Source organism: Paenarthrobacter sp. 10N417 (genome assembly GCF_056394745.1).
Genome location: NZ_JBFTIL010000006.1, coordinates 171,539 through 229,209, shown reverse-complemented (window position 1 = coordinate 229,209; position 57,671 = coordinate 171,539). Strand labels below are relative to the sequence as shown.

Sequence of the window (57,671 nt, the reverse complement as noted above, 5' to 3'; positions counted from 1 at the left end):
ACCCCGTGATCCGTGCCGCAGCATCAACGTACGTAAACTTCTTCCGAGGCACGCCGGTTTTGGTCCAACTTCTCTTCTGGTACAACCTTGCGGCGCTCTACCCGGTGATCAGTTTCGGCATGCCTGGAGTGGCCCTGGACGCGAACCAGTTCATCACCCCGATAACAGCAGCGATACTTGGTCTCGGTCTGAACCAAGGAGCGTACATGTCCGAAATCGTACGCGCAGGAATTCTCTCCGTAGACCATGGCCAGGCAGAAGCAGCAGGCGCCCTGGGAATCAGCCGCTTCCGCACTATGCAGCGCATTATCTTGCCCCAAGCCATGAAAGTCATCATTCCCCCCACCGGAAATGAAACCATCGGCATGCTCAAAACCACATCCTTGGTGTCAGTGATCTCTGTCCCGGAACTTCTCTACTCGTCACAAATCATCTACGCCAGGACCTTCGAAACCATACCGCTGCTGATTGTGGCCAGTATCTGGTACATCATCATCACCTCCGTCCTGAGCATCGGCCAGTACTACCTGGAACGCCGGTACGCCAAAGGCAACCAACGCAACCTCCCCCTCACCCCTTGGCAGAGCCTCACGCTTTTCTTCAACACCCACCATCGGCCAACCAGAAAAGGCGGTATACGATGACCAGCACCACGACCCAACCGGCCGGAGCAGTCACTGGACCGCGAAGCATGATCAAAGCAGAAGGCGTGGAGAAAAACTACGGTTCGCTCCACGTCCTCAAGGGAATCAACCTGGAAATCGACGCTGGCGAGGTAGTCTGCCTGATCGGCCCTTCAGGATCAGGCAAAAGCACCCTGCTGCGCTGCATCAACCACCTCGAACGGATCAATGGCGGCCGTATGTGGGTCGACGGAAAAGTCATTGGATATGACATCAAAGGCAACAAGTTACACGAACAAAAAGACGCCGACATTCGGCGCAGCCGCGCGGACATCGGCATGGTTTTCCAACACTTTAACCTCTTCCCCCACATGACCGTGCTGGAAAACCTTATCGAAGCGCCCCGACAGGTTCTGAAGCAAAGGAAAACAGAAGTCACCCCGCGAGCACTCCAACTACTGGAACGCGTCGGCCTGGCAGACAAAGCAAACGCGTACCCACGCCAACTCTCCGGTGGCCAACAACAACGCGTCGCCATCGCCAGGGCCCTGTGCATGGAACCAAAACTGATGCTCTTCGATGAACCCACCTCCGCACTGGACCCTGAACTGGTCGGAGAAGTCCTCAAGGTCATGAAAGACCTCGCCCAATCAGGCATGACCATGGTGGTGGTTACCCACGAAATGAACTTCGCCCGCGACGTCGCTGACCGCGTCGTATTCATGGCAGAAGGCGCCATCATCGAACAAGGCCCAGCACAACAAATCATCCGCAACCCACAAAATGAACGCACCCAAACATTCCTCAACTCCGTCCTCTGACTTTCCAGAGAAAGGCTTCGATGTGTTCGGAAGTATCCATCTGATGATGGATTCCGCTGTTGCCGTTGCTGGGGCCGGTCCCGGGATGGCCAGAAAGGGTCTCCTGTGAAGCCGATTCAGGGTTTAGAACCGCGCTTTCATGAGGTCCACGAGCATCAGAACTACAGGCAGAGTGCCCATGGCAAGCACGGTTTGTGTACCTGTTATCGCTGCCATAAGGCGGACATCACCGCCCATCCGGCTGGCCAGGACGTAGGCTGAGGGCGCCGTCGGGATGGCGCAGATCAGCACGATACTGCTGAGGCCGGCTCCCGCGGCGCCTAAGGGTATGGCAATGGCGGCAGCCGAAAGCGGAAGCACGACGAGCTTCAGTAGAGAAACTGCCGCAATATCGGCTGTATCCCGCCATCGAATGTCAGCGTGGAGCGCCGCCCCGGCAATGAGCGTTCCGCAGGCGAGGGCGGGGGCGGCCAGCATAGTGAGTGCCGCGGACACAAACTCCGGAAGAGGCAAGTCCGCCAGGTTAAGAAGCAGTCCCAGAGCGCAGCTTTGGATGAGCGGATTTTCAAGCAACTCCCGCCACAGCGGCCTGCGGCGCACCAAGGCCAGCTTGTCGCCGTATGCGGACAATGTTCCCACGCAGATCACATTCACCAATGGCACAACAACAGCGCTGGCTAGGGCGAAGGTAGCCACTCCCTCCTGGCCGTGGAGCGCGCCGGCAAAGGTGAGGCCAACATAGGTGTTGATTCGGACAGCGCCTTGCACCAGTGAAGTCAACCGGGGGCCATTGGTGCGAAGCATGCGAGCCGAGCCGATGACCAATGCAGCAATAACGGCAATCGGCACGCCGACGCTCAGGAGGAGCGGCCCTACGGGAACGATGCTCAGATCCGTGCCTGCGATGGATGAGATGAACAGCGCCGGAGTAAAAACCTTGTAGCTCAACCATTCCATGCCGCCCCAAAACCCGGAATCAACGAGGAACTTCCGTCGCAAGACCGCCCCAAGAACAAGAAGCGATACAACAGGAATAATTGCGGTGGTTACGAGCAGCATATGGAAAACTGTGCTGCAATGGGTTAGTGCAGTTCAACCATGACAACATGACGGGTCCTGAATTGGCAGTAGACCTGGTCAACCTTGCCGGCGGACCCGACTGGAGCGTTGAGCGTGTCCTGCACATTCTGGACGAGCATCAAATCCGGAAGACCTCGTCTTTGACCGCCAATTCAGCCGAACGCCTCCGGCAATGGGCCCTGATGCTGCGGAAGGCCTTCGACGCAACAGATGCCGAAGGGCTTTGCAGGGCGATCAATTCACTCTTGGAGGCCGGGACCAGCCGGGCCTATCTGAGCACTCACGACGGACTGCAACCTCACCTGCACTGGGCGCCCGAAGAGGAGGATGTTGTAGCGCGCGTCAAAGCAGTAACAGCCGGAGGCCTTGCACTGTTCACTGTCGAATCTGCGGGAAAAAGAATAGGGGCTTGCACCCGCCAAGGCTGCGAAACAGTGTTTGTGGATACTAGCCGCAACGGCAGGCGCTCGTACTGTTCCGCCAAGTGCGGCAATTATGATGCTGTCCAGCGCCATCGACAGGGAGCCCCCAGCAAGTAATTCAGCCTTCCGCACCGCCACGCCAGATGCTCAAAACCAACGCTTTACGGCCTGACGGCCTTTACGGCATGGGTCGCGTGCCGGGACGATCGTCGTAGGCGTCCCGCGCGGCCAGTACCTCGTTGATGTGCTCTTCGGCCCAGCGCCCCAGCGCCGTCAGCGGCTCACGCAGGCTGTGGCCCAGCGTAGTGAGTTCGTACTCCACGCGCGGCGGCATCTCGTTGTATGCGGTTCGCTCGATAATCCCGTCACGCTCCAAATCCCGCAACGTATCGGCCAGGACCTTGCCGCTGATGCCATCTACTTCTTCGCGGAGTTCGCCAAACCTCAAAGAGCCCTTGCTGAGGGCAATGACGATCATTGCCGTCCACTTGTTGGCGATCTTAGCCAGGGAAGTACGTGAGGGGCACGTGGCCACCATGATGTTCCAAACCGGCGCATCCAATCAAACCCAGCTCCTTTAGTTACGTTGATGTAACAGGTTACCGAATGTAACCATGGCTGCGTAATCACAACTGAAGGAGAACTGATGAATGATCAGACGCCGGCGGCCGTGGCCGCCTCGTACTTCGAAGCCCTTGGCCGGGGGGACGTGCCAGCAGCCATGGCGCTGCTGAGTCCTGACGTGGTGTGGCACCAGCCGGGGTCCAACCGCTTTTCCGGTGACCATAAAGGGCTCGACGGCGTAGGTGCCTTGCTGGGCGGGATGATGGAAGCCAGCCAAGGGACCTTCCAATTGGCTGTTACCGGGCCGGCAATGGTCAACGGTGAGCTCGTAGCCGTCCCGGTCACGTTCTCGGGCACGCGGACCGACGCCTCCATGGACATGGCGGGCGTAGACCTTCTCACTGTCCGTCAGGGGAACATCGTAGACGTCCGTTTGTTCTCGGCCGATGGCGCGACGGAAGACTCATTCTGGGGACAGGCCTAGATACAACAGGCGTCCTGACCAGGACACTGCCCCGGACTGCCAGCGCGGCAGGACAATTTCTGCGACGACATCGTCACAGGGCTGCTCATGGGAGTTTCCGGGCCGGGCTTCGAAGCCCTGCCCGGAACTCACGCATGGTCCTAGTTCAGTGCAGTGGTGACTTTCACGGGGTTGGCAAGGGTGTCGCGGATTGGCGAGGTCGCTTCCAGTGCCTTGACGAGGTCCTGAAGATCTTCTCGTGGAGTGCCCGGGCTTTCGAGCTCCACGTTGACCGTGATGTGTTCTGCGCCCTTTCGGACGGACTCGTCGATGCCGAGGAATCCACTCAGATCGATATCGAACCCGAGGGTGAGCCGAATCTCCTCCAGGGTGATGTTGCGAGCTGCGGCGAGTGAGGCAAGGGTAACCATGTAGCAGCCGGCGAGTCCTTTGAGGATGTATTCAGCAGGGCTGACGGCAGTGTCTGTGCCGAGCAGCGAGATGGGCTCGTCACTATGCAGTGTGTACTTTCCACGTCGTGAGTTATCCGGTACGCCTGCCTGCAGCAGCGGGCCTGTTTCGGTCTTCGCTGTCAGACCGCCTGCGGACTCGCTGTTCATGGTAAAAGTGACGCGGCCGAGTTCACGCTGGGCGCTGACAGCCTCGACGGTTGCCTGGATAGCAGCGAGGTCGGCGAACGGCTTCGTGGTGGTGCTGGTGTTCATTTTTTCTCCTTGATTTATTTGACGATTTGTCTTGTACAGGGAAGGTGATTGATGCGTGCCTGGACGATTGCCCGCATGACTTGGCCGGGCAGAGTGATGCTCCAGTGCCTCATTTCGGGCATGACGGGGTAGGGAATTGTTCATTGCTGGTGATCCGGCGATGAGGAAGGCTTGAGTTCCAGGGAACGGGGTAACGCTGCCTTCTGTCGGGTTAGGCTGTCTCTTCGACCTCTCCGCCGAGTTCGTTGAGATAGTTGTAAATGGTGAAGCGGGTGACTCCGAGTGCCGTCGCCGCTGTCTCGGCAGCCTGCTTTACGAGGAAGAATCCACGACGTTCCAGCTCCGCCACGACCTGCACTTTGTGTTCCTTGCGCATTTGCTCAACGGGGACCCCAATGGCGGCGATCGCCGCCTCGACGAGCTTGGAGCTGAGCTCCTCCACACTGTGCGGGAAGTACTCGCTCCCCTGGGGGCCGACCGACGCTGCCCTGTTCGCGGTCGCGGTCGCCAGCATGGAGCTGCCGTCGTGGCCGAGAACGAAGCGGTCCAAGGCTGAGCGGAGCGTGACCCAGGCCGATACGTCAGCATTCAGACACAGAGCCGCGGCGGCTCGGCCTTCCTTGTCGATGTAAATGATCGTCGTGCTTTGGAGGATTCTCCCGTCGAGCAGTTGTGAGCGGTAGCCGATCTCATGGGAGAAGTCGCCGGCTGCCACACGTTCGAGCAATTTGTCGGTAGGCGGGTCTCCGATCTGGCGGCGAGTAACGTCTCCGGCGATAGCACGAACGGTGTTAGGGATTCGCTGCAGATCATGAAGGACAACCTCGGTGGGCTGAGGCACCGCGGCCTGAAGGGGTGCCACCAGGAGCTCGAGGACGCGGTTGATGGACTCGGCGTCCATGCCCTGCAGCGCGTCCGGGGATGGAGCTGTTGAGCCGACCGAACCAATCTGGGTCATCATTGTTGTCCTTCCGATTAGCAGGCGGTCCAGGTTCCCGGACTCGCCATAAATTTCTGCCTTTTTGTTGAAGCGTATCCGCTAGGGCCGCAAGCAGCCTGAGATAGACCTTCTTCGTTCAACATGCTGTTGCAACTAAGGAAGCTTCAGTCAACGTGGGCGGCTCGCCCCATCCGAGTGATGGCTTCGGTGAGATTGGTCTGGGAAGTGGCAAAGTTAAGGCGAACATGTCCTGCCCCACCCGTGCCGAAGACATGGCCGGAGCTCAGAGCGACCCTAGCCTTGTCGAGGAACATCCTGGCCGGCCCGGCAAGGTCGGAAACGGTAGCGAGGCCCTCGTGCCCGGCTGACGAATCGAGGGCCAGATGGCTGCAATCCAGCCAAGCCAGGTATGTCCCTTCGGGAGCAGCGTACCCGACCCCGGGAAGATGCTCGGCGAGCAGCTTGCCGAGGAGGGCCCTGTTCGCATCGAGGCCTCGGAGGAGGGCATCCAGCCACTCTTCACCATCACGGAATGCGGCGGTCTGGGCGATCACACCCAGATGGCTCGGTCCGTGGCTGACCTCTTCGGGCATGCGCTCCAGATCATCGGCAGCATCGGGCCCGGCGATTGCCAGTGCTGCCTTGAGGCCGGCAAGGTTCCAGGCTTTTGACGCCGAAGTGAGCGCAAACGCGTTCTCCGCCCCGGGCACGCTCAGATACGGCGTGAACGTTGCTCCCGGAAGGACGAGCGGGGCGTGGATCTCGTCCGAGACAACCCGGACCCCATATTTGTGGGCGAGGGCGGCGACAGCTGCGAGCTCTTCAGGGCTGTGGACCACCCCGGTCGGATTATGGGGATTGCTGATCAGGTACGCGGCATTCCGTCCGGATGAGCGCGCGCGCTTGAAAGCTTCCTCGAGGGTGGCGAGGTTGATCCGGAGATCCTGTCCTAGCGGCGCCTCAACGATCCTGCGCGAATCATGGGTGATGAAAGCATAGAAAGGCGCATACACCGGGGAGTTGACGACGACTGCGTCGCCTGGGTCTGTAATCAGACGCAGGATCTCGACTACGCCCATCATCACGTCAGGCACGACGGCGGTGCGCTCGACTGCCAGCCCATCCCAGCCCCAGCGCCGGTAAGCGAACGCACTTATGGCTTCCGCGAACTCCGTCCCTGCAGGGTATCCGGTGTCTCCAGCGTCGATGGCTTCGTGCAGCGCTTCCGAAACCGGCGGCGCGAGCCGGACGTCCATCTCAGCAACCCACAGAGGCAGCACGTCGGAGGGATGAGTGCGCCATTTCATGCTCATGCGCTGGCGGAGCTGTTCGAGGGAGAGCTCCTCAAGCGGGTTCCCGACTGCCGCGATGCTGGCGGTTTGAGTCTTCTCGGCTGTCCTTAGCACTGCACAGTCATTTCAATCTCGACACATGCACCCAGCGGCAGCGAGGCTACTCCCACTGCCAGCCGCGCATGGTGGCCTTTTTCTCCCAAGACATCGACGGCGAGCCACGACGCGCCATCGACCACTGCGGGTGCATCCACGAATCCTTCCCCTGCTGAGACGTACCCTCCGATCCTGGCGATACCCTTCACGGCGTCCAACGATCCGAGTTCATCGCGGACGACATCCAGACATCGTCTGGCAGCAAGCACTGCAGCCTCACGCGCCTGCTCGACTGTAACTTCCTGGCCTACGCGCCCGGGATACAGCAAGCCGCCATCTCCGATAGGGAGTTGGCCGGAGACAAAGAGTAAATCCCCCACCCGGACCGCGCGTTCATAGAGCGGTGTGGACGTAACGGATTCAGCCATAAGAAACCTTCCAGACGTTCGAGAGACGGACGCGGCACAGCAGGTACGCCACACCGATCCAACTCAAAGTGTATTCAACACAAAGTTTGAGTAAAGCGGAACTTTCCACAATTATTACACATTTCGTTTACATGCGGAAGGCCGAGCCAACGCTAAATCAGTCCCTGCAAACTGCACATTTCTAGGCATACCCGCCCTCAAGGTCGAAAACCATTCCAACAAACTGTTGATCTTTTGATGTGACTTGCCGCATACTCTCAACTGTGATTTGAATCCCCGGTACTTCGGTGTTCAGGTCTTCCATATCGCATTCTGCCCATTACAGCCCTACCGCGGGCGCCCAGAACGGCAATCCCCTCAAATGCCTGCCCAGACCCCCAACTCCGGCGGTCACTCCGTAGACCATCAGGCCCAATTCAGGTTTCAACCAACAGGAAGGCTTCCCATGTCGATTCAGCCGCCCGTCACAGACTCGGGACACGCGCACTCACCCGATCCCGTCCTGCACGCCGAGGATGCCGGCTACCAGAAAGGACTCAAATCCCGACAAATCCAGATGATCGCTATCGGGGGTGCGATCGGCACCGGCCTGTTCCTCGGCGCAGGTGGCCGACTTGCCGCAGCCGGGCCATCACTCTTCATCGCCTACGCGATCTGTGGGGCCTTCGCCTTCCTGATCCTGCGCGCCCTGGGCGAACTCGTACTGCACCGACCGTCGTCGGGCTCGTTCGTCTCCTATGCCAGGGAATTCTTCGGCGAGAAGGCAGCGTTCACCGTCGGATGGTTCTACTGGCTGGTTTGGGCTGCGACGACGATCGCCGACACGACCGCTGCCGCACTCTACATGAGCTTCTTCGGCAGGTACGTCCCCTGGATCGCCGCGGTCCCACAGTGGAGCTGGGCACTGATCGCCCTGGTGCTCGTCCTCGCCCTCAACCTTGTCTCCGTCAAGGTCTTCGGGGAGATGGAATTCTGGTTTGCCCTCATCAAGGTCACCGCACTGGTCGCGTTCCTCCTCGTGGGCATCTATTTCGTCGTCTTCGGCACTCCTACCGGTGGCGCGGTCGGATTCCAGCTCATCTCCGACAACGGCGGAATCTTCCCGAACGGCGTTCTGCCGATGGTCCTGCTCATGTCGGGAATCATCTTTGCCTACGGCTCAATTGAGCTCGTCGGCACTGCCGCCGGCGAGACCGAGAACCCAGCCAAGGTCATGCCGAAGGCGATCAACGCCGTCATCGCCCGCATCGCGCTCTTCTACGTCGGATCCGTCGTCTTGCTCTCACTGCTGCTGCCCTACACCGCTTATGAAAAGGGCGTCAGCCCGTTCGTGACGTTCTTCAGCTCAATCGGCATCAACGGCATCGACTCCATCATGAACCTCGTTGTGCTCACAGCTGCCCTGTCTTCGCTGAACGCCGGGCTCTACTCCACCGGACGCATCCTACGCTCGATGGCCGCCGCCGGCTCAGCGCCGAGATTCGCACTTCGAATGAACAAGGCCGGCGTGCCCTACGGCGGCATAGCCATCACGGCAGCAGTCTCCTTCCTCGGTATCCCGCTGAACTACATCGTCCCGGGCGACGCATTCGAGATCGTCCTCAACATTGCGGCCGTTGGCATCATCGTCGCGTGGGCCGCGATCGTCCTGTGCCAAATCCAATTTCAGAGGTGGGCCAGGAAAGGGTGGACCCAACGTCCCTCCTTCCGCATGCCCGGAGCCCCGTTTACGGGCTATCTAACCATTGCCTTCCTAGCCGTGGTCCTTGTCATGATTCTTATAGACTCCCCGTTGACCGTGGTCGTAACCGCAATCGCGGTAGCGCTCATGATCGCAGGCTGGTACGCATGCCGCGGGCGGATCCGCGAGATTGCCGCTGCACGCGACGGCCACACCGGAGCGGCGCCCATCGTCACCCAGGCCACAGGGCGGCAGCCGTAAGGTGCGTATCGAACGAGGTGGATGACCATAGCCCCGGCAATGGTCATCCGCCCGTTCCCTGAACCCTGCAATGGTTTGGCTCACGCACGAGCACAAGCCATGAACCCCGGAATCAACAGCCTCCCGGTGAACCAACACCAACTCCAATGCGCGAAGGAACTCGGAGCGTCCGCGGCTGATCACGGAAGCCGCAACTGGAAGTAGAATTCTGAGACCAACCAACGGAACGCATTGCCCTACGGCCGTCTGGGGCTCCATTCCATGTTCCGTAAGACTTGTACGGACAGTTTGCGTCGGGCCTATGCAATGGGCGAGACGGTGTTGTCCGGGTCCTGGCTTCGCCGGCCGACCACCACCCAGATGGCTACACAGTCCTCGGTGAATGGATTGCTAAGCCGGTGTGGGAGGGACGATAAGAAATTGATGCTGTCCCCGGCGTTAAGCGTTCCCGACGAGGAGCCTGCCTCCACGTGGAGCCTTCCTTCAAGGATGTGGAAGTACTCATGCCCACCATGCCGCATGAGGTTGTCCGGCGGGCAGGATTCTGTGCCGCTTCGGTACGTCACGCGAAGCAGCTCCACGCTGGGGTCGTTCTCAGCGGTCAGCCGCTCCCAGAGGACACCGTCGACTCGTAGTTTTGGACGGTCCCTCGCTTCAAGCAGCCCTGGGAGTGGATTGGCCGCCATGGAGGTCACTGAATGGGTGACCCGGTGCTGGTCCTCCGCGGACTTGGTTTCCGCTTCCCCGGTTGCGACGGCGGTGTCAGCCATCCGGAGGTTCGTTACTGGAGACGGAATACTCAACAGGGCCCCATCCTGCATCAGGGTGTCCAGTGACAGGCCCAATTCGGAGACGAGGGCGTAAAGGGTTCCCACGGACGGTGACGTGCGGCCAAGCTCGATTTGTGAAACGAGGCTGGCGGAAACGTCTGCGCGGCGCGCGAGTTCGCGCAGGGACAGCCTGACGCTTTGCCGGGCATTCCGGAGCCGACTGCCAAGCTGTGTGGCCGCGTCCGATCGTTCCTCGGGGGCTGGTGCGCTCACGGTGTTCCGCTTCTTCTTAGGGTGCTTGTCGTGTTTGACCCACGCGCTGCCTCTTGCGGGCAGCGCGTGGGCCGGGAGTATTCAGAAAGCTCAGTCGCTTCAGACCTTTTCGGACTGCTCTGCGGCGATCAACTGGGACGCTGCCTCGAGTGTTGCCGCCGCCGAATCGTGGGCGCGGGCCAGGGCCCGGTCCAAGGGCAGGATCCGGTGTGATTCCGCGAGTATTTCCACACCCCAGTGACCCCGCCAGCCGGCGTCATAGATTGCCTTGACGAAGCTGACGGTGTCCAGGTCTCCCTCGCCGGGGTAGAGCCTCTCGTTGATCGTGTCTTCCCAGAGCGAACCGACAACGTCCTTGCGGGCATCATCGATTTCGACAATGAAGACCTTGTCCATCGGCAGGATGGAGGACAGATCTTCATAACGGGTCCCGCCGCGGCTGGTGTGCCAGGTGTCGACGGTGAGTCCGCCGTGCGGGTTGTTGACTTCGTTGATGAACTTCGCGCCGATTTCGATCGTCTTAAGGTTGTTCATCGGCATCGGTTCCAGGGCGACCCGCGTGCCTGCTTCGCCGGCTTGGGTGGCGAGCCGGTCGAATTCCTCGTGGAATGCGATCTCATCGACGGGCGCCGGTTCACCTTCGAGAGCAAGCTCCGCGCCGATCTTGATGGTCTTGACGCCGAGAATCTCCGCGGCGTTGAAAAGGATCTTGCGCCAGCGATCGGATTCCTCCCGTTCAGGGCCGTTCTTCCACCAATCGGCGAGGAATTCCATCTCGGCGTGGACGATGCCGTTGTCGTCCATCAGCTGGCGGAGTCCCTTAAGGCCAATGGTTTCTTCGATCTGTGGAAGGTCGGCGTGGATGAATCCAAGGCCTTTCCAACCGGCTTTGGCGGCGGCCTCAACCCGGGTCCGCACGTCAATGGGACTTGTTTCGTCGCCACGCAGCGGCGCTGCGTTTCCTGCCCAGGTCCAGCAGGAGGCCAGCAGGTCCCGGTTTTGAATGATGCTCGTGTCGTTCACATTCGTCCTTTGTTAGTTGGCTTTGGGGGTTGGGGAGCTTGGCCCGCCGTCGAGCGCTGTGTCGTCAGGGGCGAGCATGACCTTCGTTTCATGGCTGGAATCCTGTGCACGCTGCAGGGCTTCGTCCCCTCGGGAGAAGGGGACCACAGTGGAGACAATCTCACCGAGGTTCAGGCCCGAGTTGGCAACGAAACGGATCGCTGCCGGCCAAATTGCCACCGGCGCCCCGGTGGAGCTGGCGATTGTCAGGTTCCGTTCCTGGACAAGGCCCAATCGCGCGGGAGCGAATTTCGGAGTGGAGACACCCATCAGCAAGACACGTCCATTGTGGTCAGCGCTCTCGAGCGCAGCCGCTTGAGCCGCCGAGTTCCCGGAAGCCTCAATAACCACGTCTGCGAATGGCCGTCCGATGGCCTCTGATGCCGCAGTAGTGGTGTCCGGGTTCTCCAGGGGATTCACGGCAGCTTTTGCCCCCAGTTTCATCGCAGTGTCGCGACGAAGCGGACTGGGGTCGAACACGACGACGACCGCGCCTGCGGTGACTGCCTGCAGGACGGCGTTGAGGCCGATGGCTCCGAGTCCGTGCACGTGGACGGTGTCCGCAGCGCTGATTCCGCCGATTTTGGTCAATCCGTTCAGTACGCAGGCGAACGGCTCGATGACGGCGGCCGTAAGCATGTCCACCTCGGCGGGGATGTGGAAACACATGTCCGCCGGGACAGTGAAGAGCTCTGCTGCTGCTCCGTCGTGAGTGACGCCAAACCAGTCATTTCCACCCAGGTGTCCGTGGCCGAGCACCCGGTCCCCTGGGTGGAACCCTTCAACGTCAGCACCTGCTTCCACGACGAAACCTGACCATTCGTGGCCCATGACATGGGGATAGTTGATCTTGAAGGATTCCGGCATGCTGCCGTGCAGGATCTCGATATCGGTTCCGCACACCCCTACGTAGGCGGGCCGGATAAGGAGTTCGGTGGGCTTGGGCGATGTGACGGCTGTAGTGCCTGGCTCGACTGTGACGGTGGCGTTGGCGTCTTTGCGGACCAGAACGGCTGGGACAGTGCCCAGAGGGGGTACTGCGGATGCTGGCCGCACGTCTTTGACGGTCTCAGACATGATGTCTTCCTTCTGTAGGTTCAGGCAGCGGGTAGTAACGAGGTTCGTCGGCTTAGACGTCGCTGCCGTGGAGAGCCGCAGTGATGAGCTCCCGGATGCCCTCCGGCGTAACTTCCCTCGGGTTGGCGTAAGGGTTCTTGGTCGCGATTTCGACAATCTTGTCGATATCGGACTCCTTAAGGCCCAGTTCAGCCAGCGACGACGGCGCACCGAGGGCTACGCTCAACTTCTTGAAGTGCGCAGCGGGATTGTCTGAACCGGTTGCGCGCTGCAGGGCCGCGATCGCCTGCGGGGCGTGCTGGGCGTTGTAGGCCAGGGCATAGGGAAGCACCACTGTGTGGGTTTCGGCGTGGGGAAGGTTGAAGGTCCCGCCGAGAGTGTGGCACAACTTGTGGTGCAGGGACATTGTTGTTGCACCCAAAGTAGCTCCGCAGAGCCAGGCACCGTACAGGGCGTCGGAGCGGGCTTCGATGCTGGAGGGGCTTTCGGCGATCTTCGGCATCGCTTCGAGCAGTGCACGGGTGCCTTCCTCTGCCATCAGCGAGATAATCGGCGATCCGTCGGGAGCGTAGAGGGCCTCCACGGCGTGGGCGATGGCGTTGAATCCGCTGGTGATGGACATGGCCACCGGGAGGGTGACGGTAAGTTCCGGGTCGTAGATGACACTGGTGGGCAGAACTTTGGGATCGCGCCCGGTCTTCTTTTCGCCGTCGGCGGTCAGCCCCCACACCGGCGTCATCTCGGAGCCGGCGTAAGTGGTGGGGACGGCGATAATCGGCTGGCCGAACTCGAGTGCGATGGCCTTGCCCAGCCCCGTTGTCGATCCGCCGCCAACAGCAACGTACCCGTCGGCCTGAGCCGCTGCGGCTACCTCACGCGCCCTACGGGCAGATTCGATGGGCACGTGCATTTCAGCTTCCGCATGCACGCCGGCGCTGAGATCTCCCAACTGTGCGGAAACCTCTTCAGCGAGGTCCGCCTGGAAAGGGGTGGCAAGGACCAGAACACGCTTGAGGCCAAGTTTGACCACCTCATCGTTGAGGGAGGCAAGAGATCCTGCTCCAAAGCGGACGCGCATTGGAAGTGCCTGGTACTGAAAATCCTTCATTGGGTGTTCTCCTGTGCTTCGATAATCCGAGCAGTGGCCGGGGACATCACCGCGTTCTGGATAATGTCGGGGTCGACGAGGTCGGGGTGGATAACGATGTCGATCACTGCCTCCATGAACGGGGAGGCAAGCCCGTAGCGGGCTGCGTCGTCCGCTGAGGTGTTGGGCGCGAATTCGGCGATCAGGCTCTTCTTTACGGCGAAAACGGCGTCTGAGTCGATGTAGTCGCTGCCGGCAACAAAGATGTGGGTTGTCAGTTCCCGGAATCCGGGGGCGGTGACGATGAAGTGGATGTGTGCCGGCCTGTTCGGATGGCGCGCAGTGGCGTGCAGCAGGTCACCGACAGGCCCGTCGGTTGGTATCGGGTAATAGCTGGGGATAACGCTGCGGAAGTAGAACTCTCCGGCGGCGTTGGATGTGAACAGACCGCGTCCGTTGCCGATGCTTTGGATGCCGGGTTGCTGAACGTCGTAGAAGCCTTTGGTGTTTGCCTGCCAGATGTCGATGGAGGCATGCGGGACCGGTTCACCGGTGACGGACAGGATGCGACCCCGTACCAAGCAGATATCACCTTCGCTCTCGGGCGAAGCGTTCTCGCCCAGATCCCGTTTCGGGGATTCGACCATATGGAACGGCCCCAGAACGGTGGAGTCGGTGGCGTCCGGGGTTTCGGCGTCGTTGATCGTTTCCACCATCATCGACACGCCCAGCACGTCGGAAAGGAGGATGAACTCCTGGCGGACGGTGTCGCACTTCTGGCCTGTGGCGGTCAGGAAGTTGATGGCGGTTTCCCATTCTTCGATCGTCGGTTCGATTTCCCGGATGAAGTTGTGAAGGTGGGTGGTGAGGCTGGTCAGGATGGTCCGAAGCCGGTCATCCGGGGTGCTGCGGAAACTGTCGATGACTGCGGCAGTCAGTGTTCCGGGGCCGAGGTCCGTGCTCATGGTGCTGTTCCTTCCTTGGAGCTGGGGCGGCTGGTCAGTGGGGCTCAGATGCTGGTGAATCCGCCATCGACAACGAGTTGCGCGCCGGTGATGTATGAGGCCTTGTCGGAGGCGAGGTAGACGATCGCATCGGCGACTTCGCTGGCCTTTCCGGCCCTGTGCATAGGGGTCTTGGCGATCAGCTCATCTGAAATGGCCTGATCCTGGTTTTCCGTCAAGGGTGTTGTGATCAGCCCGGGGTGGACCGAGTTCACGCGGATCCCCTGCGCTGCCCAGGTGGCGGAGGCGTTCTTCGTCATCATCGTCACGGCACCCTTGGATGCCTGGTAGGCGGCGACGCCGGCTGCTCCGACAAGTCCCCAGATGGACGAGACGTTCACGATGGATCCGGATTCCTGCGCCAGCATGGCCGGTGCGACGAAGCGCATTCCCAGGAAGACCCCGGTCTGGTTGATGGAGATGATCCGGTGCCAGTCCTGGATGTCGATATCCGTGATCGATTCGTACGATCCGACCAGGCCTGCGTTATTGACCAGGACGTCGATCCGGCCGTGGGCCTGGAGCACTTCTTCCGTGAGTGCCTTCCAGCCGTCTTCTTCGGCGACGTCGAGGCGCCGCCACTGGATGGTCCCGTCAGCTGCGTCGCCGGCGGCTATGTCAGCTCCGTAGACGGTCGCACCCTGTGCGGTCAGTGCCGTAGCGGTCGCATAGCCGATGCCACTGGCCGCGCCGGTGACGATGGCGACTTTCCCGTCGAAGGATGGTGAACTCACGGTGTGATGCTCCTTGTTTTCAAGGGGTGGCGGATTGGTTACACGACGCGGCGGGTACTCCGGGAACCGGCGAAGTAGTTGAAGATCAGCGCGCTGAGAATGATGAGGCCGTAGATGGCTTTGATCCAGAATGAGGGCACCTGGGACAGGACCAGGATGTTCTGGATGATGCCCAACAGCAATACGCCGCTTAGCGCACCGACCATCGATCCCTTGCCGCCGTTAAGGCTGATGCCACCGATGACGGCCGCAGCGAACACAGTGAAGATGAGGCCGTCGCCCTGGTTGGCGGTCACGGATGCGATGCGGCCGGTGAGCATGAGACCGGCGAATGCGGCGATGATCGAGCCGGCGACGAACACTCCGATGGTCAGGCGCAGCGTCTTGATACCTGCCGCCGCTGCCGCTGCGTTGTTTCCCCCCATTGCGTAGAGTTTGCGGCCGACCGGGTGGCTGCGCATGAAGATGGCGGCAGCGACCAGGAAGATCACGAAGAGCCAGATCTGGATGGAAATCCCGAACCACTTGGCGTTGCCGAGGGCCAGGAACTCAGGGGGCAGGCCCGAGAGGGTCTTGCCGCCGGACAGGCCCATGGTCAGGCCCCGGAGGAGTGTGAGCATGGCGAGGGTGACCATGAAGGCGTTGAGCTTGAGCTTGCCGACAAGGAACCCGTTCGTGAATCCGATGACAATACTGAGGACAAACATGACCGCCATCGCGGCCCAGGGCGACCATCCAAAACCGGAGCCGCCGACCGCGGTGGGCAGGACCAGCCAGACGGCGAGCATCGGGGCCAGGCCCACGACGGATTCGAGGGAAAGATCGAAGTATCCGGAGATCAGGATGATGCTTTCAGCGATCACGACGATCCCAAGGACTGCAGAGGTGACGAGGACGTTGTTCAGGAGGTTGTTCGCCGTGAGGAACTGCGGGGACAGCACCGCGCCGACCACCATCGCCAGGATAATGGCGGGCAGCAGTGCCAGTTCACGTGCCCAGCCTGACGAGCGGGCTTGACCGATGATATTGACGGGCCGGCGGCTGGTCGGCGTACCCGCAACGGTCGGGGTATGCGTGGACATGGGAGTTTCTCCTTGGTTCTTTGGCTCTGTGGGTGTGGGCTGAAGGGGCGTGGCGGCAGTTTTCATTTTCATGCCGCTGCCTCCGCCCCCTGGATGGCGCCTACGAGTTCCCACTCTTCGTAGCCGGCGTCGAGTTCGGCGTGAATTTCGCCCCTGTACATGACGATGACCCTGTCGCAGATTTCCAGGTCCGTGTCGTCCGTGGAGACGATCAGCAGGGACCTTCCGCTTTCGCGCAGCGCCCGGAGTGATTCGTAGATGGACTCCTTGGCCGTTACGTCCACACCGGCAGTGGGATGGACGAGAACCAGCGTGTCCGGGTCGGACGCCAGAGCCCGTGCGAGCACGACCTTCTGCTGATTGCCTCCGGAGAGCTCTTCGACGGCCTGCGTGGGTCCGTCACATTTGATGGCCCAGGCTCCGGACAGTGCTGTGAAGCGCTCGCGGCGTCGGCCTGAATTGATAAGGCCGCCGCGGCCGCGAAGCCGGTCCACGATGGTCAGGGTGGCGTTCTCCTCTACCGACATCTCCGGGACGTAGCCGTTGACGTGGCGGTCTTCTGGGACGAAACCCACGCCAGCGTTGATGGTCTTGATGACGTTGCCTTGACCAAGGGTGTGGCCGTTGTGCTCCACCGTGCCCTTATCCAGCGCGAGCTGACCGGCGATGGCCTGCGCGAGCTGGACGTGGCCTGCCCCATCGAGGCCTGTCAGCCCGACGCATTCCCCAACGCGGATTGTCAGGCTCGCTCCCAGGACACGGGAGCCGACGGCGGCGCCGGTAACAGTCAGGCGCGTGTCGCCCAATTGGTCCTGGCGGCGATGTGCGCCAACGGTACCTTTCTTTGCGGCCGCAGCTTCTTCCTCACTCACCCCTGCCATAACATTGACGATTCGACTAACGGTAAGGTCCGACGTCTGGGCAGTCAGGACGTCCCGTCCATCGCGCAGGATCGTGACAGAGTCGCAGACCTTGAAGATTTCCTCAAGGTGGTGGGACACATAAATGACCGTGACTCCGCGCTGGCGAAGGCTGTTGATCTGGGCGAAGAGTTCGTGGGATGCCCCTTCATCGAGTCCGGCAGTGGGTTCATCCAGAAGAAGGATCCGTGGTCCCCGGGACAGCGCCCGGCAGACTTCGACGATCTTCTTTTCCAGCGGTTCAAGGTCAGCAACCACCTTGTCGGCAATGCGCTCGTAGCCCCAATCTTTGAGCTGGTCAGTGGCCGTCCTGCGGATCGCGGACCAGTCCACGCTCCCCCAGCGCTTTCGCGGGTAGGCACCAAGGCTGATGTTTTCCGCCACCGTCAGTTCCGGCACCAGGGTGCTTTTCTGATAGACGCAGGCGATGGAATCAGACCCGGGGCCTTCGGTGACTTCACCGTTGGCGCCCTGGATGTGAATGGTGCCGGAGTCCGGCGTCACCAGGCCGGTGAGCATCGCTATCAAAGTGGACTTTCCTGCCCCGTTCCGACCGAGCATGGCCCGGGATTCGCCTGAACGGACGATCAGGTTGGCATCTGTCAACGCCTGAGTGGAACCGAAGGACTTCTGGAGCCCACGAATCTCGATGGCATTTTGCGTGTTAACTGTGACCACGATGTCACCCTTTCTCAAATTCAGTCTTCACCCAGGTCCGGCCTGAGGGAAGGAGGGGGCAGCTACTTCTTGTTGCCCCAGAGGTTTTGGTCATCAACGTTGGCTTTGGTGATAACCGGGGAAGGAAGCATGTCAGCCAGGTTTCCCTTGTAGTCGACGATCTCGCTGCCATGTTCGGACGGGCCGACTTTGTATTCCTTGCCGGCGATAGCGTCCTTAAGGTACTGGACTCCGTACTTGCCGTAGAGGTCCACGGGCTGGGAAACGACGGCATCAACGTGGCCGGAACGAATGGCTTCCAAGGATCCCTTGGATCCGTCAATCGTCACCAGAGGAACGTGGCCAGGCTGTCCGGCGGGAGCCCACTTGCCCTGGCCTTCCATTACGGTCTGTACGCCGGAGAGCATCACTGAGTCACTGGCTAGGAAGACCGCGTCGATCTTGGACGTGCTCAGAACCGTTTGAGCATTCTCTACAGCCTTCGCGGATTCCCAGTTGGTGTCTTTCTTGATGATCTGCATGCCGGGGAACTGGGCCGACATGCAGTCGCTGAATCCCTTGTCGCGGTCGAATCCCGACGTCGTTGACAGCGCGCCGTGCAGCTCCAGCACCGTGCCCTTGCCACCGGTGAGCTTGCCGATCTGTTCACAGACACTGGTGCCCATGGCAACATTGTCAGCCCTGATGTTCATGTAGATCTTGCCGCCGTTGGCTGCGGTGTCCACTGTCACCACCGGGATGTTGGCGGCATTCGCGGCCTGGATAGCCGGAACGACGGCATCACTGTCCCGGGGGATGGTCACAAGGCCTTTGACGTTCTGGGAAATCAGTGTGTTGATATCGGTCACCTGCTTGGCGGGGTCGCCTTCAGCGTTGGATGCCGGGAGCATGTTCAGGCCGTTTGAGTTGGCCTCGGTGACGACCGAGTCAACCAGACCCGCAGTGAAGGGGTTGTCGAGGACACCTGCTGAGAAACCAACGGTGGGCTTCTCATCAGCACCTCCAGGTGCTGCACCCCCGCCACAGGCGGAAAGCGCGACAGTGGCGCTGGCGAGCACGGCGACACCGATGTGGCGACGGCTCAGTTTGAATGCGGAGGCGCCTTTGCGATCCTGCACCATCATTTGCTCCTAATTAGAAGGTAGATATACACGGTGGAACTCTTCTTGTTCCGGGGCGGTCCGTCCTCGGCTTCGAGTACCGGGCGCTTGTCGAAAACTTTGGCCGGCGGTGGCGACTGGGAAATCCTCCATTAATGGCCAGCGTCGGCTTCATCACTCCTCAAATGTAAAGTGACACACCCCACACTGTCAAGTAATACAGCACATTGAACTTTACAGCTGGAGGTCCAAACTCGCAGTCGTGCTGGCTGAAGTCTAAATAAACAGCCAAATATCGCCAGAGCGGGCAAGAGAAGGGTAAACTGGCGTGAGCGCAGACTTTACATTGTGGCCAGCTAAGTGGTCGCTTGGTGGACAGACATATCAACGACTGGCTCGCATGCCGGGTTGGATCGCCGGAAAGGCCCACGATGAGTATTCAAGAGACAATACCGGCTACAGAAGAGGGTCGCGCCCAACTGGGCGGTCAGCTCCGGGCCGCACGGACCAAGGCGAAAATCTCCCTCCGGGAGCTCGCCCGCCGGGTCGGCATCTCCGCAAGTTTTATGTCGCAGGTCGAACTGGGCCGTGCCGTCCCTTCCATCGGAACCCTGTACACCATCGTGTCCGAACTGGGACTGTCGCTGGACTCGCTGATGAGCGGTGAGCACTCGGGGCCAGCCCAGCAGGCCAATGACGCCAGCGCCAAAGCGTCAGCGAACAAACTGAACGGTGTTTCCGCGTTCGTCCCTCCGGCAGGTTCCCTGCCAGGAATCCAAAGGGCCAGCGACCGTCCGGAGATCAACATGGGAGGCGTCCGCTGGGAGCGGCTTACGGAACGGGCGGATCCGTTGGTCGAGTTTTTGCGGGTGACGTACGCACCCGGGAGCGAGTCCTGTGCCGCGGACGCCTTGATGCGCCACCCTGGATGGGAGTACATCCACATACTTTCTGGCCACCTGAACGTTCAGGTCTCCTTTGACGGCGATGTTCTCGGGCCGGGAGACAGCATGAACTTCGACTCGAACGTGCCGCACCGTCTCAGTAACACCTCCGGTGAAGACTGCATCGCCATCTGGGCAGTAGTCGGCCGTCAGGGTTTCGCCCATCCTCTGGACCTCGCCAGGGCGAGGCACGGATCCGACGACGGCGATTCCGCGGCGATTGGCCACTCACACTCCTGATTTCTACCCCTTCGTGCCGTCCATCCGTTGCCCTGCCGACGGGCGTCAAGGACGGACTGAGAACCTAGATAAGTCCGCGGATACTGCCGCCGTCCACGCCCCAGACGGATCCGGTGACGAAACTGGTAATCGGGCTGCAGAGCAGGGCGATGATGCGTGCCACTTCCTCCGGAGTGCCCAGCCGTTCCAGTGGCAGCTGACGCAGCTTCATTTCGTGCTCGACCGCCGCCTGGCGTTCCATCCCGTGAAGGGTGGCAAAGGTGTCCGCGAAACCGCCCGGTTTGGTCCAGAACGGTGTCCAGATTGGCCCAGGAGCGACCGCATTGACGCGGATCTTCGGACCCTCTGCGCGGGCAATAGACTTCGTCAGCGCCAGCACTGCCGCCTTGCTTGCCGAGTAGTCAACAGGCTGGGCTTCAGGCTGGCGGGCCAGATCGGAGGCATTGTTGACGATGCATGGCGCCGTTGATTGACGAAGCGTAGGCAGGGCGGCCCGGATGGTGCGTACGTAGCTCATGAAGTTCAACTCCATCGTCCGCTGCCAGTCTTCGTCTGAGATCTGCTCGAAAGTCCGGACCGCCCCGGAGCCGACGTTGTTGACCAACAGGTCAAGGCCGCCGAGCTGGCTAATGGCCTCAATGACCGCGTTGGTGGTGGCTTCGCCGTTGGTGAAGTCCACGACGGCGGGGACAATCCGGCCCGGATTGTCCGCCGCCAGTTCTTCAAGCTCGGTCAGAGCCGATTTGTCGATGTCCAGCGCTGCCACCGTTGCCCCCTCTGCGGTCAACAAAAGTGCGGTCGCACGCCCGATGCCCTGGGCGGCACCTGTCACGATGGCCTTCTTGCCGGTCAGTTCCAATTCCATGAGATCTACCTTTCGGTCCGCACTACGGCAGCGCTGGTTGTGGTGGCGAAGGATTCGAGGACGACGTTAAGTGATTCAACACACAGCTGTCAAGTAAAAGGTTACATAGTTGTTCGAAGCGAACCCAAGCTTGAACGCTCAGAAACTACGAAAAGTGCCTAATTACTGCGCACTACCCGGCGTCTAACGGCGCCCGAGCGATAAGACGTGGCAGGGGCCTGGCTGCTTGGAGCGAGAGATTCGTCAACTATTAGTTGACACTCTTCTTGTCGTCAATTACCTTGGAAGCAGACTGGGGTCAAACACTTCAAGCAAGGAGAGCGCTTTCGTGGATAACGCCACCGCAGCCGAGAAAAACCAGATCGAAACGTTGGAGGCGAAACGCTACCAAGCCGTAGTCGATGGTGACTACGCTGCCTTTGAAGACCTCTGCCACAAGCAGCTGGTGTACACCCATTCACTCGGCGACAGGGACACGTTGGGCAGCTACCTGGAAAAGCTTCGCAAAGGGTTCTACAAGTACCACCGAATCGACCACCCCATTGAAGACATCCTCCTTATCGGGGACACGGCACTGGTGTTCGGCGAGATGAACGCAGATCTCACTGTCAACGGAACCCATAAAACCCTTGCCAACAGTGCCCTGTCTGTATGGGTCAAGGAGGATGAAACCTGGAAGTTTCTGGCCTACCAGCCGACGCCCCGGAAGCCTGCCGCCGCGTAGATCGAGGGGCAAACGAACGAACGCGATGTCTTTCACAGATGACAAAGTCATCTGTATCAACCGTCATTGTCAGGAGGAGAAATGGTGACCTCACGGCGGGACGTGATCCTGAAAAAGAAGGCGATAGCCGCTCGTCGGCGTGCTGCAGGCGGCTCTTTCGCCACCAAATCCTCCCCCTCCACCGTGAAGGAATTCTCCGAGGTTGTCGGCGTCGATGCATGGATCCTAAAAAGGGCTCTCAGTGAAGCGAACAGCATCTCCGCCTTGGGAGCCGCGATTGCGTCCAATCCGGATACGCCCTCTCCTGAACTTGTCCGCAGCCTGCAGGCGGAGGAGAACTGGTGGCGGCGGATCGAGAACGAGTTGCCGTCGATGAGCAGCACTGAGACGGCAGCTTTCCTTGGCGCCAAGGCCACCAACCGGAACTTCGCGTCGTCGCAGCGGTCCGCCGGGAGGCTGCTCGGGTATGCCCGCCGCCAGGCCATCCGCTACCCGAAGTTCCAATTCGATCTGCAGCGCGGTACCGTCCTTCCTGTCATTCCAGAGCTAGTGGCGCTCACCCGCGGTCTCGACGTCCCGGACGAAGACCTGGTCTTATGGATGGCAACCCCTTCATCGGCATTCGCTGATCAGCGCCGGCCAGTGGACCATCTCAACGACCGGGAACAACTGCTCGCCGCGGCTGAGGCCCACTTCGAGGCCATCTGGTGACGGTCGTCTGGCCCACGACCCCGGAGCCACCCGACCCCTTCGAGCCACGCATCGGAGTCTTGGCACTTGGGACCATCCTCCACCGTATTCACTCCAACCGGTTCCGGCCCAACCAGTTCAACCCCGGGCCCCAGGGCGCCGGCCGGTTCCACTTCTTCGGCGACCCCATGGTCCCGGCCCTGTACCTGTCCGAAACCCGGGAAGCTGCCTTGGCTGAGACCCTGCTGCACGATGTCCCTGTTGGCGCCCCGGCGACGCTTCCCGCAGCATTTACGCCAACAGTGTCTTGGCGGGGCTGGAGTTGAAGCGGCAGGTTCGGATCGCAGAATTTTTCGGACTGGGCCTTCGTGCGCCCGGAATCGAAGCCACCCAACTTACAGACACCCCGATGGATAACTACCCACAGACGCGCAAATGGGCACAGGCAGCCCACTCCGCAGGGTTTGACGGCTCGGTTGGATGTCTAGACGCGACAACAGTGCCAGAGCCAACGTGCTATTTGGTGACAGGTTTCAGGAAGACCACCTTGAAGTAGTCCCGGGAAGCGGACTTGCCTTCGCCGCGGCTGACGGCTTCAGCTGGCTCGTGAATACCTGTGCGCCCCTCAAAGTCGACGTTCTCGCGAGGTAGCAGGAGGCCCCGCCGACGAAGGAGAACCCCGGTCCGACTTCCCGGAGAGTTTCGGTGATCCGGCTGGTGGTCAGAGCATTTTCCAGATCACGTTGGACGACTTCCCCGGAGAGGCCGAGGAATTCGAAGTTGTAGGGGTCTTTGGCAACCTGTTGGGCCAGTTCGGATGATTGCGCAGCAAGTTGCCGCGCAAAGTTCGAAGTGGCATTGTCCGTGCGTTCCAGAGCTCTATTCATGATCTTGTTCAGCAGCACATTGCGTGACCACCCGTGCTGAACTGCCCCCATCGCGTAGGCGTTGGTGGAATCGGGGTCCCATGCCCGCCCCGAAACTAGACCATAGAAGGCGCCAAACAACTTTTGCTAAAACGCTTGACCACCCCCCACGATTAACGCTAACTTACTAGTGATCAAACGCTTTAGCAGAATGGACATCAGCGCAGATGAAACGCTCAGTCTTCTTCCAACCCGCCAACGGATGGGTTGGGGACCTCATCCCCTTCGAAAAGGACGGCGAGTTCTGGCTCTTCTACCTTCACGAAGACCGTACGGACCCGAAACCCGGCACTTCATGGAATCTGGTCACCACCAAGGACCTCACGGAGTTTGAGAACCACGGCGTATCCCTGCATCACGGCAGCGAAACCGACGTGGACTTCAACGCCTACACAGGCAGCATCGTCGTCGACGACACCGGCGTCCACCACCTCTTCTATACCGGCCACAACCCCCGGAACCTCGGCCCCGACGGCGCGCCCCTGCAGCTGGTTATGCACGCCACGAGCACGGATGACATGCGGAGCTGGGTAAAGCATCCGGAACTCACCTTCGGCGCCCCTGACGGCTACGAGTCCGGTGACTGGCGGGATCCCTTCGTGTTTCGCGATGAAAGCAAAGGCCAGTGGAGGATGCTGCTGGCGGCACGCCACTCCGCCGGACCGGAACGGCGCCGAGGCGTCATCGCACAGTGCGTGTCCACTGATCTCATGACGTGGCAGCACACCGAACCATTCTGGGACCCGCGCCGCTACATCACCCATGAGTGCCCCGACGTCTTCTCCTGGGGCGACTGGTGGTACATGGTGTACTCCGAGTTTTCCGAATCGTTCACAACCCGCTACCGAATGGCCAAGAGTCCCGACGGCCCGTGGACCGTACCCAATCTTGACAGCGTCGACGGCCGCGCCTTCTACGCATCCAAGTCCGCAGAGCGCGATGGTCGCCGCTTCTTCTTTGGATGGATCGCAAGCAAGGAAGGCAACACCGACGACGGTCCCTGGCAGTGGGCCGGCACAATGTCCGTCCTGGAAGCACGCCAGAACCCCGACGGAACACTGGGATTCTCCTTCGCCGACGAACTCGTAGACAGCTTCTGGGAAGACGTCCCGGTAACCCTGCCAGCCGAACTGCCCACACGACTGGACGTACCGGACGGGTACACCGCCATCGTGTCCGAAGAAGAACTGCCCAGCCAGTTTTACGCCAAGGCAGTACTGGACATTGACCCCAACACCACCGAATGCGGGCTGTTGCTCCGGTCAAGCCAGGACGGGGATCAGTCCTACGTCCTGCGCTTGGAACCGAAGCGCGGGCGCATGGTTTTCGACCGGTGGCCAAGGAAGATCACCGGCGACGCGCAGTGGCATGTCTCCGGGGACATCCCGTTCGACATCGAATTGGAACGCCCCTGCCACCTGCCTCCCGGCGAACACACGCTGGAAGTCATCGTCGACGGGGACCTGTGCGTTGCCGTTGTTGATCGGCAGGTCGCCCTCAGCACCCGGATCTACGACTTGCCCGCGGGGCGGATAGGCATCTTCACCGGGGAGGGCTCCGCTGCTCTTACCGAACTTCAGATACGTAAACGCACAGACAACTAAACACCACCACTTTCGGCTCAAATCAAAGGAGATTGTTCCATGAAGAAACTGATTCGCACGGCTGCGGTCGCGGCCATAGCTGCGCTGTCCCTGGCCGCCTGCGCCGGCGGAGGGGCCGGCGGCCCTGCCAATGTGAGGCCCACCGGCGAGATCAAACCGAGGGAAATCTCATGGCTGCTCTCTCGCCCAGCGGACGGGGCAGTAATCAACATCATGAAGAAGGTCGCGGACGACTATGCCAAGGACCACCCGGGCTTCTCGCTGAACCTCATCACCACCCCCGACCGCCCCTCATATATCCAGAAACTCGAGACCCTCGCCGCCGCGAACAAGCTTCCCGAGCTTTTCGACACGGATGCCACACCCTTCGCCCAACAGCTCGCCAAGCAGGGCAAGATGGTGGACGCGGAAAAGCTGCTCAAAGACCTGGGCGTGTATGACAACTACCGACCCAACGCCCTGAACTACCAGCGATTCGATGACGGATCGCTGTACATGATCCCGTTCCAATTCGAACTGGAGTTCATTTGGTACAACAAGGCCTTGCTGCAGCAGGCTGGCGTCCCGGTACCGAAGTCGCTGGACGACATCCCCGCGATGTGCACCGCACTGCGCAACGCCGGAATCACCCCGATCGCCATCGACGGGCAGGACCAGTGGCCCCTGGAACGCTACATGGCCTACCAGCCGTTCAGGACAGCGGGTCCCGACTTCCTCCAGAAGCTGAAGAAGGGCAACGCGAAGTTCTCAGACGCTGCCGGGAAGAAGGCCGTTGACTGGCTGGCTGCCCTGGGCAAAAACAAGTGCTTCCAGGATGGCTTCTCCTCGCAGGGCTACTCCGACGCCCAGAACATTTTCACCTCCGGGAAGGCAGCGATGTACAACATCGGCACGTGGGAATTGCCAAGCCTGGCGACTGACAAGCTGAACCCGGCAGTTCGGGACAATATTGATTTCCTCACCCTCCCGACAACTGAAGGATCCGTCACCGCTGCCAACGAATACGTCTCGCCGTCCGGAATCGGCATGGCTGTCAATGCCAAGACCTACGACCCGCTCGTCAGTGACTTCCTCAAGTTTGCCCTGACGAAATACCCTTCCGAGTACGCGGCCACCGGCGCTCTTTCACCGACGACCAACGTGCAGACCGCCACCCCGGCCAATGCGACTCCCCTGTACAAGAAGGCCCTCGAGACAGCAAACGACCTGGGAGACCAGCAGGCCATGCCGTGGGATACGCAGCTGGACCCGACAACTGACTCACGGCTCAAGCAAGAACTCGTGCTCCTCGTCCAGGGCGACATCACGCCGGAACAGTTCACCAGCACGATGGACAGCACCATCGCGCAGAACGCACCGAAGTTCTTCAAATAACACATAACGGTGGGGGGCCTCGGCCCCCCACCCGAAAGGCCCCACCATGCTCCCCAACAGGTCCCGACTCTCAGTACTGGTTTTCCTGCTCCCACCCCTGCTGCTCTACGGCGCCGCCGTACTGTTCCCCATCCTCCAGTCCCTGTTCCTCAGCTTCTTCTCCTGGAACGGCATCAGCGACATGGAGTTCGTCGGCCTCGCCAACTACCTACGGATGTTCACCGGCGATGACGTCTTCTGGCGCTCCTTCTTCAATGCACTCGGCTACCTGTTTATCTGTCTGGTCCTGCAGCTCGGCGGTGCGCTGCTTGTCGCCACCCTACTCACCTCTCTGCGCCGCGGCCGCGAACTAATTAAGACTCTTTACCTGCTGCCGGCCGTGATCTCCACCGTGGCTATCGCATTCCTCTTCGTGCGGATCTACTCGATCGACCCGGTGGGTCTGCTCAACCAGGTGCTGCAGTGGATCGGCCTCGGCACCCTCGAACACGCATGGCTCTCAGACGTGAACACCGTCCTCACGGCAGTATCGGTACCGGAAGGCTGGCGCTTCACGGGGCTGTACATGCTCATCATTTACGCGGCCTTGCTATCCGTTCCGCAGGAACTTGAGGAAGCCGCCCGCCTCGACGGTGCATCACGGTGGCAACTGTTCACCAAGATCCGCTTCCCGCACATCCGGCCCGTCTGGATCACCACCACTATCATGGCGACCACTTACGGCCTGCGCGGATTCGACATCCCCTATCTGATGACCAACGGCGGCCCCGGACAGTCCTCGGAACTGCTGACCACCTACATGTACAAGACAGCTTTCACCAGCACCGACTTCGGCTACGCCAGCACCATCTCGGTATTTATCGTTGTCGAGTGCCTGGTCGCCGTCGGACTCATCCTTTTCATGCTCAAACGAAAGGCGGACGCATGACCGCGCAAGCAGCTCGGATCACAAGGCACAGCCCTGCAACATCAGAAAGCAGGCCACCATTGCCCACGCGGCGCAGGCGCAAACGAAGCCTGCACGGCACCCTATCAAAGGTCCTCATCGCGCTCATCGTCATCGTGCAGGTCTACCCGCTCGCATGGCTTTTCATCACCAGTCTGCGCACCGAAAATGACTTCGCGACGGGCGACCCGTTTGCTCTGCCCAAGGCGATCACATTCGATAACTACGCCCGCGCGTTTGAGACCGGCAATCTCGGGATGAACATCGTCAACAGTTTCATTGTCACGATGGGCGCCAACCTGCTGATCGTGCTTCTGGGCATGATGGCGGCCTATGCCCTGCAGGTCCTCGGCTTTCGGTTCAGCAAGTTCGTCCGCAGCTTGTTTATGATTGGCATCATCGTGCCCGTGCAGATCGCGCTGGTACCGCTTTTCATCGACTACTCGACCGTTAACCTACTCGACACCTACCCGTCGATGATCATTCCCCTGGCGGGATTCGCTCTTCCGATGTCGATCTACCTTTTCTCCTCCTTCTTTGAATACATCCCTCGCGAGACATACGAGGCCGCCTCGCTGGATGGCGCGGGCCCCTACCGGATCTTCGGGCTGATCACCCTCCCCCTCTCCGTGAATACTGTGGTCACAGTCGTTCTGGTCAACAGCATCTTCATCTGGAACGATTTCATCTTCGCCAACACGTTCGTGCTCTCTGAGGGCCTCAAGACGATCCCACTGGGCCTGCAAAACTACATCGGAGCCATGGGAAAAACCGACTGGACGGCCACCTTTGCCGCGGTCTGCGTCACGATCACGCCTCTGCTGCTGGTGTTCCTCGTGCTGAACAAGGCGATGATCCAAGGCCTCGAGAGCGGGGCGACGAAGGGGTGACGCCCATGCCAGCCGGATATACTCCCGATGGAGGGCAAATGATTTCGCAGAAGAAAAATTCGGGCAACGCGGCCACCCCCGACGTTCCTGTCAAAATAGGCCGCGCGCATCCGGTTACCCTCCGCGAAGTTGCTGAAGCGGCCGGCGTGTCCACTGCCACGGTCTCCCTGGTCATCAACCAGAAGAAGAATGCCCGCATTGCAGATAAGACGCGTCAACGCGTCCAGGACGCAATCCGGCAGCTTGGATACCGCCCCAATGCAATGGCCAAGACCCTGGTCAGCGGCACCTCACGGTTCATCGGGCTGGTCGCAGACGGCGTCGCTACCACCCCCTTCGCTGGACAGATCATCCACGGAGCCCAGGACGAAGCGTGGAAACACGGGTACGCCCTACTGATCGCCAACACCGAGGGCAACCGCGACCTGGAAAAGGACGCCATCGCCATGATGCTGGAATACAAGGTACGCGGCATCCTGTACTCGACGTGGTTCCACCGGCCCACCGACATCCCGGAAACCCTGCGTGAGGCGGACTTCGTCCTCGTCAACTGCTTCGCTACAGAGCCCGGGGCAGCCCGCGCTGTCGTCCCCGACGAAGCACAGGGCGGGCACTCCGCCACGGAGATACTGCTCAACGCCGGCCACCGACGCATCGCCTTCATCAATGCCACCATCCCCGCCCCGGCAAAAGACGGACGGCTCCAGGGCTACAAAGACGCGTTGGCTGCCGCGAGCATTGGGTTTGACCCTGACCTGGTCATGGAAGCCTACCCCGACCAGGAAGGCGGATACGGCGCCACCGAAGAGCTGCTCAAACGCAACGTCACCGCCGTGTACTGCTACAACGACCGCATGGCCATGGGACTCTACGACGGACTGCGGGAACACGGGCTGTCCATCCCTGACGACATTGCCGTGGTCGGTTTCGACAACCAGGAAGTCATCGCCGCCCACCTTCGGCCGCCGCTGTCCACAGTGTCGCTGCCGCACTACGAACTCGGGGCGGCAGGAGTACGCATGCTGCTGGGCTTGGACGAAGCACCCATCGACTCCGCAGTGAAGATTGCGTGCCCCACCATTGAACGCGCATCCGTGGCTGCGCACTCGCCCGTATAGGTTTCGAGCACCCGGCTGGACTCGGGGACCGCATCGTCGCACTGCGCTGCTGTCGCCGGCGCCCCCGCCAAGCTGCGCCTCCTTATGCCAGAATCCCGCGGCCAAAGGCCGAGGCTATACAAACGATGTTGCGGGAGGAGGTTCTTCCCTCCTCCCGCAAGGCTCAAATCAGGGCTCCGGCGCACATTCGTCATGTCGTCGAGTGTCTGTCTTGCCCAAAAGAACGACGACATGCCCCCACGGCAATTGTGCAACGGCTTGTTGCACAATCAGTGTCCGCGCGGGAGAATCCGGCCAAGACGCGGCGAATTTTTATCCCCGGGAACAATGACGCCGTGGTGCGCGTTGCAGTGTCGTCAGAATCGAACACCCAGAAAAGAGAATCACCTAAGTGGCAACTGACTACGACGAAGTCCGCTCCGACGTTAAGGAATCTCAGGACCGCTCGCTGGAGGCACTGAAATCTGCCAACGCGCCTGATGCCCGCAGCGTCGTCACTGAATTGGACGAGGCCGATGCGTTCGATGAAGGCTTGACTCCCGGCGGTGAAATTGTCTCCGAGGAACTCATCGTTCAGGTCATTCCCCAGGCCGAGGACGAATTCACCTGTTACTCCTGCTTCTTGGTCCGGCACCGGTCCCAATTGGCACGCGAAGCCAACGGCCACTCATACTGCATTGAGTGCGAAGGCTAAACCCCTTGCCGTAGGTACCACCACGAACCCAACGGCATCGCAGAATCGCGCCCAGGCGGCTGGCACCCCAGCCGTCCGCAGTGGCGCAGCTCAGTTGCCCTGAGCCAGCGGCGCCAGCCGGTACCCAACGCCGCGCACGGTCTCGAGCCAGCGCGGGTTCTGGATGCTGTCGCCAAGTTTCTTGCGCAGGTTGCCCATATGTACCTCAACGGCGCGTTCGTCGGCGTCGCTGACGTAACTGCCGACGTCGTAGGGTTCGTTGCGTAGCCGCCGCGCCAGATCTGCCTTGGTCCGCACGATCCTGCCGGTCTCAAGGAGGGCGAGCAGGAGGTCGAATTCGGTGCGTGTCAGCCTCAGTTCCTTGCCGTTCAGGACTGCCGTCCGGGAACCTGCCGAAACGGCAAGGCCGTTGTGGCTCATTTCCGGGTCAGTTTCTTCCACGGCTGCCTTGGACTCCGACGACGCGCGGGGCCTTCGCATCATGGCCTCGACGCGGGCGCGAAGTTCGCGCGGACGGAACGGCTTGGTCAGGTAATCATCACCGCCGGCCTCAAGGCCCATGAGGGTGTCCAGTTCCTCCGCCCGGGCGGTGAGCATGATGATGTAGGCGTCCGAGGATTTCCTGATCTGCCGTGCCACCTCGAAGCCATCGATGTCGGGAAGGCCCAGATCCAGCGTTATGACGTCAGGATTCAGTTCACGGGCTGACGTAACGCCCGCGGATCCAGTGGATGCAACATGGACGTCAAACCCCGCTTGCGAAAGGACCACACGCACCAATTCGCGAATATCCTGGTCATCTTCAATGACCAGCCCCACACGTACTTCACTCATCGCTGCCCCTCAGCCCCTTCGATAACCCTTCGAAGTATAACCATTATGGTTAGGCTGATCTCATGAACCGACTTTCTTCTGCATTCCCGGTGGTTGCGCCGTGACCCGCCCAACCACCTGGGATCTTGGGGAGAAGAAAAAACTCCTGGTTTTTCGGCGCTCTTTCCACGAACACACCCTGCGAATGAGGGTGGTTCTCAGCCAATTGCCGCTGTCTGTCTGTGTCTGCATTTCGGCGATTCTGGTGTGGCTCTTTTTCCCGGCCACCCTCGAGAATCCCCTGTTTCTCCTCTTCCTGCTGAGTCAGGCATTCCTGTTGGCGGTGTGCGTCATTGTGCCTTGGCACCGGCTCCCGTTCCCCAGCTTCCTGACGATACCGATCCTGGACATGGTCTCAATCTCCTTCGGCAGGGAAGGAGGACAGGAATCGCTCACGGGACTCAGCGTCCTGGTGGTCCTGCCCGTCATTTGGCTCTGTGCATCCGGCCTGTACCCAAGACTGGCCATTGCTTTGTCATTCTTGGGCCCGCTTTGCATCGTGTGGGCCCCCTTGTTCGTCAACGGATCACTAACCGAGCGGGACCTCACTAAACCCCTGCTCTTCCCCATCCTGATGCTTGGCATCGGCGTGTCCGTGAGCGTGCTGACGCTAAGCATGGTCCGCCAGCAGCGGGCCTTGGAGCAAAAGGACGAGGAGCTAAAGAAAGCCCTGGACATCAGAACCAAACAGGAACGGCTGCTCAACACCGTCATGGAAGCCCTGCCGCTGGGTGTGGTGGCCGTGGATGGCGACGGTCATGACATCCTCATGAACCGCCGCCAAAGACACACGCACTCCCTGGCAACTCCTGCAGGCAACGACGATCCGAACGAATCCCAGCTGCTCGTCTTCGACCAGGACAGGACCACGCCGTTGCCCGTCGACCGCCGTCCAGTCCGGCGAGCGGTTCTGGGGGAAAGGTTCACGGACCAACTCGTGTGGCTTGGCTCCGGAGCAGACCAACGTGCCTTCACCACGAGCGCCCGCCCCATGGTGGATGACGCCGGGAACTTCGCCGGCTCGGTCGTCGTCTTCAGCGACGTCACGGACCTGGTCAATGCCTTGGCAGCCAAGGACGACTTCGTGGCCAACGTCTCCCACGAATTCCGAACGCCGCTGACGTCCATCCTTGGTTACGTGGAGCTTTTGCTGGATGATCCCCGGTCCCTCGATCCCTCCTCGCGCAGGCAGCTGGATATCGTCCGGCGGAACGCCGAAAGGTTGCTTACCCTGGTGTCCGATTTGTTGGCAGTGCGGTCGGGCCACATGATCATTCAGCCGCACACGGTGGACGTGGCGGAGCTGGTGCGGGGAAGCGTGAGTTCTGCCGGTCCCCGCGCTGCCAAGGCGGGCATCCGGTTGTCCATGGATGTCCCTGACTCTTTGGAAGCCCATGTGGACTCCTCACGCATAGCCCAGGTCCTGGACAACCTGGTATCAAACGCCATCAAGTACTCCCCCCAGGGCGCAGACGTAGAAGTAGCCGCGTGGGAGGACCAGGAATTCGTGTTCTGCCGTGTGTCCGATACCGGCATGGGCATGACCCAAGAAGAGCAGTCCGAGGCGTTCACCAAGTTCTTTCGGGCCGGCGGCGTACGCAACAGCACCATTCCCGGCGTCGGGCTTGGACTGCCCATCAGCAAGGCAATCGTCGAAGCGCATGGCGGAACCATCACGCTGGAAAGCGAACCCGGCCGGGGCACGACCTTCCTCGTGAAGATGCCCGCCTGAGTCTTAGCGCCTGGTGCCGACTGTGCCCACTACTGCGGCATCACGACGGCGGCCGAAGAGGAAGTAGCTCACCGGTCCGAAGAAGTTGATGAACGAAACAGCGCGCCACACCGCCTTCTTCCCCCTGATCATGGAGTCGGGGGTCTTGCCGATACTGCGTTGCGCTGCACCCAGCAGGGCCATATTTATGGCTCCGCTGACGATGAGCATAATCCGCTGGCCCTTGCTCATATCGCGCCACGATTTCCTGCGAGCCATGATGCCTCCATCCGTGAAGATTTAGTTATCAGGCTAGTCCGACGCCGTTCGTCCCGCCACAGCCTGACGTACAACCTCGCCCCAGGATTGTTCCGCAAGGTCCGCCACGGCGGCCAGGATCTCCGACGGCGGCAGGGACAGGTCCAGCGGATACTCCACGATGTCGATGTCCGTGTTCAGGATCCTGCGCAGCTTCATCTCCCCAGGCCCGGCATAGACAAGCCACGCAGTCGGGACCCTTAGTGCGGTGCAGTACGCCAGCAATTGGTAATGGTCCGCGTTCAGAGAAGCGCCGGCGTCGCCTGCCGCTGTGTACTTGGAGTCGTAGACCACCACGGGCCTCCCACCGAGGAAGTGCACGGCGTCGGGGCGGACTGTCAGGCGATCAGAGTCCCGGACAGCCTCATTGAGCATCGCTCCATATTGGAGGCGCATCTCCCCTGGGTAGGCACTCATCGCGTGGCGCAAGGCCGTGCCCACGAACTCCTCGAAAACTTGTGCCATATCTACCACGAAGGACGCCGTCTGCTGCTTCCCTTCTCCGGCCTCGGCCGAGGCATTGCGCAGGATGACCTCCGAGAGCCGCAGAACGGCGTGGTACCTGAGGTTCATGCGGTTGGCCCGCCACGGCGGCAGTGGAGCTCCGGACTGAAGGCGGGTGACGGTGTCGAGCTTTCCCTTGAGCTGGCGCAAGCGGCTCAGGACGTCGGCCCGGACGCCTGGCACCTTCCCCATCCGTTCCAAAGCGGCGCGGAGGATGCGGTTTTCAGCGATGTCCTCAGTGAATTCGTCGTAGGACACTTCCAAGGGCACCATCATGCCGGGCCGGCGGGAGATTTGGTCCGAGATGCGGATGCGGCCTTTGACGGTCCGCAGCGATTCATCAATGGTGAGATAGCCCTGAAGGACGCCGCGGCTCAGCGCGCGGTCAGCCAGCTGGGCGAGTGATTCGGCCAGGGCGCTCCAGAGATCCGGGTGCTCAGTTGCTTCCACTGAGTGGTCGCGGAAGCCCTGATCCCCGGCGTAGCTGAGGAGGAAAAGCAAGCGACTCAGGCCAAGCCGGTCCTTGGGGCGGACCTCCAACTGGACGGTGGAAGTCCTTACCGATCCGACCTTGCCAACGGGTTCGATCCGGTAGAGGCCCATGCCAATCGGCGACGCTTTCGCCAGCCCACTTGCGTTGATGAACGCAGCGGTCGGGGGGTCAAGCTTGTCAACCACTCCGCGTGAGAGCTCGTCCATGACGATGTGCCGGGTCCCGGCAGCCGCCGACGTCTTGCCGGCGCTTGCGGGCGGGCGACGCGGGCGTGGCGGGACGTCCTTAGCGGGCAGCAAGTCGTCCCAGCAATTGGTCCAGGCCGAAGCGTTCCTCAAGCTGCGCGCGGTTCAGTTGCCCGTGATAGTGCTCCTCCAGCAACGGCATGAGCTCGTACTTCCAGATGCGGCGCAACCCTGTGGGGTTTTGGGCGGCATTCTTCATGAAGTAGGACGGCCCGATCATCAGGTCACGGTCCCAGTCATCGATGGCGTCGTTGAGGGCGTCCAGGAGATCGGCGTTGAGGGTGTCCAAACCACGGGCTCGGAGGAAGCGCCGCAGCGAGCCCCTGACCGGTTCCACCTTCGGATGGAGTTCGATGAAGGCGAAACGACGACGGATGGCGGCATCCATCATGGCGATGGAGCGGTCGGCGGTGTTCATGGTGCCGATGATGTACAGGTTGTCCGGCAGGCTGAAGGGCTCGTTGGGGCTGTACTGCAGGTAGATGCGGTCGTCACGGTACTCGAGCAGGAAGTACAGCTCGCCGAAGACCTTGGCCAGGTTGGCACGGTTCATCTCATCGATGATCAGGAAGTACGGCTTGTGCGCGTTCTCCGGCTTGGCAGCTTCCTCCGCGAGCCGACGCAACGGCCCGGCCACAAGCTTGAAGGAGACCTGTCCGTCGTCGGTCTTGTCCGGCCTGTAACCCTCAAAGAAATCCTCGTACGCGTACGACGGGTGGAACTGCACCAGCTTCACTCGTTCATCGGTGCTGTCGCCTGCGAGCTCCGCAGCGAGGTGCTTGGCCAGGTACGTTTTGCCGGTCCCTGGAGGACCATAAAGAACCAGTTGGCGGTTCTCTTCGAGCAGTTCGGCGATCTCCTTCAGGGGTTCGAGGTCCATGTGAAGGGACGCTGCGAACTCTTCCGTCAGCGGCCGGAAACCTTGCTGGACAACTTCGACGACGGCGGTGGGCGGCGCTTCGTCCTCGCCGTCGGTTTCGGCTTCTACCGGCAGGAGTTCCTGCAGCGCCTGAATAACCCGGGTGACATCCACGATGATGCCGGGCGTGGACAATTGCCGCTGTGCATGGCGCGGTAGTTCGGTGATGGCGTAACTGTCATCGAACCAGCGGACCTTGCGGCGGATGCGCCGGTTGTCCTCATGGTGTTCGGGCTCGCCAAGAACGACTCCCACCCGAACGCGCCCGGCGTTCTGGTAGAGCGTGAGGTCACCGGGCTTCATTACCGTGAGGAAGGCGAAGACCGCCGTTTTAGTGTCCTCGCGCTCTACGTAGCCCAGGTGTTTGTAGTCCTCGTCCACGGCATGCTGGACAACGCCCGCGGTGACTCCGGCAGTGAGCGAGCGAAGGTGCTCCACATCCAGTGTGGCTTTCTCTTCAGCAACCCAGGCGGCAAGCAGGTCGGCGTTGTCGTGATGGGTACGCAGCAACCAGGATCTGCGGCCGGGATCTCCCACCTTGCGCCATTGGCTGACCAGCTGGCGTGCGTACCAATCGATGCGCTGGCCGGCTTGTTCGTCCAGGTGCAGCCGGATCCGATGGATGTCCGCAGTCACGTCCTCTTCGGTATCGCCCCCGGCGCCACCAACGAGTGAGGCGAAGGCGTCACGAATCTCCCGACGCTCCACGTCGGCCACCACGGGCTCGAAGTAGCTGGGCCACACCAAATACTCAATACTGCGACGCAGGGCCGGCTGGTCCTCCGGTGTTCCGACCGCAAGCTCATGGAACTTCAAAGGATCGGCAAGGGCCTGGTTGATGGTTTCCGTGCTCTGGCTGTCCACGTGCGCAACAAAGCGGCAGAGCCATTTCAGGTGGTCCCAAATGGTCCAGTTGAACTCCGCGGTACGGTCGCGGATCACGCCGTGGTCCGTCATGCCCTCGTAGAGCTGTTCCGGTAACTCGATGGCCGGTTCCACCCAGGAGGCAGCCTCGGCCACCCGTGCGCGCTTCACCCTGAGGGACTTGACCTCATGGGCCAGCGGCAAGGATTGCAGGAACAGCAACTCCACTGCCAGCAGCTTGGCCTCGCGGGATGCGCCTTCGAGGTTTTGCCGGAGATTGGTCATCATGGGGGCTTTGGAATCTTCCACCCCGCGTTCAAGGCGTTCAAGCAGCTCCCCAGCGGCGTCTGCCGTCCACGTCAGCGTGCGTCCGTCCAGCGCTGACGGTCTTCCTTGGAGGGCCGGGCCCAGCACATACCAGGCCGCGTCCTCGATCTCCTTGGAGATTCCGGGGGCGCGGTCAATGGCAGGCTTCACGGAGGGGGTCACCATGCCAACTTACCTTGTTTGACTTAGCCAAGCATCTGGATTTGGAGCACTGCGAAGGCGCAAAGTCTTGACGTGCGCCTGTCATTCCCATAGACATGCAGTACCCGTAACATGCAGTGATCGGATCCAGACAATGGTGTGGACCTCCAACGCTTTTCGCCGGGCGGGGGCTCATGTCAGGAGCGGGATTTGTGAACAGCAAACCTCCTGACAAAGGCCCAACGCGGCTGCGTGTTCGCGCCCGGTTTCCGTTAGCGCTTATTGCGGCGGCGGTCCTGCTCGGCTGCTTCCAATCTGGAGCAGCCACCACGGCGCCCTCGGCCATCCAACAGATCCGGGCAAACTCATCGACGGACGCGCCTTCCGTAGCCAACCGGTCCACGAATGACACTCCGGTTCAGGCCACCAACACTTCGGGGACGTCTGAGCCTGCGCCTACAAACCCCTTGGCGTCGACGCTCTGCCAACAAACAGCCTCAGGATTTGGAGTGGCGTCCACAATCGGCGCTCCTTCGGACCTCCAACTCCGCAATGCTTCGGCCATCATGGTGGCGGCGGAAAAACTGGACCTTCCCTCCGATGCCCAAATCCTTGGGGTACAAGCCGCGCTTGGCGAATCTTCCCTGGAAAACAAGGACTTCGGCGATAGCGCCGGCCCCGACTCCCGTGGGCTGTTCCAGCAGCGCGCCAACGGGGCATGGGGCTCTTATGCCGATCGCATGGATCCATTCATCAGCGCAACCAGTTTCTTCCTAGCTCTGAAGGGCATCAAGGACTGGCAGCTTCTGCCTTCCACCCTGGCCATCCACCAGGTACAGCACAACCAGGATCCAGACCACTACACCAAGTACCGGGAGCTGGCCCAGAACATCGTGGGTTTCCTGAGCTCCCAAGGTCCGCTGACACTCCCTTGTTCCACCGGCAGCGGCTCGTGGCAAACGTCCGTTGGCAGCGCTGAGTCCCTTCACGCACGGCCAGGACCAGGCACTTTGATGTCCCCACTGGTGAATCTGCGCCCCAGCTCACCCTTCGGGCTGCGCACCAGTCCCATCACGGGTGCCCCTGGTGAATTTCATACGGGGCAGGACTTCGCGGCGCCCTGTGGAACCCCGGTTCATTCTGCCGACGACGGCTACGTGCGCGAGGTGGGCTGGCACGCCTGGGGCGGGGGCAACCGAATCGAGATCGATCACGGCAACGGGCTTATCACCACGTACAACCACCTGCAGGCGAGCGCCGTGCGCAAAGGGCAGGTAGTCGAAGCGGGGGACGTCATCGGGTTGGTCGGCTCAACTGGTTCGTCGACGGGATGCCACCTTCACTTTGAAACAATTGTGAATGGCGTGCTGGTGAACCCTTCATCGTGGAGTCTGACTCCGTTGGATAGGGAGTCGTCCGTGGATCTGCTCAGGTTCACGAGCTACTCACCAGCAACAGGAACGACGCCGGTTGGCGAGGTTCCGGTGTGGTCGCTCGGCGGCGCGCTTGGCGAGCAGGCGACGTCGGCCCCCACGCCGGCTGCACCGTCGACTCCCGAACCTGCAACGACCCCAACGGCTACGCCCACGCCTGCTGCAACGGCGGAGCCCACACCAACTGCGACTGCTACGCCGACGCCGACCCCAACGGCCAGCCCGACCCCAACCGCTACGGCCACACCGACTCCAACCGCTTCGCCCACGCCCACGGCGACGTCCACTGTGACGGCTACGCCGACCCCAACGACCGCGCCGACGGCAACTCCAACCAGTGAACCTACCGCGACGCCCACGGCAACCCCAACGCCCACATCCGACCCCACGCCGTCGCCCGCTCCAACAGCTACGGCCGTTCCCACCGCAACCATCACGGCGACCCCGACTACCGCGCCCACGCCGACTCCAACCATCACAGCAACGCCAACCACCGGGCCCACACCGACGGCAATCATCACGGCCACGCCCACTCCGACACCCTGAGCGTGTCCTCAAAGAAGTGTCCGGCCTTACGTCTACTCGCGTGCAAGCAGGCGGAAGGCCGGACTGAATTCCTGCTAGCCGCCAGCGTTCTTGCTAGCTGGCAGCGTTCTTACTAGCTGGCGGCCGCGATCCTGAACACCAAGGTGCGGGCTTCGGGTTTGAGGGCGAAATCCGGCCAAACGTCGGGTCCGCAGGCCCTTGAGCCCAGTCCGTGCTGTGCGGCGTCAAGGTAGAGGAAGCTGTTCCGGCTCTGCGGCAATTCGTGCGGATGGGCCGCGCCCGTGACCTGCTGCGCCGTGTGCCGGGACAAGGTGAAGCCAGGGAGTCGGCCCCTGGAATCGGGCAGTGCATGGAACGTCACCCAGGGATCAGTGCCGTTGTGCAGTTCCAAGGATCGGACAGCACTCCTGTGCCCTGTCTCCTGCGGCCGGGCGTAGTTCACGCTGAGCTCGTCGATTGCCGCCGAGTAGCGGCCCACCAAGGCAGCACGCATGCTGTCGGGATACGATTCCCGGGGTCCTGTCCCGAACCAGGAGGCTCCGTCCACTGATCCGGGCAGGTCAAACCGCACTCCCAGGCGAGGCCACACGATGTCCCAACCCGAGCTGGGTGCAATGTTCAAGCGGAGCCACAGCTCTCCCCCGGATACCTGCCACTGCTCGTCCACGGAAACAGAATGTGCGGTGTCCGCGGCGGCATAGCGGGTGGTGACGAACACGCCGTCGTCGGCCTGCACCACTTTCTCGACGCGGGCCGTCAACCTATCAAGACCCGCCTTGAGCCACACACTCTGGTTGGACGGAGCTGGAACCCCGTTCCCATTGTTGAGCCACGGGTCGCCGAGGTCGTAGCTGCCGAAATTCGAACCTCGATCATTGTCCGTTGGTGCTCGCCACAACTCCAGGCGCGGGCCGGATACCGGCAGTCCAGCCAGCGCAACGAGCCGCCCATCCTCGAACTGGGCAGGTCCGAGGGAGGCAGGTCCGAGGGATAAGCTGCCAGCTGTCCCGGTCTCCCCGCGCCGCCCAGCCGACGACAGTGGTCGCGGGGCCATAGTGGGACGCCTGGCAGCAGATGCAGTGAAATCCAACTGCACAGTGGAAATGACATGGCCGGCGGGAGCCCACGCTGTGTCCTTGAGCAGGGCAACCTCAACGGTGAGCCACTGTTCGCCGGCCTTCACCTTACTGAGTGCCCGCAGCGCCGACTCCGGCAGCTCCATAACTGTGGACTTACCGGCAGCGAGTTGACCGCCAGCGGAGGTCACGACGTCGAACGTTCCGGACGCGGTCGCCTCGCCGTCCGTTTCGGTGCGCCAGCGAAGGACGACGTCGGACGCGTCCGCCGAGTGCCGCAGGTTGGCGACTGTGAGCATGGGGCGGGTCACGCCGTCGGCGACGGCTGTTTCGAAGCCCAAGCGGACGGGCGCCACGATCTGTTTGAACTCGAACAGTCCCGGGCTGGGCGTCGAATCCGAAAGGACCATTCCGTCCATGACGAAATTGCCGTCGTGGACAACCTCACCGAAGTCGCCCCCGTAGGCGAAGAACGCTGTGCCATCAGCGGTGGTGGTGCGGATCCCGTGGTCCCGCCATTCCCACACGAACCCTCCATGCAGCCGCGGGTAGCGGTCCACCAGGTCCTCATATTGGTCAATCGCGCCGGGACCGTTGCCCATTGCGTGGACGTACTCGCACAGGATGAAGGGCTTGCTGCGTTGGCGCGCCGATTCCGCCGCGGAGCAGCCGAGCAGGAGCGAGCCGGAATCGTTGCGGCCGATGGCTTCGGTTTCCGGGATGGAGGAGTACATGCGCGAGTAGACGTCGGTGTACGCGCCGGTGTAGTCGCCCTCGTAGTGCACTGGACGGCTGGAATCTCGCGCGTGGGTCCAGGCGGACATTGCCGCTAGGTTGGCGCCGGTTCCTGCCTCGTTACCCAGGGACCACATGACGATGGAGGGGTGGTTCTTGTCGCGCTCAACGGTGCGCTCCATCCTGTCCACCAGCGCTTCACGCCAGGCCGGATCGTCACTGGGATTTCCGGCCCAGCGATGCCGCTCAAAGCCATGTGTTTCAAGATCGCATTCCAGGATTACCCAAAATCCCATTTCATCCGCGAGATCCAGCAGGCGCGGGTGCGGCGGGTAATGGCTGGTGCGGATGGCATTGACGTTGAACTGCTTCATCATGGCCAGATCGGCGCGGGCAAAATCTTCGTCAAAAACGCGGCCACGGTCCGGATGCGTCTCATGCCGGTTGACGCCGTGGAACACCACCCGCCGCCCGTTCACCAGGAATTGGTCTCCCCTGATCTCCACGGTACGGAAGCCAATCTTCAACGAGACCGTTTCGCCCTGGCTGGAGATCGTCGCCACATACAGCCGCGGGACTTCCGCGGACCAGGGTTCGACGGCGGCAATCGCTACCGGAGCGACGTCCGCCGGGGTTTCCCACACGACGTCAACATCGAGCTCGGGAACGCGCAGCCGCACAGGATAGGCAGCAGGAGCAGCGGCAATTTCGGCGTCGATGATGCCTGAACCGGAGTCGCTGGTGCCTTCAAATGGGGTCCGCAACCAGACGTCGTCGATACCTGCTTGAGGACGGGCCTGAAGCGTGACGTCGCGGAAGATGCCCGGCATCCACCACTGGTCCTGGTCCTCGACGTAGCTCGAAGCAGACCACTGATGGACGCGGACTGCCACGACGTTTTCTCCAGGACGGACTGCCTCGGTGACGTCGAATTCCTGGGCCAGCCGGCTTCCCGTGCCCACGCCGATCACTGTTCCGTTGACCCACACTTTGTAGCGGGACTCCACCCCGTCAAAGCGCAGGATGATCCTCTCCGCAGTGGCCCAGTTCGTAGGAATGGTGAAGGTCCTGCGGTAGTCGCCGGTTGGGTTCTCGTCCGGCACGTGGGGTGGCTCGGTGGGAAAAGGCAACTGGACGTTGGTGTAGATAGGGCGGCCATAGCTGCCCTCACCTTCCAGGACCCAGTGGGAAGGAACCGGGATTTCATCCCAACCGGAATCGTCCAGACCTTCATCAGCGACTCCTTCTACCTGCTCGCCGGCGGGCAGGACTCCCCTGCCGCCGGGCGTTCCGGGCGCACCGGGCAGCAACCGGAATCTCCACAAGCCGTTGAGTGGGATCGTGGGCGCGTCACTCCGTAGCCAGGAGCGGGCCGGCAGGCGATTGCCGGAGCCGGGGCCGGGATGGGTGATGTAGGAAGTGCCGGTAAACAAGGCCGAAGATGTCGATTCCACGTGGCTCCTTCAAGCGTCCACTGCAGGGTTGGGTGTGACCACGCTAACACAAATTTCGAGTAGTTACTCTAATTTCAGTGTTCCAATCCCCGCCCGCTGTACACTGGCTTGCCATGACCACAAAGGACACGGCGAGCGCCAAGCGGGGACCCTATTCCAAGGCGAAGGAAAAGCGACGACTCATCCTCGACTCCGCCCACGCCGTGTTTGCCGCGAAGGGGTATTTGGGCGGCTCCCTGCAGGACGTTGCCAACCAAGCGGGCATGAGCCAGACCAGCCTCCTGCATTATTTCCCGTCAAAAAGCGATCTTCTGATGGGCGTCCTGGAGTGGCGCGACGAACTGACCGGAAGCGCGAATCCCTCCGCTGAGGAAGAGTCGCTTGTGGATGACGTGATTCGCACGGCGCTCCATAACGAGAAGATTCCCGGCGTCATCGAGCTCTACACAGTGCTGTGCGCGGAATCGATCACGAATGCCCATCCCGGCCGTGATTACTTCACAGAACGCTTCGAACGCATACGGGCAAGCTATAGGCGCTCTTTCTCGGCCTTGGCCCAGGAGGGCAAACTCCGGCCCGGCGTGGATCCAGCGTGGGCAGCCACGTCCCTGGTGGCCCTGTGGGACGGACTTCAAACCCAGTGGCTGTTGGCCCCGGACGCAGTAGATGTAGCAAAAGCCCTGCGCGGCTTCTTCGAAGTGATCCTGCTGCCTGAAGCGTGACGGGCCGAAAACCTGCTATGCGTTGCCGTTCCAGCCCCCTAGTGCATTCCAAATTGGTAGTTGAACGGCACAGCCTCGCCCGGACAGACTTCTTCCCAGAGCGCCGCGATGGCATCCTCTCCCTCGCGGAGGTCCGGTATCTCCACACCTTCGCGGAGGATGGTTGCGGCCTCGGCCGCCTTGCCCACACGGGCCAGTGCCAGGGCCCTAAGGAACCTCAAACGCCCGACGGCGGTGCCCTCCCTGGGTGCGGACTCCAGCAGTTCCAGCGCTTGGGCTGGATCATCATGGCGGATGCTGAGTGTCACGGCCTCGGTGAGCAACGCTGTGTTGGCGGAGTCGGCTTGAACGCCGCTCCTGAGTTCGCCCAGGCCCTCGCGATCCACGCCTTCGGCCAGTAACGCCAGCCCCAATCCGCGATGTGCGAGCGCCAAAGTCCCTGGCCGAACGCCCCCGGCAGCAAGCACCTCGCGATACGCCTCCTTGGCTCCTTCCAGGTCCTGCCGGGCATGCCTCATCGTGGCCACATGGAAGCGCGCCTCAGGACTTTCCTGTCCCTCCAGCAGCTCCTCCCAGTCAGCTCCGGCAACAAAGCTGGGCGCGGCGTCGAACGCTTTTCCCTTCAGCAGTTCCAGCCATGGTTCCTGCTCCGCTGTGACACTTTCATCGACGAACGGGGTGCCGCTCTCGTCAATCCAGCCCTTGCCCGTCCGACGCCGGCGGGCCCGCTCCACCACGCCCCAGCCGCTGCCGTGGAGCAGCATGGTGGACGGCGGGACGTCAGCATCGCTGATGGCGGCGGGCAGCATTGCTTCCAGGTCCTCGTGTGCCAGGAGCTCCTCGAGCCGCTGGCCGGCATGAGCCACGGCCGCATCCCAGTCCGATCCATGGGCCGTATCGGGGTCCAGATGCCCATTGCCGTACGCTTCCACCCAGGACCATTCCGCACCCGCCGACATGGCCAAATGTTCAAACTGGGTTCTCGCGAGACCAGCCTGGATCTCGGCGTAAGGGCCGGCCCCGGGGCTCAACCACTGTTGCCACCGTCTGCCTCCTTGGCCTTGTCCCCAGACGAAAAGCTTCTTGCCCCTCAGCCGGCTGGTGGACAGCATCGCCAGCCCGTCGCCGTCGTCGTCCGCAGCTACAACCCAGCGACGTTCGGATGGATCAATATCAAAGAAGAAGTCCGCGGCATGCGGGCTGTTGACCAACCACGTGCCGTCGTAGCCGTTATGGTCCGTGGGCCGAACGCGAGTGATGTCCGTGGCGTAGTCGCTGCCAAAAGCTTCGTCGGCCGGGGCGATCACGCGCGTGCGGTCCGTCTCCGGAATGGCCGCGTTGCTCCACCAGTACATGGGAACCTCGTGGTCATTGGGGTTGCGGATACGCACGGCCGCGAACAGCACGTCAGATTCGGCAGGCAACCATATGTCCACTTGGAAGACCACTTCCCGGAGCCGCTCGAAGTCCCACACACGTAGGATGTGCTTTCCGTCCAGCGTGTGGACGATCGCGGTGTGCAGAGGATCGCAACTGGTGGGTGAGTGACCGCGCGTGCCAATGTTCCACTCCAAACCGCCCGCGAACCACGCCTTGCGCAGCGCGATGTTGGCCAGCTGCGGCGCGTCGTGCGTGTGGAGGAGCTGCTTTCCCGTCACTTTGTCGAACAATTCCCAGATACGGCCGCCCAACGACGGTATGACCGTCGCCCGGAGTTTGCTGTTCTCAAGCACGACGGCGGGCAGCTCCTTGGGTGCCGCCTCCCGGCTGTAACCGTCCTGCATGAGGTACGGGAACACGTTGGGCACTACTCCGTAGCGGGCCGCCGCCTGGAGCTCTTCCGGAACACCCTCGCCTACGGTATAGGGCTGATCGAGTTCCGCTGCCACCACCGGCAAAGGGTTCAGTGGGCCAATATCTGCCATCGTCAGGGAAATGGTGGTGACGGTGAGGTTGGAAGGTGAGATGACAGCCATGTCAGGATCCGTTCGTAAGGAATTCAACGTCCACACCCACAGTCTCCTCGAACCGGGAAGCGAGCGCCAGAGCGGATAATTGCTTACGAATCGTAAGTTTCGTAAGGTTCGGGTTATGACAGTAACAACCGCGAATGAAGCGAGAATGCACTGGTCAGAACTCATTGACGCCGTGCGGCAGGAACCCGTCCACATCACCCGCCGCGGCCGCCCAGTAGCTGTAGTTGTTGACCCGGACTTCTACGAACGAGCCGTGGCAGCGCTTGAAGACGCTGAAGACCTGGCCGATACACACACGGCGAAGACCGAAACAGAACCACGCGTCACTCACGCGGAGTTGTTGCGTGAGCTTGGAATCGAGGCGTGAGCGCAGACCTCAACATCGCCTACACGGCCACGGCGGCAACGCAGATCCGCAAACTGGACAAATCCGCCCAGGTGAGGGTGTTGACGACCGTGGAAATACTGGGTGCCACTCCATGGCCGCCCAAAGCGACCCAGCTCGTTGGCGGCGATGGACAATGGCGAATCAGGCTCGGCGATTACCATATCGTCTACGAAATCCACGACCACGAACTCTTGATCCTGGTTGTGAAGGTAGGACACCGCAAGGAAATCTACCGACACCAGAAAGCTCTACGAAAGTCCGCACCGGCGGTTCCGGAACCCCGGGGTTACGACAAGGAGCTGACCACCAGTTTCCGCACAAGGGCGGTGCCGCCTTCCACGCGCAGCCCGGTGCCGAAGCTCCCAGGCAGGGGAAAGACCAGATCGCTCAGGACAACCCTGCCGTCTTGGGCGAAGACCTCCACTGATTGATCCACGATAATACGCAGCCTCAGCACGCCGCCGTCGAGCTTCACCGGTGCATGCTCTGCCGACGCGAACTTTTCGTGGAAGCCGGTGTTTCCGGAGTTTCGTCGATCCAAGATGAGCTGACTCGTTGCGGCGTCGAAGCTGAGAACCGTTGCGGCGCTCCCATCCGGGGCACCGAGCAGCCTGAAGGAAATGGTCCGGCATGAGCCGGGCAGGATCTCAGCCTCGATCAGCTGGGCTGCCCCGGGCACGGCGTCGGGCAGTTGCACCTTGGAGTTGTGAAGTTCGGCATCCTTGAGCATGCTGGCCGGCTTTCCAGATTCCAGCGGCAGCACCGGACGCTGCATGAGGCGAGGCATACCCTCTACGGTTGCAAGTTCGACCTCGCGGGCAAGCGACATGCCGGAGCGCCACGGGGCCGTTGGCAAGGAGTTGGCATAGTCCCAGTTGTTCATCCAGCCGATCATGATGCGGCGGTTCTCCGCGACATTGCTGAAAGAGACCGCGGCGTAGTAGTCACGCCCCCAGTCGAGCCAGAGGCATTGCCTGAGATCCATGGTTCCGTCGGCACCGGGTGAAACGAGCGAATCAGGATCGGCAGTGAACTGCACGCCATCGAAGTGCCCCACGAAGTACTGTCCTCCGGAGCCACCGGCCACGGCGCCAGGATTGACGTTGACAACCAGGACCCACTTGACGTTCTCCGGGTCGCCGTCGACGGGCAGCGGGAAGAGGTCCGGGCATTCCCATTCGCCTTCCGCCGAGTTCGCGGGGCCGAAAGTACTCAGGTATTCCCAGTCCTTCAGGTTCTCCGAGCGGTACATGACAACCTGCTGATGCTGGGCCTCCACGGCCACCATGATCCAACTGGAGCCGGCAGATCCCTCGTAGCGGAACACCTTGGGATCCCGGAAATGGGCCGAGTCACGGCCAAGCACCGGGTTGCCTGCATATTTGCTCCACGTCATGCCGCCATCCGTGGAAAACGCGAGGGACTGGGCCTGTGTCCCCCGATGCGCCGAGCCTTCCTTGAAGGCGCTCGTGTAGATGGCCACCAACGCCGGATCTTCCTCTGTGCCGAATCCTGACGAATTGCCGTGGTCCACCACGATGCTGCCGGAAAAGACGTCTTCTTCCTCGTCGCAGGCGATGGCAACCGGGTGTTCGGTCCAGTGCAGGAGGTCAGTCGAGGTGGCGTGCCCCCAGGACATGTTGCCCCAGACGTTGTCGAAGGGGTTGTTTTGGTAGAAGAGATGGTAAACGCCGTTGTACCAAAGCAGTCCGTTGGGATCGTTCAGCCAGGTGTTCTTGGCCGTGTAATGAAGTATCGGGCGCATCGTTGAGGCGGCGTCTTCGCCAGGAACGGCACGGTGCGTTGTTGTTTCAGTCATCGGAGGTCTTTCGGGAGGAGCGCGACGGAATCGCGAAGAACCATGGGGCATGGAAGAACGGTGGGGTGGGTGGCGAACAGCTGCAGGTCGGTTTTCCCTTCGATGGCATCGATCAGGTTTTCCGTTGCCCAGGCACCCATTTCGTAGTGCGGCAGGGCGACTGTTGTCAGCGCCGGGTAAAGGTTTTCGGCAATGAGTTCCTGGTTGTCGAAACCGACGAAGGAGATGTCATCCGGAATCCGCAGGCCAAGTTCCGCAGCGGCCCGGTAGGCGCCCATGGCCATACGGTCGTTGTAGCAAAACACGGCCGTTGGCCGGTTCTCGGATTTCAGCAGGCGCAGCGCCGCCTGGTAGCCACCGGGCATCTCCGAGATCTCGGACTGAACCAGTTCTTCGTGGAACGGCAGCCCGGCGTCTGCCAACGTCTCCTTGAAAGCCCTCAACCGGGAGTGGGTTGCGGGCACGTCGTCGGTGTTGTTGAGCATCCCGATCCGGGTGTGACCGGCGTCGATCAGTGTCTGCACTGCGGACCTTGCCCCGCCCACTTCGTCGGGGATGACGGAGGAAACAGTTTGGCTGATGTCTTCGGAGTCCACCAGGACTGCAGGCAGTCCAGCGAGGTTCTTGGGGACAGCCAGCTTCCGGTGATACATCGTGGCGTACAGGATGCCATCCACTTGCCGGTCCAGCAGATCCGCTACCTGGCTCTCCTTGGACTCCTGGGAGCTGGTGCTGGTGGAGTTGATGATCATGATGTTGTAGCCCCGGCGTTTCGCAGTTTCCTCTGCGCCCAGGATGATCCTGCCTGCATGCGGCGTGGTGGCGATTTCCTCGCTGATGAACCCCAGCATCCCTGAACGTTGTGTCCGCAGGGCCTGGGCCAGGCGGTTCGGACCATATCCGAGGCGGTGCGCAGCCTCCTGGACCCGCTCCCTCGTTCTTGCGCCAACCCGGGCGTAGGCGACGTCGTTGAGGACGTGGGAGACGGTGGTGACAGAGACCCCGGCCTCTGCCGCCACATCCTTGATACCCACTGATCTATTCGTCATTGGTTCCCCACGTCCTCATGATGTTGGTGCTGATCCTGCGATCGAATCAACATGTGCCGCCTGGAAACCGATTGTCGGTGTAGCCCTCAAAGCGTTAACAGCCCTATCTGCAATGACCTGGGCGTCAGTTCCGGAATCAAGGATCGTATTCCGGGCAGATTCGGCATCGACCAGGACGGCCGTAACGGCGAGCCCGTCAGAGACACCTGTGGACAACAGGGCGTCAACCTGGGCGGAGAAGCAGGAATCACTGGACGTGGCGTGAACGTCCATCGCCACCACATGGTTGTTGGACACGAAATTTCCAGCCCCCTCCAACAACCGGATGATGACCGGCGTCGCACCTGCAGGACGGATGCTCTCTGCGTCGATGACCTCGGAGAAGTGGTTGCCCACCACAGAGTTGTTGCTCCCGCTCACGCAGAGAAGCCCGTAAAGATCGTCCAGCCCGTTATCGACTCCCAGGAAGGGTGTCCAAGGCTCATGGTCACGCAAGAAGTGATTCGTCGCCACGAGATTCTCGGAACTGTTCTCTGCGAGAACCACCATCCCGGGATAGAACGAATGCAGCCGGTTGTTGGTGACGCTTGAACGCGTGACGCCGTCCAAATGAATGCTGCTGGCACCCCTGGGGAAGATGTTGTTCGCGGTTATCAAGAGCCCGCCATGGCTCTTGGCATAGATCGAGTGGCCCTTGAAACCTGCTCCGATCAAATTGTCGGTAATCTTTGACGCCTGTCCCCAACCGCGCAACTCAATGCAGCTCCCGCATTCAGCGATGAAGTTATCGTGAATGGAAAGCGCGTCAGCGTTGTGGATAGTGAGGGCGTTCTCCAGATAGATGAAACCCATCCCCGTGACGCGGAATGAATCATTGGCGCTTGCCACGTAGATACCGGTCTTGCCATTCACATACGTGTTCTCCGACGGCAGGTCCGAGCCATCAGGGGTGAAGTGCAAGCCGTCGATGCAGAAGTTGGAGAACTCCACCGAGCTGATCCGTGGGCTCCCGGTTCGCTCAACGTAGAAGGCGGCTCCCTCGGCTTCGTCCACACCACGCGGAAGGTCGACGATAACGCGACTTCCTCCGGGCCACAGCTCATGCAGATCAGGCCACTCGTCTTCGGGGACGTTGAACCGGATGCTCGAGGATGTAAAGCCGTGCCCCGAACCCTCGATCCTGAGGAAGCTGATATCGATCAGCACCTGCGTACGGAGATGGTAGTCCCCGGGCGGCAGGTAGATCACCGCTCCCGGCTTTCCTCCGTTGTTCACATCACTGGCTGCCTGCCGGGCCTTGACGTCGGCGATGATGCTGTTGATCACTTCACCGACGTCCTCGGACGGGTTGCCGACCGGCCACGTAGTCACGTCGTAGTAGTTGTTGCTTGACATAGCTTCTGCCCTTTTTGTGGTGTGGTTTCTCAGCCCTTGACGGCTTCTTAGCCCTTGACGGCGCCGAGCGTCATGCCTGCGACGATCTTGCGCTGCAGGAGAAGGGTGAGAAGGATGACCGGGATCGAGTACACGGCGGCCAGCGCCGTCATGGATCCCCAGTCCAGGCCGAACTGGGTCTGGAAGTTCGCGATGACCACTGGAGTGGTCTGCGAGCGGATGGCGGTCATCAGCAGCGCGAAGAGGAACTCGTTCCATGAGGCCAGGAAAGCGAAGATCGCGGTGACGGCGATGCCTCCGGAAACCACCGGGATCACCACCCGCCAGAGCGCACCGAGCCTGCTGCAGCCATCCACGGTTGCTGCCTCTTCCAGGTCGCGGGGAACAGCCTCGAAGAAGCTGGACATGAGCCAGATGGAGAGCGGCAAGGAAATGGTGGTGTGGGCAATGGACAATGCGATCGGCGTATCCGCCAACCCTGCCGAGGCCATCATGGATGCCAGCGGGATACCGATTGCTACCGGCGGCACCATGCGGGTGACCAGTGCGGCCATAATGAACACCCGGCCGCTCGGAGTCTTGTAACGGGTGATGCCATAAGCCGCCGGGACAGCCAGCACCAGCGAAAGCAGGGTGCTGATGATCGCCGTCTGGATGCTGTTGATGAATGACGCCAACACACCGCTGCGGCCCAGGGCGTTCGCGTAATTCTCCAGCGTCCATTCCTTGGGAAGGATGGTGGGTGGAACGGCGATGGTGTCGATTGGGGTCTTGAAGGACGTAAAGAGCAGGTACAGGAACGGGAACCCGTACAGCACCATGGCTGCGGCCAGCAGGATCCACAGGATGGTCCGCGTGCTGCGACGTCCAGCCTCAAGGCCTTCGCGATTTACACCACGACGCTTGCGCGGGGCGCTTGGCTCAGTAACCCCCGACGGCGGCAGCACAGTTTTGCCTGTCGCGTCACCGGGTGTTTGCTTCGCTGCCTGGGTGTGCTCGGCAGCTTGGGTGTGCTCGGCAGCTTGGGTGTGCTTGGCAGCTGTGAGCCGGGCGACCATTGCTGCCCGGCGCGGCCTGATGCCAGGAGCGGAAGCCGGTGTCCCGCCGTCGTGCGAGGTTTCTGCGGCGCTCATCAGTTGTCCTTTCCTGGCCGCCAGATGGTGGCCACCGCGAAGAATGCGACGGCGAGCATCGCCAGCAGGTAGATGGTGCCCATGGCGCTGGCCAGGCCGGGATCGCCGAAGCGGATCATGGTCCGGTAGATCAGCAGGCTCATGGTTTCGGAGGCGGACTGCGGGCCGCCGTTGGTTTGGATGAGGATGGTATCAAAGGCCCGGGCGGCATCGATTCCGCGGACCACCAGTGCCACGGCGATCACCGGGCGGAGGAGCGGAAGGATGATCTGGAACAGAAGCGCCGGTGCCTTGGCGCCGTCCAGGCGGGCTGCCTCGATGAGGTCGCCGGGGATGTTTTGGAGCCCTGCGAACAGCACCAGGCACATGAAGGACGTTGTGAGCCAGATGTCCGGGACGGCTACCGAGAACAGCACGATGTTCGGGTCCGAGAGCCAGCCGATCTGGTTGGGGTTGGATAGGATGCCTGCTTGGTGCATGATGGTCCCGATGAGGCCGAAGTTATCGATCATCAGGAACTTCCAGAGCAGGCCGGCCACGATCGGCGCAATCATCAGCGGGTATAGGAAGACCGTTCGCCAGATCTGGGACTTGCGTCCCAGCGTGGTGAACAGGAGGGCCATCCCCAGGCCGAGCGCGAACTCGAGCGTCACCACCACCACTGTGTAAGCCAGGGTTCGCCAGCCGGCACCCATGAAGGCTTCAGAGGCGAACGCTGCAGCGTAGTTTTGGAATCCGACAAAGTCACGCGGGCCGCCCGCGATGGGCGAGATCTTGAAGAAGCTGTCTGCGACGAGGCGGAACAGCGGGTAGGCCACAAACACGGCCAGGAACAGCGCCGCTGGGGTCATCAGGTATAGGGCGAAGCGGCGATCGGAGATACGCACGATTTTCTCTTCTGTTTGTTGGGGCCACGGCCGGCACCGGCTGAGTCGGCTGGTGCCGGCCGCGGAGTCTTTACTTGAGGAGGTCCTGGATCTGCTTCTTGGCGTCAGCCAGGAGGGTTGCGGAGTCGCCGCCAGCTACAGCCTTCTGCAGGAGCGGAACCAGCACGGTGTCCACAATCTGCTGCCACTTGGCTGTTGCCGGACGCGTTGCGGTTGCCTTGCCGTTGAGCGTTTCGATCAGCGGCTTGAAGCTCTCGTAGCCCGGCTGGTTCTGGTACTTCTCAAACGCTGAGATGCGCGAGGCGAGTCCGAGGCTGGATTCCACACCCATGCTGTTGTAGTCGTACGCGCACTTGATGAACTTCTTGGCTGCATCTGCGTTCTTGGTCGCCTTGGGTACGGACAGGTACCACGGTCCCGGGACACCCGCGACGCCGGCGCTGCCGCCAATCATCGCTGCAGCTCCCACCTTGCCTGCAACGGGAGAGTCCTTGGGGATCTGCCGGTAGGCGTGGGCCCAGAAGCGGGTCATGGCGGTCTTGCCCTGGTTGAACAGGTTCTGTGCCGCAGCCCAGTCAACCTGTGCAGCACCCGGAGGGGCGTCCTTGGTGAGGCTGACGTAGAAGTCGAGCGCTTCCTTGTGGGCAGCGTTATCGATGATCACGTTGTTGTTCGCATCAAGGACCATCGGCGAGCCGGCCTGCAGGACGTGGGCAAGCCATTCCGTTTCCACGGCGCCCTTCACGTCCGTGCCATACATGCCGTCCTTGGTGAAGAATTCGGAGATGTCCTGGTACTGCTTCCACGTGGTGGGAGCTGCCAGGTCGTAGCCGTACTTTGTCTTGAAATCTGCCTTGTTCTTGGCGTCCTCGAAGAGGTCCTTGCGGTACAGGATGATCTCTGCGTTGGTCCAGGCCGGCATTCCGATGAAGTGGCCGTCAACGTTGGCTTCCTTCACGAGGGCGGGGAAAATGTCCTTCTTGGCTTCATCGGTGAACAGTTCATCGATTGGCTGGACTGCATCCTTGAAGCTGGGGAGCCACACGGAGTCCAATGCCGCGACGTCGAAGGAGACATTGCCGGAGGAGAACTCACTGGAGAGCCGGTTGAACATGCCGTCATAGGGCAGTTCGACGAAGTTGACGTCGAGGCCGGTGTCTTTCTTGCATTGCTGGGCAACGCCTGTGAGCTCGGCGTGGCCTCCTGCTTCCACCAGGACGTTGACTGTGCTGGATGCGCTTCCGGATGTTGGTGCGGGGCCCCCGGCACCGCAACCGGTAGCTGCGAGTGCGACGGCAGTGCAGAGGCCGCCGAGTGTGACGAGCCTGGAGATGGTCTTTCGAGTGGACATCGCTGTCGACTTTCTCTTGGAACGGGATTGAAAGAATCTTTGGGGATGGAGAATCGTTTTGCCAAAACGACTTGGCAACACCATAGGCCCGATTTCGGCAGTATGTCAAGCGTCACATTTTGGCCAGTTTGGCGCCTTGACGCGCCGGATGCGCCAGCCCTAGAGTCATCGACGCTGGTAGATAAACCGTTTTGGCATATTTTGGCCGATTTGGCAGTTTTTGGCATCCGCTGTGCCCAGTGGGCATCCCCTTCAAAGGAGAACGTATGAAACCCATCCCGGACATCAGCCGGCGAAGTGTGCTCCGCGCGCTTACGGCGTCGGCAGCTGTCGCCTTCGCTTTCGCGGCCACGGGCAACGCTGCTGCCGCAGCACGTGAACAAGTGGCCGCAGCGCCCGACGCCGGTACTCAGCCGCAGGGGCACCGTCACCTGATCGGCGTCCTGTAGGGCATTCGTCTATAGAGCAGCCCTCTGTAGAACCACCCGGAACCGCAGGAGGCATGCGGCAGCATGCGTCTAAGCGAGGCACGAGCGAGCATCAGAGCACGGCGCCGGCGGTTCTGGCAGCACTTAAAGAGAAGCAGCACAGTCAGTAGAGCAGCACAGTTCAGTCCCCCAACGATGTGAGGAGAACCAGCTTTGACCACCGTCTATGACGTCACCACCTGGAGCGTGCCAGGGAATCCGTCCGCTACCCCGTACAACGACATCGGGCTCATCATTAACAGCATCATCGCTGACATCAAGAGCCAGCAGACCAGCCAGGCGTCCAAGCCCGGTGCCGTGATCTACATCCCGCCGGGAGACTACTCCCTCAAGACCCGGGTTAATGTGGACATCAGCTTCCTCACTATCCGCGGATCAGGCCATGGCTTCACCTCGCTGAGCATCCGCTACAACGCCGGCAATACGTCGGGCTGGCACGAGATCAACCCCGGCGCCAGCCGCGTGAGAGTGGAAAACACCGACGGGAACACGGACGCTTTCCGGGTCTACCGCACAGGCGATCCACGGATCAGCGCGGTCGTTTTCGAGAACTTCTGCCTCGACGGTGTGTCCTTCGGCTCCAACGAGAACGACTACACCAACGGCAAGACCGGCATCCGCTTCGATTCGGCCAACGATTCCTGCCGGGTGGAGCGGATGGGCATGGTGTACCTCGAGCATGGGCTTGTGGTAAGGGATACCGATGCCCTGAGCGTCAGCAGCAACTTCCTCGCTGAATGTGGATCCTGCGTGGAGCTGACAGGATCCGGCCAGGCCTCGAAAGTCACTGACAACCTCATTGGCGCCGGCTTCGTGGGATTCTCGATCTTCGCCGAGGGACACATGGGCTTGCTGGTCACGGGCAACAACGTCTTCCCCCGGGGCAAGAGCAGCGTGCACTTCAAGGACTGTACGCGCTCTTCCATCACGTCCAACCGCTTTCATGCCTTCTACCCGGGAATGGTGAACTTCGAAGGAAGCTGCACGGAAAACCTCGTTGGAGCCAATCACTTCCTGCGCCAGATGGAACCGTTCGATCCCCTCAAGCCCTACAACAACGGGCTCGACGATCTCTTCGGCCTGGTGCACATCGAGGGCAGCAACAACACCGTTACTGGAAACCACTTCAGCTACGACGTCGCCTCCGGATCGGTCACGCCATCAGGGCAGACGCCCACCATCATTTTGGTGGCTTCCGGAAACAACAACTTCATCGCCACCAACAACACTGTTTCGGCCATCGCGGTGCACACGGTAGTCCTGGATGCATCGACTTCGGGGTCCAAGGTGTTGGACAGCGGCGATAGCAACCAGGTGGTGAGGTACGCGTCCAATTATGCGTTCAGGGCAACGCCGTAAACCGAACGCCGCAACAGCACGGCGTCATCGCACGGCATAAGTAACGACGACGGCGGGCGTCGCCCCACGAGGCGGGTCCGCCGTCGTCATCCTGCAACGCAAGCCCTTGACGAAAGGTCTGTCAACGATGACAAGACGCACCAAAGCCTTAATGTCGATCGGGGCGGCCGTGGCTCTCACCGCTGCCTCATTCTCCTTCGCAGCCACCGCCCAGGCCACCGACCCGGATCCGGCCACCCAGCAATACCGGCCGTACCTGCACTACACGCCGGAAGCGAACTGGATGAACGATCCCAACGGCCTCATCTTCCACAACGGGAAATACCACATGTATTACCAGTACAACCCCAACGGGACACGCTGGGGTGACATGAGCTGGGGCCACGCCTCCTCCACCGACCTGATCCACTGGGACGAACAACCACTCGCCATTCCGCGGGGCTTCAATGGATCCGGCCAGGTCATCGAGGAAATCTTCTCCGGATCCGTAGTGGTGGACACCCAGAACACCAGCGGGCTCGGGACCCTCCAAAATCCACCGTTGGTGGCCATCTACACGAGCAATTACACTGCGGCCCACCCCACCCTCGCCGGCAAACAAGCGCAGTCGCTGGCGTTCAGCACCGACGACGGACAAACCTGGACCAAGTACGGCAACAACCCGGTCCTGAGCAGGAACACCTCCAGCTTCCGCGACCCCAAAGTCTTCTGGTACGACTCCCCCACTGGTCCGGACTACTGGGTCATGGCAGCCGTTGAAGCCGACGAACACCGCGTCCTCTTCTATAAGAGCAACGACCTCAAGCAATGGAACTATCTGGATGACTTCGGTCCCGCAAATGCAACAGGCGGGCAGTGGGAATGCCCTGATCTGTTCCCCCTAGCGGTTGACGGAGACCCGAATAACGTCAAGTGGGTCCTGTCCGTGAACATCAATCCTGGAGCCGTCGCCGGCGGCAGCGGCGGACAATACTTCGTTGGAACCTTCAACGGCACGTCCTTCACCGCCGAAAATATAGATCCCGCCAGCCAGCTTCCCCCCGGAAACGTCCTTGCCGGCTTCAACAGTGGCAACTACAGCGGCTGGAACGTCCAGAACGATCCGTCAAACAGTTCCGGGCCCTGGGGAAGCGCCCCCGCCTCCGGAAGTCTTTCAGGACAAATGGCGGTTACCGGCACCATCGGAGCCGGGCTGGTTAACGGCTTCCACGGTGGAGATGCTCCCGTGGGCACCATGGAATCAGCACCCTTCACACTGGACAAGGACTACCTCAACTTCCTCGTCGGCGGCGGAAAACACCCGCAGGAAGCCGGGAAACAGTCGGGAAACCAGGCCCCTCCGGGCTACCTGCTGTTCGACGGCTTCGACTACCCCGGGACCCTCACGCAAGCCGGCTGGCAGCTCACCGGCGACTTCCAAGCGGCACTGAACCCCTCGACGTCGGGTGGTGAATTCGCCATCGGGAAACGGATCAACACCTTCGAAGGCGGCCCGAACCAAGACAACAACGTCGGCACCATCACCTCCCCCGAGTTTTACCTGACCAACACCAACATCGGCTTCCTCCTGGGTGGCGGCACCCGCACTGGCGGGGAACTGCAGGTTGAGCTGCTGGTGGGAGGGGTGCCGGTGCGCACGTCAACGGGCACGAATTCGGGCGACCTGAACTGGCAGAACTGGGACGTTTCCCCTTGGTACGGCCAGATCGCGCGCATCCGGGTTGTGGACAACGCGACCGGGCCTTGGGGCCACCTGACACTGGACAACATGGTGTTGGGTTCGGAACCGGCGAAGCCCAGAAGTGCTGAAACCACCGTGAACCTTGTGGTCAATGGCCAAACAGTCCGCACAGCCACCGGCAACGACTCCGAACATCTGGAGTGGAACGCCTGGGACGTCAGCCCCTACAAAGGCAGCCAGGCCACCATCAAGATCGTGGACAACAACCGCGGCGGTTGGGGACACATCCTCGCCGACGAATTCGTTTCCTCGGATGCCTCCCACCTCGAGCAGCATGATTGGCTGGACTGGGGCAGGGACTACTACGCCACGGTGTCCTTCAACAATGCTCCAGACGGCAAACGCATCATGCTGGGCTGGATGAACAACTGGGACTACGGCCAGGACACTCCCACCAGCACGTGGCGCGGAACCATGGCGTTGCCGCGTGAAGTCGTCCTTACACAGACGTCCGAGGGCCCGCGGCTGCGGCAGCAGGTGGTGTCCCAAGCCGATGCCTTGAAGAACACGGCAGCAGCGTACACGGCGCCGACCCAGGACATCACGCCGGGAACAACCACGCTTCCCATCACAGGTGATGTGGTCCAGATTGACGCAGAGTTCTCTCCGGGAACGGCGTCGGCGTTTGGCCTGAAAGTCCTCGACAACGGAACCGAAGCAACCCGCATCGGCTACGCTCCCTCCACGAAACGGCTTGCCGTCGACAGGACGAACTCAGGCAACGAAGGATTCCATCCAGCCTTCAGTTCAGTAGAGGACCCGCGGGTGGAGTTGATCAATGGCCGGCTTCGCCTGCGCCTGTATGTGGACCGTGCATCCGTGGAACTCTTCGCCCAGGACGGTCTGACCACCATCACGGACCAAGTCTTTCCCAGCGCTGGGGCAACCCACATCTCGGTCTTCTCAGAAGGAGGAACGGCACGGCTGGAAAGCCTCACGGTTACTCCCCTCAACCAGGCTAGGTGGGGAAGCTGACGGGGCAGTGGAAGCCTTTTGGGAGTGGAACCTATGCCGGATTGGAACTATTCGGGGGGAGCACCCAGTTCCAGCGCGTTGATCTCCGCCCTCGCCATGCGGACCGTTTCCCGGTCTGTGACGGTATAGGCGGTGGGGTCGTCACCGTCCTGCGCGCCAAGGGAGATGCTTCGTTGCCCCTGGGTAGAGACAGTTCTCTTGGCGGACATATGAACGGCCGAGAGGCCGGCCGCGTGCATCGCCGGGATGTCACCAAGCCTTAGTCCGCCTCCGGCCATGATCTCCAAGGCTCCCCCGGCCCGCTCCACCATCTCGGAAAGGTTGGCAAGGCCTTCACCTGCTGTGGCCTCGTGGCCGGACGTGAGAACCCGGGTGAAGCCGAGTTCAAGCAAGTGATCAAGGGTGGCCATGGGGTCGCGTGATTGGTCAATCGCGCGATGGAAGGTCAACTGCGCTTCAGGGTTGGCCTGCCGGGCAGAATCCACCAGGCGTTGGACCGCGTGAACATCGATGTCGCCCTCTGAGGTCAGGGCGCCCACCACTATGCCGTG

51 protein-coding genes and 2 pseudogenes (2 of these 53 running past the window's edge) are annotated in these 57,671 nt (G+C 61.2%); 23 read left to right on the top strand and 30 right to left on the bottom strand.

Going from position 1 to position 57,671, the window contains the following annotated elements; all coding sequences use genetic code 11:
* Positions 1–644, top strand: the 3' portion of a protein-coding gene (locus AC1DCM_RS09940; protein ID WP_477516020.1) for an amino acid ABC transporter permease. 295 nt of this gene lie to the left of the window's left edge; 644 of the gene's 939 nt are visible here — the last part of the coding sequence; its start codon lies beyond the left edge, outside the window; the stop codon is at positions 642–644.
* Positions 641–1,444: an amino acid ABC transporter ATP-binding protein gene (locus tag AC1DCM_RS09935; RefSeq protein ID WP_477516019.1), complete on the top strand. Its 804-nt coding sequence runs from the start codon at positions 641–643 to the stop codon at positions 1,442–1,444. The genes AC1DCM_RS09940 and AC1DCM_RS09935 overlap by 4 nt, the downstream gene beginning before the upstream one ends.
* A 123-nt stretch (positions 1,445–1,567) precedes the next feature.
* On the opposite strand, the gene AC1DCM_RS09930 is transcribed toward AC1DCM_RS09935, so the two are convergent.
* Positions 1,568–2,503: an AEC family transporter gene (locus AC1DCM_RS09930; protein WP_442005896.1), complete on the bottom strand. Its 936-nt coding sequence runs from the start codon at positions 2,501–2,503 to the stop codon at positions 1,568–1,570.
* A 26-nt stretch (positions 2,504–2,529) separates the two neighbouring features.
* Here AC1DCM_RS09930 and AC1DCM_RS09925 point away from each other — a divergent pair, with 26 nt between their 5' ends.
* On the top strand, positions 2,530–3,063 hold the full coding sequence (locus AC1DCM_RS09925) for a CGNR zinc finger domain-containing protein (protein WP_477518136.1): 534 nt from the start codon (positions 2,530–2,532) through the stop codon (positions 3,061–3,063).
* Between the two features lie 61 nt (positions 3,064–3,124).
* Here the strand turns inward: AC1DCM_RS09925 and AC1DCM_RS09920 are convergent, their stop codons facing one another.
* A complete protein-coding gene (locus AC1DCM_RS09920) occupies positions 3,125–3,508 on the bottom strand; it encodes a winged helix-turn-helix transcriptional regulator (protein ID WP_442005894.1) in 384 nt (127 codons plus the stop codon).
* Positions 3,509–3,592: 84 nt separating this feature from the next.
* Here AC1DCM_RS09920 and AC1DCM_RS09915 point away from each other — a divergent pair, with 84 nt between their 5' ends.
* Positions 3,593–3,994: a nuclear transport factor 2 family protein gene (locus AC1DCM_RS09915; protein ID WP_442005893.1), complete on the top strand. Its 402-nt coding sequence runs from the start codon at positions 3,593–3,595 to the stop codon at positions 3,992–3,994.
* A 140-nt stretch (positions 3,995–4,134) separates the two neighbouring features.
* On the opposite strand, the gene AC1DCM_RS09910 is transcribed toward AC1DCM_RS09915, so the two are convergent.
* From AC1DCM_RS09910 to AC1DCM_RS09895, 4 genes are all read right to left on the bottom strand, one after another.
* On the bottom strand, positions 4,135–4,698 hold the full coding sequence (locus AC1DCM_RS09910; RefSeq protein WP_477516018.1) for an OsmC family protein: 564 nt from the start codon (positions 4,696–4,698) through the stop codon (positions 4,135–4,137).
* A 211-nt stretch (positions 4,699–4,909) separates the two neighbouring features.
* Positions 4,910–5,659, bottom strand: coding sequence for a helix-turn-helix transcriptional regulator (locus AC1DCM_RS09905; protein WP_442005891.1), 750 nt, complete (start codon positions 5,657–5,659; stop codon positions 4,910–4,912).
* A 143-nt stretch (positions 5,660–5,802) separates the two neighbouring features.
* Positions 5,803–7,044 (bottom strand): MalY/PatB family protein, encoded by a 1,242-nt coding sequence (locus AC1DCM_RS09900; RefSeq protein ID WP_477516017.1) that lies wholly within the window; start codon positions 7,042–7,044, stop codon positions 5,803–5,805.
* Complete coding sequence (locus tag AC1DCM_RS09895) at positions 7,038–7,454, bottom strand: RidA family protein (protein WP_442005889.1); 417 nt, start codon at positions 7,452–7,454, stop codon at positions 7,038–7,040. Before AC1DCM_RS09895 ends, AC1DCM_RS09900 begins: the two co-directional genes overlap by 7 nt.
* A 445-nt stretch (positions 7,455–7,899) precedes the next feature.
* Here AC1DCM_RS09895 and AC1DCM_RS09890 point away from each other — a divergent pair, with 445 nt between their 5' ends.
* Positions 7,900–9,396, top strand: a complete 1,497-nt coding sequence (locus tag AC1DCM_RS09890) for an amino acid permease (protein WP_477516016.1) — start codon at positions 7,900–7,902, stop codon at positions 9,394–9,396.
* Between the two features lie 299 nt (positions 9,397–9,695).
* Here the strand turns inward: AC1DCM_RS09890 and AC1DCM_RS09885 are convergent, their stop codons facing one another.
* The 9 genes from AC1DCM_RS09885 to AC1DCM_RS09845 form a co-directional block, all read right to left on the bottom strand.
* On the bottom strand, positions 9,696–10,439 hold the full coding sequence (locus AC1DCM_RS09885; RefSeq protein WP_442005887.1) for a helix-turn-helix domain-containing protein: 744 nt from the start codon (positions 10,437–10,439) through the stop codon (positions 9,696–9,698).
* 99 nt (positions 10,440–10,538) lie between these two features.
* Complete coding sequence (locus AC1DCM_RS09880) at positions 10,539–11,462, bottom strand: sugar phosphate isomerase/epimerase family protein (protein ID WP_442005886.1); 924 nt, start codon at positions 11,460–11,462, stop codon at positions 10,539–10,541.
* A gap of 12 nt (positions 11,463–11,474) precedes the next feature.
* Positions 11,475–12,578: a zinc-dependent alcohol dehydrogenase gene (locus tag AC1DCM_RS09875; RefSeq protein ID WP_442005885.1), complete on the bottom strand. Its 1,104-nt coding sequence runs from the start codon at positions 12,576–12,578 to the stop codon at positions 11,475–11,477.
* 52 nt (positions 12,579–12,630) lie between these two features.
* On the bottom strand, positions 12,631–13,686 hold the full coding sequence (locus AC1DCM_RS09870; RefSeq protein WP_477516015.1) for a maleylacetate reductase: 1,056 nt from the start codon (positions 13,684–13,686) through the stop codon (positions 12,631–12,633).
* Entirely contained in the window at positions 13,683–14,630 is a 948-nt protein-coding gene (locus AC1DCM_RS09865) for a dioxygenase family protein (RefSeq protein ID WP_442005883.1), read from the bottom strand. The genes AC1DCM_RS09870 and AC1DCM_RS09865 overlap by 4 nt, the downstream gene beginning before the upstream one ends.
* A gap of 44 nt (positions 14,631–14,674) precedes the next feature.
* Positions 14,675–15,403, bottom strand: coding sequence for an SDR family NAD(P)-dependent oxidoreductase (locus tag AC1DCM_RS09860; RefSeq protein ID WP_442005882.1), 729 nt, complete (start codon positions 15,401–15,403; stop codon positions 14,675–14,677).
* Positions 15,404–15,441: 38 nt separating this feature from the next.
* Entirely contained in the window at positions 15,442–16,485 is a 1,044-nt protein-coding gene (locus AC1DCM_RS09855) for an ABC transporter permease (RefSeq protein WP_442005881.1), read from the bottom strand.
* Positions 16,486–16,553: 68 nt separating this feature from the next.
* Positions 16,554–18,083: a sugar ABC transporter ATP-binding protein gene (locus tag AC1DCM_RS09850; protein WP_442005880.1), complete on the bottom strand. Its 1,530-nt coding sequence runs from the start codon at positions 18,081–18,083 to the stop codon at positions 16,554–16,556.
* A 62-nt stretch (positions 18,084–18,145) separates the two neighbouring features.
* Complete coding sequence (locus AC1DCM_RS09845) at positions 18,146–19,207, bottom strand: sugar ABC transporter substrate-binding protein (RefSeq protein ID WP_442005879.1); 1,062 nt, start codon at positions 19,205–19,207, stop codon at positions 18,146–18,148.
* Positions 19,208–19,614: 407 nt separating this feature from the next.
* Between AC1DCM_RS09845 and AC1DCM_RS09840 the strand changes: the two genes are divergently transcribed.
* Positions 19,615–20,367 (top strand): helix-turn-helix domain-containing protein, encoded by a 753-nt coding sequence (locus AC1DCM_RS09840; protein ID WP_442005878.1) that lies wholly within the window; start codon positions 19,615–19,617, stop codon positions 20,365–20,367.
* A gap of 64 nt (positions 20,368–20,431) precedes the next feature.
* On the opposite strand, the gene AC1DCM_RS09835 is transcribed toward AC1DCM_RS09840, so the two are convergent.
* On the bottom strand, positions 20,432–21,232 hold the full coding sequence (locus tag AC1DCM_RS09835) for an SDR family NAD(P)-dependent oxidoreductase (protein WP_442005877.1): 801 nt from the start codon (positions 21,230–21,232) through the stop codon (positions 20,432–20,434).
* A 328-nt stretch (positions 21,233–21,560) separates the two neighbouring features.
* Here AC1DCM_RS09835 and AC1DCM_RS09830 point away from each other — a divergent pair, with 328 nt between their 5' ends.
* The 3 genes from AC1DCM_RS09830 (at position 21,561) to AC1DCM_RS09820 (ending at position 22,972) form a co-directional block, all read left to right on the top strand.
* A complete protein-coding gene (locus AC1DCM_RS09830; RefSeq protein ID WP_442005876.1) occupies positions 21,561–21,956 on the top strand; it encodes a nuclear transport factor 2 family protein in 396 nt (131 codons plus the stop codon).
* 81 nt (positions 21,957–22,037) lie between these two features.
* A complete protein-coding gene (locus tag AC1DCM_RS09825; RefSeq protein ID WP_442005875.1) occupies positions 22,038–22,667 on the top strand; it encodes a hypothetical protein in 630 nt (209 codons plus the stop codon).
* On the top strand, positions 22,664–22,972 hold the full coding sequence (locus tag AC1DCM_RS09820; RefSeq protein WP_442005874.1) for an RES family NAD+ phosphorylase: 309 nt from the start codon (positions 22,664–22,666) through the stop codon (positions 22,970–22,972). The genes AC1DCM_RS09825 and AC1DCM_RS09820 overlap by 4 nt, the downstream gene beginning before the upstream one ends.
* Positions 22,973–23,308: 336 nt before the next feature.
* Here the strand turns inward: AC1DCM_RS09820 and AC1DCM_RS09815 are convergent.
* Positions 23,309–23,590 (bottom strand): annotated as a pseudogene (locus AC1DCM_RS09815) (PDDEXK nuclease domain-containing protein); the annotation flags it as partial.
* 149 nt (positions 23,591–23,739) lie between these two features.
* Between AC1DCM_RS09815 and AC1DCM_RS09810 the strand changes: the two are divergent.
* The 6 genes from AC1DCM_RS09810 (at position 23,740) to AC1DCM_RS09785 (ending at position 30,198) form a co-directional block, all read left to right on the top strand.
* On the top strand, positions 23,740–25,176 hold the full coding sequence (locus tag AC1DCM_RS09810; RefSeq protein ID WP_442005873.1) for a glycoside hydrolase family protein: 1,437 nt from the start codon (positions 23,740–23,742) through the stop codon (positions 25,174–25,176).
* Positions 25,177–25,215: 39 nt separating this feature from the next.
* The gene (locus tag AC1DCM_RS09805; RefSeq protein WP_442005872.1) at positions 25,216–26,550 is read left to right on the top strand and encodes an ABC transporter substrate-binding protein; all 1,335 of its coding nucleotides are present in this window, start codon (positions 25,216–25,218) and stop codon (positions 26,548–26,550) included.
* Between the two features lie 46 nt (positions 26,551–26,596).
* Positions 26,597–27,478, top strand: a complete 882-nt coding sequence (locus AC1DCM_RS09800) for a carbohydrate ABC transporter permease (RefSeq protein WP_442018276.1) — start codon at positions 26,597–26,599, stop codon at positions 27,476–27,478.
* Complete coding sequence (locus AC1DCM_RS09795; RefSeq protein ID WP_442018277.1) at positions 27,475–28,386, top strand: carbohydrate ABC transporter permease; 912 nt, start codon at positions 27,475–27,477, stop codon at positions 28,384–28,386. The genes AC1DCM_RS09800 and AC1DCM_RS09795 overlap by 4 nt, the downstream gene beginning before the upstream one ends.
* Positions 28,387–28,424: 38 nt before the next feature.
* Positions 28,425–29,504: a LacI family DNA-binding transcriptional regulator gene (locus AC1DCM_RS09790; protein WP_477516014.1), complete on the top strand. Its 1,080-nt coding sequence runs from the start codon at positions 28,425–28,427 to the stop codon at positions 29,502–29,504.
* Positions 29,505–29,895: 391 nt separating this feature from the next.
* Positions 29,896–30,198, top strand: a complete 303-nt coding sequence (locus AC1DCM_RS09785) for a DUF4193 domain-containing protein (RefSeq protein ID WP_442005868.1) — start codon at positions 29,896–29,898, stop codon at positions 30,196–30,198.
* Positions 30,199–30,288: 90 nt separating this feature from the next.
* Here AC1DCM_RS09785 and AC1DCM_RS09780 read toward each other — a convergent pair whose 3' ends face one another.
* Entirely contained in the window at positions 30,289–31,032 is a 744-nt protein-coding gene (locus tag AC1DCM_RS09780) for a response regulator transcription factor (protein WP_442005867.1), read from the bottom strand.
* A 100-nt stretch (positions 31,033–31,132) separates the two neighbouring features.
* Here AC1DCM_RS09780 and AC1DCM_RS09775 point away from each other — a divergent pair, with 100 nt between their 5' ends.
* Positions 31,133–32,803, top strand: a complete 1,671-nt coding sequence (locus AC1DCM_RS09775) for a sensor histidine kinase (protein WP_477516013.1) — start codon at positions 31,133–31,135, stop codon at positions 32,801–32,803.
* Between the two features lie 3 nt (positions 32,804–32,806).
* On the opposite strand, the gene AC1DCM_RS09770 is transcribed toward AC1DCM_RS09775, so the two are convergent.
* The 3 genes from AC1DCM_RS09770 to AC1DCM_RS09760 form a co-directional block, all read right to left on the bottom strand.
* The gene (locus AC1DCM_RS09770; protein ID WP_477516012.1) at positions 32,807–33,061 is read right to left on the bottom strand and encodes a PLDc N-terminal domain-containing protein; all 255 of its coding nucleotides are present in this window, start codon (positions 33,059–33,061) and stop codon (positions 32,807–32,809) included.
* Between the two features lie 33 nt (positions 33,062–33,094).
* Positions 33,095–34,303, bottom strand: coding sequence for a 5-methylcytosine restriction system specificity protein McrC (locus AC1DCM_RS09765; RefSeq protein WP_477518146.1), 1,209 nt, complete (start codon positions 34,301–34,303; stop codon positions 33,095–33,097).
* A 79-nt stretch (positions 34,304–34,382) separates the two neighbouring features.
* The gene (locus AC1DCM_RS09760; RefSeq protein WP_477518135.1) at positions 34,383–36,617 is read right to left on the bottom strand and encodes an McrB family protein; all 2,235 of its coding nucleotides are present in this window, start codon (positions 36,615–36,617) and stop codon (positions 34,383–34,385) included.
* 485 nt (positions 36,618–37,102) lie between these two features.
* Between AC1DCM_RS09760 and AC1DCM_RS09755 the strand changes: the two genes are divergently transcribed.
* Positions 37,103–38,572: a M23 family metallopeptidase gene (locus AC1DCM_RS09755; RefSeq protein WP_477518134.1), complete on the top strand. Its 1,470-nt coding sequence runs from the start codon at positions 37,103–37,105 to the stop codon at positions 38,570–38,572.
* A 112-nt stretch (positions 38,573–38,684) separates the two neighbouring features.
* On the opposite strand, the gene AC1DCM_RS09750 is transcribed toward AC1DCM_RS09755, so the two are convergent.
* The gene (locus tag AC1DCM_RS09750; RefSeq protein WP_477518133.1) at positions 38,685–41,837 is read right to left on the bottom strand and encodes a glycoside hydrolase family 2 TIM barrel-domain containing protein; all 3,153 of its coding nucleotides are present in this window, start codon (positions 41,835–41,837) and stop codon (positions 38,685–38,687) included.
* 113 nt (positions 41,838–41,950) lie between these two features.
* Here AC1DCM_RS09750 and AC1DCM_RS09745 point away from each other — a divergent pair, with 113 nt between their 5' ends.
* Positions 41,951–42,559, top strand: coding sequence for a TetR/AcrR family transcriptional regulator (locus AC1DCM_RS09745; RefSeq protein ID WP_477518132.1), 609 nt, complete (start codon positions 41,951–41,953; stop codon positions 42,557–42,559).
* 38 nt (positions 42,560–42,597) lie between these two features.
* Here the strand turns inward: AC1DCM_RS09745 and AC1DCM_RS09740 are convergent, their stop codons facing one another.
* Positions 42,598–44,535: a DUF5107 domain-containing protein gene (locus AC1DCM_RS09740; protein WP_477518131.1), complete on the bottom strand. Its 1,938-nt coding sequence runs from the start codon at positions 44,533–44,535 to the stop codon at positions 42,598–42,600.
* Positions 44,536–44,650: 115 nt separating this feature from the next.
* Here AC1DCM_RS09740 and AC1DCM_RS09735 point away from each other — a divergent pair, with 115 nt between their 5' ends.
* On the top strand, positions 44,651–44,902 hold the full coding sequence (locus tag AC1DCM_RS09735) for a type II toxin-antitoxin system Phd/YefM family antitoxin (protein WP_477518130.1): 252 nt from the start codon (positions 44,651–44,653) through the stop codon (positions 44,900–44,902).
* Positions 44,899–45,144 (top strand): annotated as a pseudogene (locus tag AC1DCM_RS09730) (type II toxin-antitoxin system RelE family toxin); the annotation flags it as partial. The gene AC1DCM_RS09735 and the pseudogene AC1DCM_RS09730, both read left to right, overlap by 4 nt.
* Positions 45,145–45,209: 65 nt before the next feature.
* On the opposite strand, the gene AC1DCM_RS09725 reads toward AC1DCM_RS09730, so the two are convergent.
* The 6 genes from AC1DCM_RS09725 to AC1DCM_RS09700 form a co-directional block, all read right to left on the bottom strand.
* Positions 45,210–46,742, bottom strand: a complete 1,533-nt coding sequence (locus AC1DCM_RS09725; protein WP_477518129.1) for a glycoside hydrolase family 32 protein — start codon at positions 46,740–46,742, stop codon at positions 45,210–45,212.
* Positions 46,739–47,791 carry a LacI family DNA-binding transcriptional regulator gene (locus AC1DCM_RS09720; RefSeq protein WP_477518128.1) on the bottom strand — a complete coding sequence of 351 codons (1,053 nt, stop codon included), beginning with the start codon at positions 47,789–47,791 and terminating at the stop codon, positions 46,739–46,741. The genes AC1DCM_RS09725 and AC1DCM_RS09720 overlap by 4 nt, the downstream gene beginning before the upstream one ends.
* Before the next feature lie 15 nt (positions 47,792–47,806).
* A complete protein-coding gene (locus AC1DCM_RS09715; protein WP_477518127.1) occupies positions 47,807–49,186 on the bottom strand; it encodes a right-handed parallel beta-helix repeat-containing protein in 1,380 nt (459 codons plus the stop codon).
* 47 nt (positions 49,187–49,233) lie between these two features.
* Positions 49,234–50,244, bottom strand: a complete 1,011-nt coding sequence (locus AC1DCM_RS09710; protein ID WP_477518145.1) for a carbohydrate ABC transporter permease — start codon at positions 50,242–50,244, stop codon at positions 49,234–49,236.
* 74 nt (positions 50,245–50,318) lie between these two features.
* Positions 50,319–51,206 carry a carbohydrate ABC transporter permease gene (locus AC1DCM_RS09705; RefSeq protein WP_477518125.1) on the bottom strand — a complete coding sequence of 296 codons (888 nt, stop codon included), beginning with the start codon at positions 51,204–51,206 and terminating at the stop codon, positions 50,319–50,321.
* A gap of 70 nt (positions 51,207–51,276) precedes the next feature.
* A complete protein-coding gene (locus AC1DCM_RS09700) occupies positions 51,277–52,557 on the bottom strand; it encodes an ABC transporter substrate-binding protein (RefSeq protein WP_477518124.1) in 1,281 nt (426 codons plus the stop codon).
* Between the two features lie 266 nt (positions 52,558–52,823).
* Here AC1DCM_RS09700 and AC1DCM_RS09695 point away from each other — a divergent pair, with 266 nt between their 5' ends.
* The 3 genes from AC1DCM_RS09695 to AC1DCM_RS09685 all read left to right on the top strand — a co-directional run bounded on the left by AC1DCM_RS09695 (position 52,824) and on the right by AC1DCM_RS09685 (position 57,120).
* Positions 52,824–53,006, top strand: a complete 183-nt coding sequence (locus tag AC1DCM_RS09695; RefSeq protein WP_477518123.1) for a hypothetical protein — start codon at positions 52,824–52,826, stop codon at positions 53,004–53,006.
* Positions 53,007–53,198: 192 nt separating this feature from the next.
* Positions 53,199–54,404 carry a NosD domain-containing protein gene (locus AC1DCM_RS09690; protein WP_477518122.1) on the top strand — a complete coding sequence of 402 codons (1,206 nt, stop codon included), beginning with the start codon at positions 53,199–53,201 and terminating at the stop codon, positions 54,402–54,404.
* Between the two features lie 127 nt (positions 54,405–54,531).
* On the top strand, positions 54,532–57,120 hold the full coding sequence (locus AC1DCM_RS09685; protein WP_477518121.1) for a GH32 C-terminal domain-containing protein: 2,589 nt from the start codon (positions 54,532–54,534) through the stop codon (positions 57,118–57,120).
* A 47-nt stretch (positions 57,121–57,167) separates the two neighbouring features.
* Here the strand turns inward: AC1DCM_RS09685 and AC1DCM_RS09680 are convergent, their stop codons facing one another.
* Positions 57,168–57,671 carry the 3' portion of a copper homeostasis protein CutC gene (locus AC1DCM_RS09680; protein WP_477518120.1) on the bottom strand. Its footprint extends 264 nt past the window's final position, so 504 of the gene's 768 nt are visible here — the last part of the coding sequence; the start codon falls outside the window, past its right edge; it ends in the stop codon at positions 57,168–57,170.

Excerpts from the sequence above, each read along its gene's own strand:
- AC1DCM_RS09935 (WP_477516019.1), top strand. The coding sequence starts at position 641 with ATGACCAGCACCACGACCCAACCGGCCGGAGCAGTCACTGGACCGCGA.
- AC1DCM_RS09930 (WP_442005896.1), bottom strand. The coding sequence starts at position 2,503 with ATGCTGCTCGTAACCACCGCAATTATTCCTGTTGTATCGCTTCTTGTT.
- AC1DCM_RS09915 (WP_442005893.1), top strand. The coding sequence starts at position 3,593 with ATGAATGATCAGACGCCGGCGGCCGTGGCCGCCTCGTACTTCGAAGCC.
- AC1DCM_RS09910 (WP_477516018.1), bottom strand. The coding sequence starts at position 4,698 with ATGAACACCAGCACCACCACGAAGCCGTTCGCCGACCTCGCTGCTATC.
- AC1DCM_RS09905 (WP_442005891.1), bottom strand. The coding sequence starts at position 5,659 with ATGATGACCCAGATTGGTTCGGTCGGCTCAACAGCTCCATCCCCGGAC.
- AC1DCM_RS09895 (WP_442005889.1), bottom strand. The coding sequence starts at position 7,454 with ATGGCTGAATCCGTTACGTCCACACCGCTCTATGAACGCGCGGTCCGG.
- AC1DCM_RS09890 (WP_477516016.1), top strand. The coding sequence starts at position 7,900 with ATGTCGATTCAGCCGCCCGTCACAGACTCGGGACACGCGCACTCACCC.
- AC1DCM_RS09875 (WP_442005885.1), bottom strand. The coding sequence starts at position 12,578 with ATGTCTGAGACCGTCAAAGACGTGCGGCCAGCATCCGCAGTACCCCCT.
- AC1DCM_RS09870 (WP_477516015.1), bottom strand. The coding sequence starts at position 13,686 with ATGAAGGATTTTCAGTACCAGGCACTTCCAATGCGCGTCCGCTTTGGA.
- AC1DCM_RS09865 (WP_442005883.1), bottom strand. The coding sequence starts at position 14,630 with ATGAGCACGGACCTCGGCCCCGGAACACTGACTGCCGCAGTCATCGAC.
- AC1DCM_RS09855 (WP_442005881.1), bottom strand. The coding sequence starts at position 16,485 with ATGTCCACGCATACCCCGACCGTTGCGGGTACGCCGACCAGCCGCCGG.
- AC1DCM_RS09845 (WP_442005879.1), bottom strand. The coding sequence starts at position 19,207 with ATGATGGTGCAGGATCGCAAAGGCGCCTCCGCATTCAAACTGAGCCGT.
- AC1DCM_RS09840 (WP_442005878.1), top strand. The coding sequence starts at position 19,615 with ATGAGTATTCAAGAGACAATACCGGCTACAGAAGAGGGTCGCGCCCAA.
- AC1DCM_RS09835 (WP_442005877.1), bottom strand. The coding sequence starts at position 21,232 with ATGGAATTGGAACTGACCGGCAAGAAGGCCATCGTGACAGGTGCCGCC.
- AC1DCM_RS09825 (WP_442005875.1), top strand. The coding sequence starts at position 22,038 with ATGGTGACCTCACGGCGGGACGTGATCCTGAAAAAGAAGGCGATAGCC.
- AC1DCM_RS09810 (WP_442005873.1), top strand. The coding sequence starts at position 23,740 with ATGAAACGCTCAGTCTTCTTCCAACCCGCCAACGGATGGGTTGGGGAC.
- AC1DCM_RS09805 (WP_442005872.1), top strand. The coding sequence starts at position 25,216 with ATGAAGAAACTGATTCGCACGGCTGCGGTCGCGGCCATAGCTGCGCTG.
- AC1DCM_RS09800 (WP_442018276.1), top strand. The coding sequence starts at position 26,597 with ATGCTCCCCAACAGGTCCCGACTCTCAGTACTGGTTTTCCTGCTCCCA.
- AC1DCM_RS09795 (WP_442018277.1), top strand. The coding sequence starts at position 27,475 with ATGACCGCGCAAGCAGCTCGGATCACAAGGCACAGCCCTGCAACATCA.
- AC1DCM_RS09790 (WP_477516014.1), top strand. The coding sequence starts at position 28,425 with ATGATTTCGCAGAAGAAAAATTCGGGCAACGCGGCCACCCCCGACGTT.
- AC1DCM_RS09780 (WP_442005867.1), bottom strand. The coding sequence starts at position 31,032 with ATGAGTGAAGTACGTGTGGGGCTGGTCATTGAAGATGACCAGGATATT.
- AC1DCM_RS09770 (WP_477516012.1), bottom strand. The coding sequence starts at position 33,061 with ATGGCTCGCAGGAAATCGTGGCGCGATATGAGCAAGGGCCAGCGGATT.
- AC1DCM_RS09765 (WP_477518146.1), bottom strand. The coding sequence starts at position 34,303 with ATGGACGAGCTCTCACGCGGAGTGGTTGACAAGCTTGACCCCCCGACC.
- AC1DCM_RS09760 (WP_477518135.1), bottom strand. The coding sequence starts at position 36,617 with ATGGTGACCCCCTCCGTGAAGCCTGCCATTGACCGCGCCCCCGGAATC.
- AC1DCM_RS09745 (WP_477518132.1), top strand. The coding sequence starts at position 41,951 with ATGACCACAAAGGACACGGCGAGCGCCAAGCGGGGACCCTATTCCAAG.
- AC1DCM_RS09740 (WP_477518131.1), bottom strand. The coding sequence starts at position 44,535 with ATGGCTGTCATCTCACCTTCCAACCTCACCGTCACCACCATTTCCCTG.
- AC1DCM_RS09735 (WP_477518130.1), top strand. The coding sequence starts at position 44,651 with ATGACAGTAACAACCGCGAATGAAGCGAGAATGCACTGGTCAGAACTC.
- AC1DCM_RS09725 (WP_477518129.1), bottom strand. The coding sequence starts at position 46,742 with ATGACTGAAACAACAACGCACCGTGCCGTTCCTGGCGAAGACGCCGCC.
- AC1DCM_RS09720 (WP_477518128.1), bottom strand. The coding sequence starts at position 47,791 with ATGACGAATAGATCAGTGGGTATCAAGGATGTGGCGGCAGAGGCCGGG.
- AC1DCM_RS09715 (WP_477518127.1), bottom strand. The coding sequence starts at position 49,186 with ATGTCAAGCAACAACTACTACGACGTGACTACGTGGCCGGTCGGCAAC.
- AC1DCM_RS09710 (WP_477518145.1), bottom strand. The coding sequence starts at position 50,244 with ATGGTCGCCCGGCTCACAGCTGCCAAGCACACCCAAGCTGCCGAGCAC.
- AC1DCM_RS09700 (WP_477518124.1), bottom strand. The coding sequence starts at position 52,557 with ATGTCCACTCGAAAGACCATCTCCAGGCTCGTCACACTCGGCGGCCTC.
- AC1DCM_RS09695 (WP_477518123.1), top strand. The coding sequence starts at position 52,824 with ATGAAACCCATCCCGGACATCAGCCGGCGAAGTGTGCTCCGCGCGCTT.
- AC1DCM_RS09685 (WP_477518121.1), top strand. The coding sequence starts at position 54,532 with ATGACAAGACGCACCAAAGCCTTAATGTCGATCGGGGCGGCCGTGGCT.